Source organism: Stenotrophomonas sp. 2619, from assembly GCF_040548725.1.
GTDB classification, from domain to species: domain Bacteria; phylum Pseudomonadota; class Gammaproteobacteria; order Xanthomonadales; family Xanthomonadaceae; genus Stenotrophomonas; species Stenotrophomonas maltophilia_AP.
In genome coordinates this window covers 114,495-169,610 of record NZ_JBEPSF010000005.1, presented here as the reverse complement: position 1 = coordinate 169,610, position 55,116 = coordinate 114,495, and the positions used below count along the sequence as shown (strand labels likewise).

Sequence of the window (55,116 nt, the reverse complement as noted above, 5' to 3'; positions counted from 1 at the left end):
GGCAGACCGCGTACGCATGCCTGCCGTTGCGTGCGGCGATGACGCCGCGAGGTGGCCGCTCAGGCCGCCGTGCGCATCTGCTCTGCGCCCACGTCGACCACGCCGCTGCGCACCCGTTCGCGGCGTTGCGCGGCCAGTTGCCGCCGATAGCGCGACGGCGTGAGCCCGACAATGCGCAGGAACAGGCGCCGGAACGCACTCTGATCCGAGTAGCCGACTGCCCAGGACACTTCATCGATTTCACCGCCGGCCTGCAGCATCAGCTGTGCCTTGGCGATGCGCAGCCGCTGGCAGTATTCGATCGGACGCAGCCCGGTTGCCTTGAGGAAGCGGCGCTGCAACGTGCGCGGCTCCAACCCGGCGGAGTCGCAGATGTCCTGCAGCGTCACCCCACGCGCGGCAATGGTGTGCAACCAACGCTGCGCCTTGAGAATGCCGCGATCGCCGTGGGCGAAGTTGGGACTGAACCGCTCCAGGTCGTCCTGCACGGCGCGTGGAATCGTCAGTTGCAGCTGCTGGATCGCTGCGGTCATCACGGTCTGCCCGTAGATGCGGGCCAGCAGACGCAGGCTGAGATACTTCCAGGCATCCGGCCCGGAGGCGGTGAGCAGGTCGCCGTCGTCCACCAGCGCACGCTCACCCAGGCTCCAGCTGGGCACCACCGTGGCCAGCGACGGGCAGCGCGCCAGGTCGGGCAAGCTCACCGTGCGCCCGGCCAGCACGCCACTGGCGGCAAGCATCAATCCCCCCTCATCACAGCCGGCCAGCACGCTGCCACCGTCGTGGCTGTCACGCAGCCAGGCGAGCAGGCGCTCGTCGGGCGGTGCCAGTGGCCAGCTTGGCTCGTTGCCGGACACCACGATGATGGCCGGCAGCGCGTCGCCGAACAGTTCGGCTCCCGCCACCCGCTGCACGCCGCGTGGGGACAAGGTCCAGCGCGTCACCAGCATCCGCGCGCCCTGGCGCTTGCCCGCTGCGGCGGTACGGTTGCAGCGCTGCGCCAACTCGGACAGCACCGGCGCGGCAGCACGAAGACTGCCCGGGTACTCCAGCACGGCAACTTCCATCAACGCCGACGACTGCGTCCGCGGCAAAGGGGACAAGGGGGTGAACGGTGCATCCATGGAAAGGCTCCTCAAGCGACGTCTGGGGCCAGCAAACCCAGGCAGGGCAAGGGTTTGAAGCGAACCCGGTCGAGCCTACGGAGGCAAATGCACGGTAGCTATGAAACTAGTTGTATCTTTCGCGCCCGTAACTACATCGGTCGGCCGCGCTTCAGCAACCCTTGACTCTTGACCAGACTCAAAGGTTTACCCTCCCGTGCAGTCTTCATCGAGGTGGGCATGAACATCGGACAGCTCGCACGCCAGGCCGGCGTGCCGATCGACACCGTGCGCTATTACGAACGCCAGCAGCTGCTGCCCACCGCACGACGCAGCGCGGGGGGCTATCGCGTGTTCGGCGATACCGATCTGACCCGGCTGCAGTTCATCCGCCGCGCCAAGGCGCTGGGCTTCACCCTGGAGGAAATCGCCGCGCTGCTCAGCCTCAGTGACCAGCGCAGCCACGACATGGCACGGGTCCGCGACACCGCCGTGGACAAGCTGAGCGACATCGAGCGACGCATCACCGAACTGCAGCGCATGCATGGCGCCCTGAAGGAACTGGTGGATGCCTGCCCAGGCCATGGCGCGCTGGTGCACTGCCCGATCCTGACCGCCCTGACCTGTTCGTCGCAGTAAGCCGCCGCACCCTGCAACCGCGCAGTGCGCCCCGACGATCAATGCTGTTGCCTCACTGCGATGCGCTGCGTGTCGTGATCACCATCGCGTGCGCTTCCTGTGCGCGGACGCGGTCACGGCCGTGCGTCCACGCCGCATGCCGTGCGGCGCGCGTGCGCCATCAACGCGCTGCCAGCGAATGATGCATGTCGTGCAGTTTTCGCTTGCCAATCGAAAACGTCGTCGTTATGATTTCGCTCCTCACGACGTGGGGCCATAGCTCAGCTGGGAGAGCGCCTGCATGGCATGCAGGAGGTCGGCGGTTCGATCCCGCCTGGCTCCACCACTTCAATCATTAGGCCGATTGAAAGTGCAGTGACAAAATATGAAGTTTCGTGCGTCCCCATCGTCTAGAGGCCTAGGACATCACCCTTTCACGGTGGCGACCGGGGTTCGAATCCCCGTGGGGACGCCAATCAAGAAGCAGAAAGCCCTGACCTCGGTCGGGGCTTTTTGTTTTTGCCCTGCTCGCGTTGCGGCATCGATCGCGGCAAAAGAAATTCATCGCGATGTCACACAAAAGACTTGGCGAACGCTTCACACCCGCGTAGAATTCCGCCTCCAGCATCGTGGGGCCATAGCTCAGCTGGGAGAGCGCCTGCATGGCATGCAGGAGGTCGGCGGTTCGATCCCGCCTGGCTCCACCACTCCGGACCTTAGGCCGTTCGGAGGTGCTGAAAACATTGATGAGTTTATGCGTCCCCATCGTCTAGAGGCCTAGGACATCACCCTTTCACGGTGGCGACCGGGGTTCGAATCCCCGTGGGGACGCCACTCATCAGCGACATCAGGCCCGGTTCGCCGGGTCTTTTTGTCACCGCCCCCTGAAAGTTTCGTCGTGGTCTTCCACAAACGTGAACAGGCAGGTATACTAGGCGGCTCGCGGTACAACGTGGGGCCATAGCTCAGCTGGGAGAGCGCCTGCATGGCATGCAGGAGGTCGGCGGTTCGATCCCGCCTGGCTCCACCACTTCTCCGGACACAGGCCGTCCGATAGAAGACAAATTCGGTTTAACGCGTCCCCATCGTCTAGAGGCCTAGGACATCACCCTTTCACGGTGGCGACCGGGGTTCGAATCCCCGTGGGGACGCCAGCTACAAACAACAGCCCCCGGCATTGCCGGGGGTTTTTGTTTGTCTGCCCTCGGTAGACGCCGACCGTTGGCCTGCACGACGCGTGCCGGACGACCCAACCCTACCGACCAACGCCGGACATCCACCGCCCGGGCCCGGATGGCCCAAGGCGAAATAAAAAGCTTCCCATCCAGCACAAGCATCGCTATGATAGGCGGCTCGCAGCATCAACGTGGGGCCATAGCTCAGCTGGGAGAGCGCCTGCATGGCATGCAGGAGGTCGGCGGTTCGATCCCGCCTGGCTCCACCACTTCTCCGGACACAGGCCGTCCGATAGAAGACAAATTTGGTTTAACGCGTCCCCATCGTCTAGAGGCCTAGGACATCACCCTTTCACGGTGGCGACCGGGGTTCGAATCCCCGTGGGGACGCCAGCTACAAACAACAGCCCCCGGCATTGCCGGGGGTTTTTGTTTGTGCGCTCCGGCAGGTGCCGGCCGTTGGTCGGTACCTACCGCACCACCTTGGCCATGCCCACCGACCGCGGCGCGGTCAACGCAAAGCCGAACTGCGCATACAGGCGGTGCGCGTCGCCATCGGCGATCAGGCTCACGTAGGCCCCCACCGCATTGGCCTGCAGCCACGCATCCAGTTCGCGCATCACCGCCTTGCCCAGCCCCTGGCCTTGACGCTCGGGCACCACCGCAATGTCCACCACCTGCAGGAAGCAGCCGCGGTCGCCCACCAGCCGACCCATCGCCAGCAGCTGTCCGCCCTCACGGATACTGACCCCGAACACCGTATTGGGCAGGCCCAGCGTGGCCGCCTCCAGCGTTTTGGGGCTCAGCCCGGCGCGCACCCGCAGTTCGCGGTATTCGGCCACGCTGGGCGGATGGGGAATGCACGTCAGACCCGCCGGCAGCATCATGGAGCACCTCGCATACGTGAACAGGTGTCCAGCATGCCGCATCGTTTTCTCATCCGGTGATACCAACCGGCCTATGCTGTTCCCCTGCCCCTTCTGCCCGCCCCTGCCCCATGTGTTACTCCGCCCAGATCCGCGCCGATTACACCAAGCTGGTGCGCGAGTACGGCGCCATGATGTCGCTGGACGAGTTCGCCCAGCTGTACGCCTACGATGCCGGCAAGCAACGCCCGAAAACGCCCAAGGCGATGGACGACGGCTTTGCCGGCGCGCGTACCGCGCAGGGCCAGGACATCGTGGCGAAAATCCAGCAGTGGCATGCCGAGGAAATGCAGGCGCTGGACGCGGAGATCCGCGTGCAGGGCGAACGCCGCGATGCCGCCCACGCCAGCCTGGCCACGCGCCCTACGCAGAAGGCCCGCAACGAGGCGCGCATCGCCGGCAACCGCGTCGAACGCGCGCAGGCGCGCCTGGACGACCTGCGTCGCACCGGGCTGCTGCCGCGCGACAGCCGCATCTTTCCGGGCGTCTATGCACCGGTGATCGTGTCCGAGCGCGGCCAGCGCGTGATCAAGCCGATGCGCTATCAATGCCGCCTCCCGGACACGCCGGCCCGCAATGACACGCTGTACCCCGGCACCTACAACGCGCGCCGCGACAGCCTGGGCGGGTACTGGAAGCCCGCGTTCGGTCATTGCCATGGCGTGGTGGTGGTGCAGTCGTTCTACGAACACGTGCCGCGGCACGCGCTTGAGCAACGCGCCCTGTCCCCCGGCGAGAAAGCCAACACCGTGGTGCTGGAGTTCCGCCCACAGCCGCCGCGCGACCTGCTCATTGCCTGCCTGTGGTCGGAATGGGAGGGCCCGGAGGGGCGGCTGCTGTCCTTTGCGGCCATCACCGACGAACCGCCGCGCGACGTCGCCGCAGCCGGTCATGACCGCTGCATCATTCCGATCCGGCCGGACAACCTGGATGCCTGGCTGAACCCGGACCCCACTGATCTGGACGCGCTGTACCGCATCCTCGATGACCGTGAGCCGCTCAGCTACGCCTATACCGAAGCGGCGTGAGCGCCGGGGTCAGCTGGCGACCGATGCGGCCTGCAGGGCGCGTTCCAATGCCGCGTTCAGCTCCGCGGTCAGGTACGGCTTGGTCAGCATCACGCCGGTGCGGAACACCGCCGGCAGGTGATCCGGCGCCATGCCGGTGGCCAGCACGAAGGGAATGCCACGGGCACTCAAGGCAGCCGCAACGGGCTCACTGGTTTCGTTGTTGGCCAGGCGGTAGTCCAGCAGCGCCACCTGCGGCTCGGTCTCACCGAGCAGGCGCAGCGATTCGGCAACCGATGCCGCGGGGCCGACGACGACCGCGCCGGACTGCGCCAGCTGCATCTGCAGCAGGGCCGCGCTCATGTCGTCGTTCTCGACCACCAGTACCCGAAGATCCTGCAATGCACTCATCCCGGCTCTCTGTATGGTTCAGCCCGGTGAGTATAACGTCCTGCCCGGATGAAGGCCGAACATCACATGAAGCATTCAGGGCTGCACAGATCTCCACAAGTTGTATACACTACGCGGCCAGCCAGCCGAAGTGGCGGAATCGGTAGACGCAGCGGACTCAAAATCCGCCGCCCTTAAAAGCGTGTGGGTTCGAGTCCCACCTTCGGCACCATGGAATTGCACAGGCCAGATCTTCGGATCTGGCCTTTTGCATTTCAGGGGCTGCCGAAAGGCAGCCCCTTCAGCAGACTCACTTGGTGGATCTGGATGCATCCGCTGCTTTGGCAGCGACTTCGGCAGCGGCATTGGCCGCAGACGCCGCCCGTTGTTGCAGCGCGGCGGCGTGCGCCGGCAGGTCCAGCGTCTGCGGCGGGTTCTCGCGCCACACCAGCTCCAGAACGCAATCCTTTGCCTGGCGACGGCACATTGCTTCGGCCTTGCGTTGGGCAGCACCATCATCCTTTTCAGACAGCGCAAAGCCCACGGCGCCCGTGCCGGTGTACACCGCGGAGTATCCCGGGGCGGTGGTACTGGCCTGGCTCGCACAGTTCGGCGAACGCTGCACGCAGTAGCTCAACGCCTGCTGCACTGCCGCGCTGACCGTGCGCTTGTTCATCGAATAGCCGTAAGCACCGGTATCGGTGTCGTAGAACACGGCCGATGCCGCGTTGGCGGCGCCCGCCGCGGCCAGTGCGACCAGAAGTACCGCGCTGCGTCCTGCTGTCATTGACATGGTTTGTTTCGACCTTCCGTTGGAAGGCCGAGTATCCCAAAGCCCAACACGATTGGCACGCAGGCATCGTCCCGATACGTTGTCAGGCAACGCCGACGCTCAGACCAGCCGCAGCGCCGGTTGGCCATGTCCCGCTGCCGCGATGGCCTGCCGCGCGATGCCCGCACTGGTCTCCACCCGGAACGCCGCCACCGTCTGCAACAACTGGGTGGCCTGCTCTTCCATGCTGCGCGCGGCGGCGGACGCCTCCTCCACCAGCGCGGCATTCTGCTGGGTGCCTTCGTCGATGTGGTCGACCGCCTGGTGGATCTGCCCGATGCTTTCGCTCTGCTGCTGGGCCACCGCACTGATCTCGCTGATCAAGGCACTGACCCGCTTCACGTTGACCACGATCTCATCCATGGTGCGGCCGGCGCTCTCGACCTGGCCGGTGCCGGTGCCTACCTTCTCCACCGAATCGGCGATCAGCTGCTTGATCTCCTTGGCCGCCCCCGCCGAGCGCTGCGACAGCGACCGGATCTCCGAGGCCACCACCGCAAAGCCGCGGCCGTGCTCGCCGGCGCGGGCCGCTTCCACCGCGGCGTTGAGCGCCAGGATATTGGTCTGGAAGGCGATGCCGTCGATGACGCCGATGATGTCGACGATCCGACGCGACGATTCGTTGATCAGCGCCATCGTGCACACCACTTCATGCACGACATGGCCACCCTGCGCGGCCACATCCACGGCACCGCTGGCCAGCTCGCTGGCCTGGCGGGCGTTGGTGGCGGTCTGCTGCACGGTGGCGGTGAGGCCCTTCATCGAGACCGCGGTTTCTTCCAGCGATGCGGCCTGCTGCTCGGTACGTACCGACAAGTCGCTGTTGCCTTCGGCGATCTCGCTGGCGCCCACCGCGATGGTGTCGGCGGCGAACTTGATCTGCGCGATGATCGAGGCCATCGCCTCCACCAGCGCATTGATGCCCTCGCACAGCTCGGCGATCGGGCCGTTCTTGTCCTCGGTGGCGATATGCCCGGTGAGGTCCCCACCCTTGGCCGCGGCCACCACTTCGCGGGTCTGCGCCACGGCGTGCTGCATGGCCAGGCTGTCACGCACCTGGGCGGTGATGTCGGTGGCGTACTTGACCACTTTGAACGGGCGGCCGTTCATGTCCAGGATCGGGTTGTACGACGCCTGGATCCACACCTCGCGGCCCCCCTTGCCGAAGCGCCGGTACTGGCCGGCGTCGTACTCGCCACGGCCCAGCTTTTCCCAGAACCGGGCGTAGTCCGCGCTCTGCCGGTGCTCGGGCTCCACGAACATGGCGTGGTGCTGGCCGCGTACCTCATCCAGCGTGTAGCCGGTGGTGGCCAGGAAATTGTCGTTGGCCGACAGGATGCGGCCGTCCAGGCTGAATTCGATGACCGCCTGCGACTTGTTGATCGCCGCCAGCTGCCCGGACACATCCGCGGCCTGCTGCATCTGCGCGGTGATGTCGGTGGCGAACTTCACCACCTTGTAGGGACGCCCGCTGCCATCCAGTACCGGATTGTAGGAGGCCTGGATCCAGATCTCGCGGCCGCCCTTGCCCAGCCGCCGGTACTGGCCGGCGTCGAATTCGCCGCGTCCGAGCCGCGCCCAGAAGTCGCGGTACTCCTGGCTCCGTGCAAGCGCCGGGTCGACGAACATGGCATGGTGCCGGCCCTGGATTTCATCGAGCCGGTAGCCCAGGGTCTGCAGAAAGTTGTCATTGGCCTGCAGGATGGTGCCGTCCAGATCGAACTCGATCACCGCCTGCACCCGGTGCAGGGCGGCCACCTGGGCTTCCAGCTCGCACTGGCGTCGCTGGCTGGCGACGGTGGCCGACTGGCGTGCCTGGCCGGGCGCGATCACGCTGGCTTTCAGGGCCTGCCACAGTGAAGGGCGGGAAGCGGCGTCGGTACGTCCTTGCACATGCGCGTGCATACCTGAAGTAAGCATCATCGTGATCCTCGGTGCCCGTTGGCGATTGGGATCCGACGGGGAGCAACCCGCCGGCACATCATTGGCTTGGGGACTTGCGCAGACGTCAGCCGTGCACGACGTCGCTCCAGCGGCTAATACAACGGCGGTACTGCGGCGTGCAGACGGCATGTTGCAAAGTCACGCGATCGGGGCCGCGAAGGCAGCGCAGCCAATGTCCAACGTGGCCGCGCCGTGGTCGCGTTGCCTTAGACGGTATCGACCCGGCCCGCCGAAGCTTTAGCGACCCGAAGGGCCGTCGGCGGCGCGGATCCCGAACCGATTCAGCCTTCCCCGCCCTCGCTGGTTTCACCTGCGTCCAGCGGGTCCAACCCCTCCATGGTCGGCGTTTCCACCTGCACGTTGTTCTTGCCCGCCGCCTTGGCCAGGTAGCACTGGGCATCGGCCGCGGCCACCGCGTCGTCCACGCTCATGCTGCCGCCGATCGCGGCGATGCCGATGCTGGCGCCGACGCTGAGCCGCTGCAGGTCCCAGGGAATGGTCAGGGTGCGCACCCCGTCCAGCAGGTCGCTGGCGATGCGGCGGGCGCGCTTGAGCGAGCAACCGGCCAGGATCACCGCGAACTCGTCGCCGCCCAGCCGCGCCACGATGTCCGAGTCGCGCACGCCGTGGCGCAGCACGTTGGCCACCGCCCAGAGCATGGCGTCGCCGGCCAAGTGGCCATGGCTGTCGTTGACCGGTTTGAAGTTGTCCAGGTCGATGAACATCAGCGAGGCCGACTGCCCGGTCCGCGCGACCCGGGTGATGGCCTGCTGCAGATGGGCTTCGAACCCGCGCCGGTTGCTCAGCTCGGTCAGCGGGTCGACCTCGGCCAGGTGGCGGGCTTCGCGCTGGCGGGCACGCTGCTGGGTTACATCGCGGATCACCCACACCGCGCCACTGACCTGGCCGTCCTCGGCGCGCAGCCAGGCACGGGTGACATCCACCGGCAGCAGCTGCGCACCCACCGACAGCAGCAGGTCCGAATGCAGGTCCACCGCGTTGCTCTCCGGGTCGAGCAGCACGGCAATGTCCAGCGGCGAGCGGGGCGCGTACTCGGTGGTCAGTTCCATCACGTCCTGCACCTGGCCACCGGCAAGGGGCGCGGCACCCTCCCCGGCCAGCGCGCGGGTGGCCGCGGCGTTGGCGTACTGGATCAGCCCGCGCAGGTCCAGGGTGAGCACCATGTCGGCCACCGCATCCAGGGTGACCCGGGTGCGCTGCTCGGATTCGCGCAGTTGCAGGCTGCTCTGGCGCTGGGCGGTGACGTCCTGGATCTGCGACACGAAATGCAGCGGCTCGCCGTGTTCGGAGCGCACCAGCGACACCGACAGCCGGCCCCACACGATGTTGCCGCGCTTGCCCAGGTAGCGTTTGTCCATGTGGTAGTGGTCGCGCCGCCCGTTGAGCAGGTCGGCCACCAGGGCCAGGTCGGTATTGAGATCGTCTGCGTGGGTCAGGGTCTGGAAATCGACGGCCAGCAGCTCGGCGCGGGTGTAACCCAGGATGCCGCACAGCGCGTCGTTGACGTCCAGCCAGCGCCCTTCCAGCGACACCAGCGCCATGCCGAGCGCAGCCGAGGAGAACGCACCCGCGAATTTCTCGGCGGCCAGGTAGGCCTGCTCGCGGACTTCCAGCAGCGGGGTGATGTCCACCGCCATGCCGACGTAGCCGATCCGATGACCGCCGCTGGCATCCAGCGGGCTGATCGACAGCCGCACCTGGCGGCGCTCGCCGTCCTTGCGCACATACGTCCACTGATGCGACCACGTACCCTGCGCCGCATGCGCGGTGAGCGCTTCGAACACGGTGGGCACGCGCCCGTCGGCGTCGGCCTGGGGCCGCAGATAGTCCATCATTTCGTCCGGGTCATGGAACAGGCCCGGATTGACCCGCCCGATCACCTCGGCGGGCGTGTAGCCCAGCAGTTTCTGCGCGCCGGTGTTGAACAGGTTGACCACCCCATCGATGTCGGTGGCGATCACCGCCACTTCATCGGAGGCGTCCACTACCGCCTGCAGGCGCTGGCGCATGTTGGCCGCGTCCTGCCGCGCATTCTGCAGGTCGGTGACGTCGGCATGCGCTCCGGCCATCCACCGCGGCTGGCCGTGGGCATCCCATTCGTAGACGCGGCCGCGGTCCTGCACCCAGATCCAGTGGCCGTCCTTGTGGCGCATGCGGCACAGGCTGTCGTAGTGCGGCGAGCGCCCTTCCAGATGCTCGCGCAGCAGCGCGTTGGACTGGTCCAGGTCGTCGGGGTGGACCAGCCGGAAAAAGGTGTCGGGGGTGATCGGGGCCAGCTCATCGCGGGTGTAGCCCACGATCTGCGCCCAGCGTTCGTTGACCCACATCCGGCCGTCCTGGACATTCCATTCCCAGGTGCCCGCACCGGTGCCGTCGATGATCATCTGCAGGCGCCGGTGGCGCTCGGTGATGTCACGCAACGCCGCGTCGGTGCCGTGCGCGCTGCCGGCCGGATCGTGGCTCATGCCCACGGCCACGCACGCGGCCGGACGCCGCGCCGTACGGCGTGTGGCCCCGCCCGACCTTCCGGCCCTGCCTGGTGCGTTTTCATATGGCCTCCCCGGCGCCTGCCCAGCCTACGGGCATTTGAGGGGAAGTGTGAACAAAGCGGAGTGAAACCAGAAGTGCCGTGCCCGCCAGGGACGCCAAGGGCCGCACGCGGCGGCCCCTGGCGGGTGGATCCAGGCCGGTTCAGCCGCCGCGTTTGGCGCGGGCGAAGGCGTCGGCCAGGGCATTGTTGGCCGGCGGCGCGGCACTGCCCGGGCGCGGGCCCGGGGCGGCCCCGCGACCGCCATTGCGCTGGCCACCACCGCCGCCGTCGCGGCGACCACCCCCGGCAGGTCGGGTATCGCGCTCGCCCGGAGCCTTGGCCGGGGCCGGGGTGTCGTCCAGGCGCCGGGTCAGGGCGATGCGCTTGCGCGCCACGTCCACCTCCAGCACCTTCACCTTGACGATGTCACCGGCCTTGACCACATCACGCGGGTCCTTGACGTAGGTGTCCGACAGCGCCGAGATGTGGATCAGGCCGTCCTGGTGCACGCCGATGTCGACGAACGCACCGAAGGCGGCCACATTGCTGACCACGCCCTCCAGGATCATGCCCGGCTGCAGGTGCTTGAGCTCTTCCACGCCCTCGGCGAAGCGCGCTGCCTTGAACTCCGGGCGCGGATCGCGGCCGGGCTTTTCCAGTTCCTTCAGGATGTCGCGCACGGTCGGCACGCCGAAGGTGTCATCGGTGAACTGCTCGGCCTTCAGCCCGCGCAGGAAGCTGCCGTCGCCGATCAGCGCCTTGATCGGACGTGCGGTGGCGGCCACGATGCGCTCCACCACCGGATAGGCTTCCGGGTGCACCGAGGAGGCGTCCAGCGGCTGGTCGCCATCGGCGATGCGCAGGAAGCCGGCGCACTGTTCGAAGGTCTTGTCGCCCAGGCGCGGCACCTTGAGCAGGTCCTTGCGGCGCTTGAACGGGCCGTTGTCGTCGCGATGACGCACGATGTTCTCGGCCACCGTGGCCGACAACCCGGACACGCGCGACAGCAGCGCGGCCGAGGCAGTGTTGACCTCTACGCCGACCGCGTTGACGCAGTCTTCGACCCGCGCATCCAGTGCGCGCGCCAGGCGGTACTGGTCCACGTCGTGCTGGTACTGGCCCACGCCGATCGCCTTGGGTTCGATCTTGACCAGCTCGGCCAGCGGATCCTGCAGGCGACGGGCAATGGAGACCGCGCCACGGATCGACACGTCCAGGTCCGGGAACTCCTTGGCGGCGAATTCGGAGGCCGAGTACACCGATGCACCGGCCTCGCTGACCACGATCTTCTGCAGCTTGCTGTCGCCGAGTGCCTTGATGGCCTCCCCGGCCAGCTTGTCGGTTTCGCGGCTGGCGGTGCCGTTGCCGATCGCGATCAGTTCCACGTTGTGCTTGAGGCACAGCTGCTTGATCGTCTGCAGCGACTGGTCCCACTGCCGGCGCGGTTCGTGCGGGTAGATGGTGTCGGTGGCCACCAGTTTGCCGGTGGCATCGACCACGGCGATCTTGCAGCCGGTGCGGATGCCCGGGTCCAGCCCGAGCACGCTCTTGGGGCCGGCCGGCGCGGCCAGCAGCAGGTCCTTGAGGTTGTCGCCGAACACCGCGATCGCTTCAGCTTCGGCCTTCTCGCGGGCCTGGTTGAACAGGTCCAGCAGCAGGTGCATGTGCAGCTTGGCGCGCCAGGTAAGGCGGCAGGCGTCGAGCAGCCAGCGGTCGCCGGGGCGGCCGGCGTCGGCGATGCCGGCCTTGTAGGCCACGCGGCCTTCGGCATACACGTGGCCCGCTTCGGCGTCGGTGCCGGGGTCCAGTTCCAGGAACAGGATTTCCTCGCGGCGCGCGCGGAACAGCGCCAGCAGCCGGTGCGAGGGAATCTTCGCCAGCGATTCGGCGTGTTCGAAATAGTCGCGGTACTTGGCGCCCTGCTCTTCCTTGCCCTCGGCGACGCGGGCACGGATGACCCCGTTTTCGCCCAGCCAGCTGCGCAGTTCGCCGACCAGCGCGGCGTCTTCGCCCCAGCGCTCCATCAGGATCGCGCGGGCGCCTTCGAGTGCGGCCTTGGTGTCGGCCACGCCCTTGTCGGTATCGACGAAGGTGGCGCCGAACACCTGCGGGTCCAGGCTCGGATCGGCCAGCAGGCCATCGGCCAGCGGCTCCAGCCCGGCTTCGCGCGCGATCTGGGCGCGGGTGCGGCGCTTGGGCTTGTACGGCAGGTACAGATCTTCCAGGCGCGACTTGGTGTCGGCGCCGAGAATCTCGTTGCGGAGGTCGTCGGTGAGCTTGCCCTGTTCGTCAATGCTGGACAGCACCGCGGCGCGGCGGTCTTCCAGCTCGCGCAGGTAGGTCAGGCGGGTTTCCAGGTTGCGCAGCTGGGTGTCGTCCAGGCCGCCGGTGACTTCCTTGCGGTAGCGGGCAATGAACGGGACGCTGGCGCCTTCGTCCAACAGGGCGATGGCGGCACGCGCCTGGGCAGGCTGGGCACCGATTTCATCGGCGATGGTCTGGGCGATCTGCTGGGCGAGCTTGATGTCAGGCATTGCTTCCGGCCGGAGCCGCAGTACGGAAAGTCCCGATTGTGGCAACGCAGGGCGGCGGGGGGAAGGCGTTGACAGCAGGGGGCGAACCTGTCGCCCGCCGGCGCCTCGCGTAGCGCCGGGCTCTGCCCGGCTGCTCAGCACAGTCGCATCACCCACGGTGGCGCCGGCAGCTGGCCGACTCCTCATGACATCTGCATCAGACACGGTAGTGCCGGCCGCTGGCCGGCTCTTCATGACATCTGCATCAGACACGGTAGTGCCGGCCGCTGGCCGGCTCTTCGCTACGGTTTGGATGTGCAAGGGGCCGGGCAGAGCCCGGCGCTACGGGGTGGGGTGCGTGGAGCCGGCCAGCGGCCGGCACTACCTTGCGTGTGGAGTCGGCCAGCGGCCGGCACGCCCCTGGGTTGGGCTGCCTGCAGCCGGGCAGAGCCCGGCGCTACGGCGCCTCAGCGGTAGTGCTGGGCGGTGCGCTGGTGGACGATGTCGTCGCGCATGGATTCCAGCGCCATTACCCGGATCTTGCCGATGCCCTGCAGTTCCATGAAGCGCTCGGTGTAGATCTCCGGCCCGGCGTCGGTATCGGCCCGGGACTTGCTGAAACCGTGGGGTACCACGCCTTTGTCGCCATCCTTGCTACCACCGACATAAAGAACGATTGCCATGTGATGTGTTCCTCCTGTGACGCATCGTGCAATTACAACAGGCGCCAGTTTAACGTGCCGAACCTGACTGATTCGTCATGCAGCCTAATAACCTTTGTTTGCATGCAGATGACGTCGCGTTGCGCGACGTTTTATTTACATCGAATTAACGCAGCACTAACGCAGGCGCGCTGCGTTACTGCACACCGGGCCACCAGCCGCGGCCCGTCATGGCATAGACGTCGGCAGCGCGTTCGAAGGGATTGCGCGCGCTTACCCCGCCACACGCCAGGTACACCGGCAGATACAGCGGGCCCAGCACCAGGTACTGGTAGACATGCGCGCGCTCGTGGTCGTGCAGGCCGATCACCGGCTCGGTGCAGTGGCCGGCCTGGTGGGCGTAGGTGCGGCAGGCCACGTCCAGCACCGGGCCAGTGTGCAGGATGACGTTGCCCAGCGTGATCGCCCCGCCCGGCCCCCACGGCCAGTCACGGAACACGATGGCCAGGTCGCGGCGGTTCCAGGACGGGCGCGCGCCGGCCACCATCCCGGCCAGGCCGCCGATCAGACCGATCAGGGTGTTGGGCGCGGTCCACAGCGCGCCCAGCCCCTGCAGGACGCGCAGCGCCAGCGGTGGCAGGCTCAATCGGCCTCGTTGGGGATCAACAGCCACAGGATCAGGTAGACCAGGATGCCGGGGAAGGCCGCCGACAGCACCGAGACCAGCACGAACACCACCCGTACCAGGGTGGAACTCCAGCCGAAGCGGTGCGCGATGCCGCCCATCACCCCGGCGATCATGCGGTCGTTGAGCGAGCGCGACAGCGTGCGCGGCGTGGCGTTCATGGCAGCGGTCTCCGGGACGGGTGGGCGGACTGTAACGCGGGCGGTGTCTACAAGGTGCGTTGGCGCAGGGCCTTCAGGCGCGCGCCGAACCATGCCGCAGCGGTCTGCTCGGGCTGGCCCGGGCAGGCAATCCGGTAGGGCTTGCCGCTCATGCTGCTCTGGCTGGCGGCCCGCTCGATGAACTGCTCGGCGGTGTCCACGTTGTCCTTCTTGAGCAGGTAGTCGTACTTGCGCTGCAGGTGCGCGCGCGCCTCGGCGGCGTCATGCCAGCTGCCATTGCGCTGGAAACGACAGCTGGAGCCATCCAGCGCGCCGATCAGGCCGGCGATCTCGCGGCGGGCCTCGGGCCCCGGCGCGGCCTGGGCCGCGCCGGCAAGCAGCATCGCGACCAGCCCTGCCAGGACGGCTGGGGTAATGGACATCGTTTTTCGCGATTGTTGCATGGTGCCTCCTGGGTGCAGGCGAGAGTGTAGCGCCCTCGCATTCGCGTACGGGAGCGTTTCATGCCACACCTTGTCCTGCCCAGCCTGCTCGTCCTGCTCGCCCACGCGACCACATCGTCCGCCTGCGCAACCGCCTCCGCGCAGGCGACGTTGCTGGCCGACCGGACCTGGCTCACCACCGCCGTGTATGAGGGCCACGATCGCACTCAAAACCACATTGCCCGCTATCCCGGCGTCGTCGGCATTTCGATCTGGGATGCCTGCAGCAATCGCTTTGAATACTTCGACCCGGCCACCGGCCGCTCCCGCGGCGAACACGGCGGCGCCGGCTGGTTCTTCTTCACCGGCGACCGCCGTTACCAGCACACCGTGCCCGATGCCGGCACGCCGCTACGCCGTCGCATGGAGGTTCTGACCGCGTCGGAATTCACCTATTCCCGGCAGGTGCCGCGCGGTATGCGTGAGGGCGCGCCCTTGGTCACCGTGCATGTCGTGCATACCCCGTACGCAGGCCCGTGGCAGGTCAAGGCCACTGCACCGGCCCCCTCGCCGTGAGGTTCAGCTGCGCTGCTTCAACCAGTCGGTGATGGTACCGGGCACCTCGCGCTGGGCGCGGCCGGACACGTAAATGCCGATGTGGCCGCCCCGGAAACTGCTTTCGGTGTAGTCGGTGCTGCCGATCCGGCCGCGCATCGCGCGTGACGCATCCGGCGGCACCAGGTGGTCCTGCTCGGCGTAGATGTTCAGCACCGGCAGGGTGACCTGCGACAGCTGCACGGTGTCGTCGCCGATCCGGATGCCGTCGTGCATCAGGCCGTTGCCCTGGTAGAACTGCTTGATGAAGTCGCGGAAGGTTTCACCGGCGAGGTCGGGCGAATCGAAGATCCACTTTTCCATGCGCAGGAAATCCTGCAGCGCGGCCTTGTCGTCCAGGATGTCGAGCAGGCCCACGTATTTCTGCACATTGAGCCGGAACGGCTTGAGCATCAGGTAGCTGGCATTCATCAGGTCGGCCGGGATGTTGCCCAGCGTGTCCACCAGCAGGTCCACGTCCACCTGCCGCGCCCAATGCGACAGCATGTTGTCGGGGGTCTGGAAGTCGACCGGGGTGACCATGGTGATCAGGTTGGCCAGTTTGTGCTGGCGCAGCGCGGCGTAGCACAGCGCGAATACCCCGCCCTGGCAGATGCCGAGCATGTTGATCGGTGCGCCCGACTGCGCCTGCAGGTGGTCCACCGCGCCATCCACGAAGCGCAGCAGGTAGTCCTCCAGCGTCTGGTAGCGCTCGGAGCGGTCCGGGTAGCCCCAGTCCAGCACGTAGACATCGTGGCCGAGGGCGAGCAGGCGCTGTACCAGCGAGCGGTCGGCCTGCAGGTCCACCATGTACGGGCGGTTGACCAGCGCGTAGACGATCAGCAGCGGCGTGCGCTGGACCGGCGCATCGTCGCCGACGAAGCGGTACAGCACGACTTTGCCGTCGCGCCACACTTCCTCGCGCGCGGTGGCGCCGTAGTCCACGTCCTCCACCGAGGGCAGCAGGGTCAAGCCGTCGAGCAGCTTGCGCTGCATGGCCAGGGTCTCCTGCAGCAGGTCCTCGGCATTGAAGCCCAGCGGCCCCTTCATGGCACACGCTTCCGCGGCTTGGCAGCCGCCTTGCTCGCCGGCGTCTTGGATGCGGTCTTTTTCGCGGGGGCCGACGCGGCCTTTTTCACCGCGGGCTTGGCCGCGTTGGCCGCCTTCCTGACCGGTCCGGGCGGCGGCGCTGCATCGCGCCGTGTCGCACGCGGGCGCGGCGCCGCTTTCGCCGTCTCAGCCGGTGCCGGCCGGGGCACGGCGCCAGCCGCCATGCGCCGGACCAGCCGCTCCAGGTCGGTGATGCGGCGATGCGCGGCATCCATTTCGGTGCGGGTGGGCATGCCGATCGCCTCGCACACCCGTTCTATCTCGTGCTGGGTGGCCGCGCGCAGGCGCATCTGCGCGTTGCCCAGTTCGGCATACACCTGCTGGAACGGCTCGGACATCGCCACCTTGGCGTACGCCTCTTCGGCCGCCTCGATCCACAGGTCGAACATCGCCCGCGCGCTGGTCAGCTGGTTGCCCGGCTGCTCGTGCTCGGCCAGGCGCTGTTCGAACAGTTTGAACGCATCGTCCAGCGCCTGCTTGATCTGGTCCACGTAGTCGCGCGAGTGCTGCTGGTAGTCCTGCTGGGCGCGCAGCAGCGCCTGCCAGCGGGCCTGGTGCTCGCGGCCGGGGCCGAAGGCCGGGCTCTGCAGCCACGGGCCCAGGTCGCGCTGCAGGGTTTCCAGCAGCTTCAACAGGTCCGGCCCGCCGGCCTGGGTGTGGCCACGCGCGCCCTGCAGCATCCACTGCAGCAGCCCGTCGCCCTGCCCTTCCACGGCCTGCTTCCAGGCCTGGGCCACATCGGCGCTGCTCGCATCGCGGCCGGCGAACTGCGCGGCCACCTGCTGCATGGTGCCGTACCAGCCACCGGCCTGTTCGCGGAAGCGGTGCACCGCGTCGTCGGCCGGGCTGCTGCTGGCATTGGGCATCATCTGCGCCCACCAGTCGATGGCCTGCTGCCAGCTGCCCTGCCCTGCGCCTTGTGCGCCTTGTGCGCCTTGTGCGCCGGGCGGCACGGCGGCATGCCGCAGGGCATCGCCCCAGGCGCTGAAATACTGGCGTGCCAGGGCTTCGATGTCGCCCGCGTTGCCGCCGCTGCCGGCCGTGCTCATCGGCGCGCTCCGGGCTGCAGGCCGGTCAGGATCGGGGGCAATGACAGGGGCAGGTTCATGGCTTGGGAATACGCAGGGTCTTGCTGATCATCAGCGAGCCGGACAGGGCAAACAACAGCACCATCGGGTGCAGCTGCCACGGGCCCAGCTGCCACTGGCCCAGCCACAGGTCGTGGCCGATCGCGCCCATGCTGGCGGCCACCGCCAGCACCACCACCAGCGCCAGGCTGGTGGGAATGGGCGTGCCTTCGAAGTACGGCACCTTGTCGCCCTCGCCGGCCAACGCCTCGGCGGTCACGTTGTAGCGCGCCAGGCGACTGACCCCGCAGCACACGAAATAGCTCAGCACCAGCCAGTCCCAGCCGCCCTGCATGCCGCAGGCGTAGGCCAGCGCGGCCGGGGCCACGCCGAAAGAGATGATGTCCGACAGCGAATCCAGCTCGCGGCCCAGCGTCGAGCTGGACTTGCGCCAGCGCGCGATGCGCCCGTCGAGCGCGTCGAAGATGAAGGCCAGCGGGATCAACGCCATGCCGAACAACAGGTAGCTGCGCTGCCCGTCCTGCAGGAAGCGCATGGCGGCAAACACCGCGCCGGTGCCGCAGAACGCGTTGGCCAGGGTGAACCAGTCCGCCAGGTGGAACTCGCGCAGCATCGAGAAGTGACGTTTCATGGGTGATCTGTAGACGGCAATCGCAAGAGAGTACCGCGAGCAGCCCAAACCGTGACAGAGCGGCGCGGCCAACGCCTTGGCGACGCCTTCACGGGACCACGACATGCGGTGAATTTTTGGCCACCCATCTTGACAGCCAGAACTGGCGGGGGCTGCCATGGCTTATCCACAAACTTGCGCACCAGTCATCCACACCCCCTGTGGACAACTCCGTCTCAATAGACGCGACGCTGGTTATTTATTGATCACCGCGGGCCGGTTGACAGGTGCCGCCCGGGCCGCGGCCGGCGCCGGGCAGTGCCCGAAGTGCTGCGTCCGCAGGTATGCTGGTGAGTGGACTCGCCGCCGCTACGTCCTGCCCGCCCCTTGCGACAGGAGTTGCCTGCGTGCTTTCACCCGAACATCTTGCCGCCCAGTTGCGCCATCCGCATGGGGATCCTGCGCTGGCCGTGGCCGAGTCCATGAACCGCAGCAACGGCGCGCTGAACCAGGCGGCCATCGCCCTGCTGGCCGTCGCCGCGCGCGAACAGGTGCTGGAGATCGGCCCGGGCAACGCGGCCTTCGCCGCCGACCTGCTGCGCGCGCCGGGCAGCCGCTATCTGGGCATTGACGTGTCGGCGGACATGGTCGATGCCGCGCAGGACCGCCTGATCGCCGCCGGGCTGCATGACCGCGCCGGCGTGCGCCTGGGCGATGCGCATGCGCTGGACCTGGAGGACGGCTGCATCGATGCGGCGTTGGCCGTGAACACCCTGTACTTCTGGGAACAGCCCGCGCTGGCCCTGGCCGAACTGGCCCGGGTGCTGCGCCCCGGCGGCCGGTTGTGCGTGGCGTTCGGCGACGCGACGTTCATGCGCACCCTGCCCTTCACCGCCCATGGGTTCCACCTGCATGAGCTGGCCGACGTGGAGCTGGCCATGCGCAGCAGCGGGCTGCGGGTCTGCGGGTGGCGTGCGCACCGGGAAACCGGCACCAGCAATGACGGGCGCCAGGTGGAGAAGCATTTCCATCTGTTGCTGGCGCGGCGGTGATGGCGGTGATTGCGGGGGGTTGACGGGGTTGCCGGCCAGCGGCCGGCACTACCGGTGGCGGTTACAGGCGGGTGTAGGTCCAGGACTGCATGGCGCCGTCGCGGTAGGGCATCACCCCGTGGAAGGCGCGCGGGTCGTCGCCGAATACCAGCGGCAGGAAGCTGCGGTCACCCTCCCACAGGGGCAGCGTGTCCAGCTTGTCCAGGTCGACCCACTCCAGGGTGCCCTCCGGGTTGGAGGTGAGCGGCGTGCCGGTGAAATCATCGATCACGAACACGAACCCGAACCAGTCTTCGCCCTGCTTGCCGAAGCCCGGCCAGCTGATGGTGCCGCGCAGGCGCATGGTGCCGCACTCGATGCCGGCTTCCTCGCGGATCTCGCGGCGCATGCACGCCGCCGCGTCTTCGTCGCGCTCCATCTTGCCGCCCAAGCCGTTGTACTTGCCCAGGTGCAGGTCGCCCGGACGCGCGTTGCGGTGGATCATCAGGGCTTGCGTGCCGTCGGGCGAAATCACGTAGCCGAGGGTGGCCATGATCGGGGTATAGGGCATGAGGCAGGGGCTCAACAGGCACAAACCCCGATTATGCGCGATCGGCGCGGCGCGGTTGGCTCAGCTGGCCACGCGGGAGCGCTGGGTGTCGGCCGGGGCCGGCAGGGCGTCGCCGTCGCGGCGCAGGGTTGCCACGCCGTGGCCGCGCTCGGCCAGGTATTCCAGCCACTTGCCCAGGAAGGTGTTCATGCGCATGCGGTGGCTGATCAATTCCGCCGGTGGCGGGTACATGCCCACCACGTCCTGCCAGCGTCGCCCCACGTAACAGTGCGTGGTCTCGGCCTGGCGCGCGTCACGGTACAGCCGCACGTAGGCCGACGGATCCGGCTGCCCGGTGACCGGGTCGGCGAAGTCGTAGGTCAGGCGCAGTTCGACCGTGTAGCGGTGGCACTCGATGACGTCCAGGCGGACGTCCAGCCCATCGCCCACCGACGACACGTAGCTGCCGGCCACCAGCTCTGCGGGTGCGAACAGTCGAACCAGGTGCTGGTAGTTTTCCGCGTACAGGCCCATCAGCCAGCTCAGGCGGCTGAGCCTGGGGATGCGTTCGATGCGGGGCGTTGCCTGGGCCATGGGGTCGATCCTACACGTTGATCCTCCAACGTGGGGGCGGCCAGGCCCCGGCCAAAGGGGTGCGGGGTCGGCCGCGACCGTTGGTCGTGGCACGCCCCCCGCGGCGCGCCGGTCAATACAGTTCGCGCTGCAGCCCCAGGGTGGTCAGCACCTTGCTGGAAATCTCCTCGATCGAGGTGTGCGTGGTGCTCAGGGTCGGGATCCGTTCCATGCGGAACATGGTCTCGGCCGCAGCCACCTCACGCTTGCAGGTCTCCAGGTTGGCGTAGCGCGAGTTCGGGCGGCGCTCCTGGCGGATCTGCTGCAAACGGTCCGGGTCGATGGTCAGACCGAACAGCTTCTTGCGGTACGGGCGCAGCCGGGGCGGCAGGCGGTCCTGCTCCAGGTCTTCGTCGGTGAGCGGGTAATTGGCCGCGCGCACCCCGTAATGCAGGGCCAGGTAGATGCAGGTGGGGGTCTTGCCCGCCCGCGACACCGCCACCAGGATCACGTCGGCGTCGTCGTAGTTGATGGCAATGCCGTCATCGTGGGTCAGCGCGAAGTTCATCGCGTTGATGCGCCGGTGGTAGGTCTCGAAGTCCACCATGCCGTGCGCCTGGCCCACCCGGGAGTGGCGGTTGACCGCCAGCTCGCGCTCCAGCGGCTCGATGAAGGGGGCGAACACGTCCAGCATCAACCCGCCGCTTTCGGCCAGGATGATGCTCAGCCCGCTGTCCACGCAGGAACTGACCACGATGGGCCGGACCTGGTAGCGCTCCCCGGCTGCACGGATCCTTTCACACGCTTCGCGGGCCTTTTCCGGATCATCGATGAACGACATCCGGTCGGTAATGAAGCTGAACCCGGAGAACTGGGTCAGCAGGCTATGCCCAATGGTTTCAGCGGTGATACCGGTTCCATCGGACACGTAGAACACCGGACGGATCGTCGACATACGGCTTTTACCCCCTACGAAGCTTAAAAAGGCTGTCGATACAAGCTTGTGCCGACAGCGGTCTGCCCGGCATCATATCGGCTTCTTCCTACGGACGTGGCCATCCAAGCCCGCCTCGGGCGATGGCCAAACGGAGCATCGCGCTTGAACGAGAATATCCTGTGGTTGCACGAACTGCGCTTGGCCGATCTGGCCCGCGTAGGCGGCAAGAATTCGTCGCTGGGCGAAATGATCGGCAATCTTGCCGGCCTGGGGGTGTCTGTCCCCGGCGGTTATGCAACCACCGCTGAAGCCTTCAAGGACTTCATCGCGCACAACGATCTGTCCAAGCGCATCTTCGACAAGCTGGCCACGCTGGACGTGGAAGATGTCGCCGCGCTCACCGTAGCGGGCAAGGAAATCCGCGGCTGGGTCATCGACGCCCCGCTGCAGCCGCAGCTGGACCAGGACATCCGCAGCGCCTACAAGAAGCTGTGCGACGAGAACGGCGGCGGCGACGTGGCTGTCGCGGTACGCTCCTCGGCGACCGCCGAAGACCTGCCCGATGCCTCCTTCGCCGGCCAGCAGGAAACCTTCCTCAATGTCACCGGCGCCGACGATGTCGTGCTGAAGGTCAAGGAAGTGTTCGCCTCGCTGTACAACGACCGCGCCATCGCCTACCGCGTCCACCACGGGTTCAAGCACGAGGACGTGTTCCTGTCCTCGGGCGTGCAGCTGATGGTGCGTTCGGGCGTGGGTTCGTCCGGCGTGCTGTTCACCCTGGACACCGAGTCCGGCTTCCGCGACGTGGTGTTTGTCACCTCCTCGTTCGGCCTGGGCGAAATGGTCGTGCAGGGTGCGGTCAACCCCGACGAGTTCTACGTCTACAAGCCCACCCTGAGCGCCGGCAAGCCGGCGATCCTGCGCCGTTCGCTGGGCAGCAAGGCGATCCGCATGGTGTATTCGGATGTCCCCGGTGAGCGCGTGCGCATCGAAGACACTCCGGCCGAGCAGCGCAACGTCTTCTCGATCAGCGACGAGGACGTGCAGGAACTGTCCAAGCAGGCGCTGGTCATCGAAAAGCATTACGGCCGCCCGATGGATATCGAGTGGGCCAAGGACGGCGTGAGCGGCAAGCTGTTCATCGTGCAGGCGCGCCCGGAAACGGTGAAGTCGCGTGGCCATGCCACCCAGATCGAACGTTTCGCGCTGAGCCAGAAGGACGGCAAGGTGCTGGCCGAAGGCCGCGCCGTGGGCGCCAAGATCGGTGCCGGTACCGCCCGCGTGGTGAAGTCGCTGGACGACATGGCCCGCGTGCAGCCCGGCGACGTGCTGATTGCCGACATGACCGACCCCGATTGGGAGCCGGTGATGAAGCGTGCCTCGGCCATCGTGACCAACCGCGGCGGCCGCACCTGCCACGCGGCCATCATCGCCCGTGAGCTGGGCGTGCCGGCCGTGGTCGGCTCGGGCAACGCCACCCAGCTGATCGAAGACGGCCAGCAGGTTACCGTGAGCTGCGCCGAGGGCGATACCGGCTTCATCTACGACGGCATCCTCGAGTTCGAGCGCACCACCACGGACCTGGGCAACATGCCGCCGGCGCCGCTGAAGATCATGATGAACGTGGCCAACCCGGAACGTGCCTTCGACTTCGGCCAGCTGCCGAACGCCGGCATCGGCCTGGCCCGCCTGGAGATGATCATTGCCAGCCACATCGGCATCCATCCCAACGCGCTGCTGGAGTACGACCGCCAGGACGCGGCGACCAAGAAGAAGATCGACGAGAAGATCGCCGGTTACGCCGATCCAGTGAGCTTCTATGTGGGCCGCCTGGCCGAAGGCATCGCCACGCTGACCGCATCGGTTGCGCCGAACCCGGTGATCGTGCGCCTGTCGGACTTCAAGTCCAACGAGTACGCCAACCTGATCGGTGGCAGCAACTACGAGCCGCACGAAGAGAACCCGATGATCGGCTTCCGCGGCGCCAGCCGTTACGTCGACCCGAGCTTCTCGGCTGCCTTCGCGCTGGAATGCCAGGCCGTGCTGCGCGTGCGCAACGAAATGGGCCTGGACAACCTGTGGGTCATGATTCCGTTCGTGCGCACCCTGGAAGAAGGCCGCAAGGTCGTCGAGGTGCTGGAGCAGAATGGCCTCAAGCAGGGCGAGAACGGCCTGAAGATCATCATGATGTGCGAAGTGCCGTCCAACGCACTGCTCGCCGATGAGTTCCTGGAGATCTTCGACGGCTTCTCGATCGGCTCCAACGACCTGACCCAGCTGACCCTGGGCCTGGACCGCGATTCGTCGATCGTGGCGCACCTGTTCGACGAGCGGAACCCGGCGGTGAAGAAGCTGCTGTCGATGGCGATCAAGTCCGCACGGGCCAAGGGCAAGTACGTGGGCATCTGCGGGCAGGGCCCGTCCGATCACCCGGACCTGGCCGAATGGCTGATGCAGGAAGGCATCGAGTCGGTGTCGCTGAACCCGGACACCGTGGTCGACACCTGGCTGCGCCTGGCCAAGCTGAAAGCCAAGGGCTGATCCAGCCAGACCGGTAGCAAACAGAACCCCGCGCAAGCGGGGTTTTGTTTTGTGCGCCCGGCACCGACCCGTCGGCCGCTCAGGTTCCTGAGGTGCTTCGGCTGCACCACCCCATCACCCCACACCCCACACCCCAGCGCGACATCATCTGATATCCGCCCCATGCACCAACGGGCACCCTTGCAGGCATGCCAAGCCCACGCCTCCACTAGGGCCGCCAGTCGTGCATCGGGATCGTATACGCGCTGACGACCATCACCCATGCGCGCGTGCCCCGCTTCCACCGGCCCGACCTCGCCGGGCACGTCATGCAGGTGCTGCACGCCCTGGAACACGAACGCCGGGTCTGCAACCTCGCGTGGGTGGTCATGCCGGACCACGTGCATTGGCTGATGCAGCTCCGGCAGGGCTCCCTGGGCGCATGCCTGCAACGCTTCAAGTCACGCAGCAGCCTGCGCATCAATCGGCACCTAGGCCGCAGCGGGCCTGTCTGGCAACCCGGCTATTTCGACCACGCGCTGCGCAAGGACGAAGACCTGCGACGCCAAGCCACCTACATCCTCGCCAACCCGGTCCGTGCCGGTCTGGCGGACGCGATCGGCGAGTATCCGTTCTCGTGGTGCAGGTGGCCCACCGAAGACCTCCCGCCCGGGTAGAGCCGACCGTTGGTCGGCTGCGAAGCACCCGCCGAACCCCATGGACACGTCGCGGGTAGAGCCGACCGTTGGTCGGCTGCGACACACCCGCCGAACCCCGTGGACGCGTCCCGGGTGGACCCGACCGTTGGTCGACTGCGACGCACCCGCCGAGCCCCGTGGACACGTCCCGGGTAGAGCCGACCGTTGGTCGGCTGCCGCAATTGCGCAGCGGATGCTGCTGGTATGCACGGTGTCCGATCGGAGGCAGCTGACCAACGGTCAGCTCTACCCGCCATGGAGCGTGGGCGGACTGGAGGGCAGCTGACCAACGGTCAGCTCTACCCGTCATGGATCGTGGGCGGATCGGAGGGCAGCTGACCAACGGTCAGCTCTACCCGCCGGTCAGCTCTCCCCCCCATGCGCGTTCAGGCCTCGGCGGTTTCTGCTACCGGGTAGTCGGTGAATCCTTCCGCGCCGCCGCCGAAGAAGGTGGCCTTGTCCGGGGCGTTCAGTGGCAGGCCCTGGCGCAGGCGCTCGGGCAGGTCGGGGTTGGCGATGAACGGTCGGCCGAAGGCGATGAGGTCGGCCCAGCCCTTGGTCAGCGCCTCTTCGGCACGGTCAACGGTGTACTTGCCGGCGTAGATCAAGGTGCCCCGGTAGAGCATGCGCAGCGCTTCCTTGAATGCCACCGGCATCACAGGTGCATCGTCCCAGTCGGCTTCGGCGATATGCAGGTAGCCCACGCCGATGCTGTCCAGCAGGTGCGCGGCCGCCAGGTAGGTTGCCTGCGGGGTGTCGTCCACCGCGCCCTGCAGCGTGGTCAGCGGGGCCAGGCGCACGCCGACGCGCTCGGCGCCGATCTCCTCGGCCACCGCCTCGACCACCTCGCGCAGGAACCGCAGGCGGTTCTGCAGCGACCCACCGTAGGCGTCGGTGCGCTGGTTGGCCTGCGAGTCGATGAACTGGTTGATCAGGTAGCCGTTGGCGCCGTGCAGTTCGATGCCATCGAACCCGGCGGCGATCGCGTTGCGCGCGGCCTGCGCGTAGTCGCGCACGATGCCGGGAATTTCCTCGATCGCCAGCGCGCGCGGCATCGAGTGCTGCACCATCTCGCCCACCCCGCCCTGGGGACCCCTGCCCTGCGGATCGACGAATACCTTGACGCCCTCGGCCTTCAACGCCGACGAGGACACCGGCGCGCCGCCCTCAGGCTGCAGTGCGGTATGCGAGACGCGGCCGACGTGCCAGAGCTGGGCCACGATGCGGCCGCCGGCAGCGTGCACGGCATCGGTCACGCCGCGCCAGCCGGCGATCTGTGCGTCGTCGTGGATGCCCGGGGTCCGGGCGTAGCCCTGGCCCTGCTGGCTGATCTGGGTGCCTTCGCTGACGATCAGGCCGGCCGAGGCGCGCTGCGCGTAGTAGTCGGCCATCAACGGGGTGGCGACGTTGCCGTCGGCCGCGCGCGAGCGGGTCATCGGCGGCATCACGATACGGTTGGGCAGCGTCAGCGTGCCCAGGCGGTAGGGGGTGAACAACATGGACAATCATCCTTCGGAACAGGTCTGCCCGAAGGATGGGGGCTGGCAGGCAGCGGCAACAGCGCGACCACGGCAAAACAGTTGTGACCCCAGCGCAACGATCCCGCCGTGCCCCGCCGCGGCGGGCTCAGTCGCGCTGGCCGGCCAGCATCGAATAGGCCGCACGCACTGTTTCATAGCCGTAGGTGCGCTCCAGCCGGCGCACGATGAAGTGGCCGCGTGCCATGTCCTGGTAGTAGTCGGTGAACATGGTGTTGAGCGTCGCGCCGGTGACCGCGCCGATGATCGGCACCGCCTGCGCGGCGAACTTCTCGGTGACCACCACGCCAAAGCGCGCGGCCACCTTTTCCACGATCTTGGCCAGCCACTTGCCGGCCTCTTTCGGGGTCAGGCCGATCATCACCCCACCCCCGCTGGCGGCGCGCCCGGCCAGTTCGGCCGACAGGTGCCGCATGACTTCGGCGGTGAAGCCACGGGTGATGTAGTAGCCGGTCTCGCTGGCGTCGTCGCCGGGGGCATTGCCGCCCAGCGCGAACACCTCCAGGCAGGCGTGCCGGGTGCTGAGCTCGCGCAGGTCGAAGCCTTCGCTGCGCGCCACGTCGGCCACCGAGCGCATCATGATGGTGGTGGAGACCGGCAGTTCGATGAACAGCGAGGTGAAGCCGAACGCCCCGCCGACCGCGCCGCTGGTGGCAGCCGCCAGCTTGTGCCAGCGCGTGGACGCCGCCTTGCCGGGCGTGTTGTCCATGCTCCACAGCGCCGCCTGGGCGGATTTGAACAGGGCGGCCTCGACCGCCCCGTGGATCCGCTTGGACACCACGGTCGGCAGCTTCTTTACCGCGAATTCCAGCGGCGAGCCGATCAGGTTGGCCATCTTGGCGGTGATCGTGGGCGACTCCAGCAGCGTGACGGCACGCTGCAGGTCGGCCCAGTCCTGCGAGGTGGGCAGGATCTGCGTGTCCAGCGGGGGTGGCATGCGGGAGATGGCGTTCATGGCCCGGATCATAGCGCCGGACGGTTGAACGGAATGTGCGCCCCGCGTCGGGGCGCTGCGGTCAGCCCGGCAGGCCCGACAGCGCGCCCATGAACTGGCGGTAGTGGCGCAGTTCGGCGATCGAGTCGTGCACGTCGCTGAGCGCGGTATGGCTGGCGGTCTTGGTCAACCCGGCCGCCACGCTCGGCGCCCAGCGCTTGGCCAGTTCCTTCACCGTGGACACGTCCAGGTTGCGGTAGTGGAAGTACTTCTCCAGGCGCGGCATTTCGCGGTGCAGGAACCGGCGGTCCTGGCAGATCGAGTTGCCGCACATCGGCGAGGCACCGGCCTTGATCCACTGCGCCAGGAAATTCACCGTCTGCGCTTCGGCCTGGCCCAGGGTGACCTGGCTGTCGACCACGCGCTGCCACAGGCCGGAACGGCGATGCTGGGTGCGGTTCCATTCGTCCATCGCTTCCAGGCGCTCGACCGGATGGTGGATGGCGAACTCGGGGCCTTCGGCAAGAACGTTCAACTGCGCATCGGTGACCACGGTGGCGATCTCGATGATCGCGTCGTTGTCGGTATCCAGACCGGTCATTTCCAGGTCGATCCAGATCAGTCGTTCGCCTTCTGCGCCGTTGTCAGCCATGTCTACGCCTTGTGCAAGGGACGGCACCGCAGCGCCGACCGGGATGAGAATGGCCGATATGATACCGCCCCGGCGTCGTCGCCCCGTCGTGGAGCGTGCCGGTTATTCCAGCAGCAGCGGCAGCTTGCCGCGCTTGGCGCGGAAGTAGTTGGTCAGCCGGGTGCTGGCATCCTTGGCCAGCACGCCGCCATGGATCTCGACCCGGTGGTTGTGGCGCGCATCGCCCAGCAGGTCGAACACGCTGCCGCAGGCGCCGGTCTTGGGATCGCTGGCGGCGTAGACCACGCGGGCCACGCGCGCATGCACGATCGCCATGGCGCACATCGCGCAGGGCTCCAACGTCACGTACAGCGTGCTGCCCACCAGCCGGTGATTGCCGATCGCCCGGCCCGCCCTGCGCATCGCCACGATCTCGGCATGCGCGCTGGGATCGTGGTCGGCGATGTTGAGGTTCCAGCCTTCGCCCAGCAGCTGGCCGTCGGCGCCAACCAGCAGCGCACCTACCGGAATCTCGTTGAACTCGCGCTCGGCACGCTCGGCCAGGGCCAGCGCGTGGCGCATCCAGTGTTCGTCCTGGTCGTGCACCGGCACGCCCAGCGGCGGCGGCGCAGGCAGGTACTCAACCATGGCCGTTGGCCTTGCGCACGAACGCCTCGAACGCGGCCAGGGTCGCTTCGCTCACATGGTGCTCGATGCCTTCGGCGTCGCGTCGCGCCGAATCGGCGTCCACGCCCAGCGCCAGCAGAAACTTCTCCACGGTCTGGTGCCGCGCGCGCATCTCCACCGCCAGCGCCTCGCCCGCCGGGGTCAGGAACACGCCCCGATACGGCCGCTGCACCGCCCAGCCCTCCTTGACCAGACGCTTCAGCGCCTTGGCCACGGTCGGCTGCGCCACGCCCAGGCGAGTGGCGATATCCACCTGGCGCGCCTCGCGGCCGTCAGCAATCAGGTCGGCGATGAGCTCCACGTAATCTTCCACCAGCTCCGAGCGGCGTGCTTCGCGCACCTGCACGAAGCCCTCCGCATGCGCTTCGGCGGCAAGCAACGGGGATTTCCTGGACAGGGAGGCTGGCGGCATGGGCGCGCGGATCCAAGGCGGCCGACAACGGCAATGCGGCCATTCTACGCGTTGGGCCGTGATCGGGCAGCAGCACAGGGCAGGCAGCGCACCCGCCTCGCCACACCGCGCCAGTGCGATACTTCGCGGCCCTCGGTTTACCTGCCCACGCCACCATGTCCGACCTTGAACCCCTGCCCAGCCTGCCACTTGGCCACTATCGCCATTTCAAGGGCGGCAACTACGACGTGCTGGGCGTGGTGCGCCACAGCGAAACCCTGGAGCCGCTGGTGCTGTACCGCCCGCGCGATTCAGACGTGGGGCTGTGGGTGCGCCCGTTCGCGATGTTCTGCGCGCAGGTGGAGGTGGACGGCGTGCGCCGCCCGCGCTTTGCCCGGGTCGACGTCGAGAGCTGAGCCCAACGGCACCCGCATTTGAAAGAAGTTGTATTGCAGCGGCCCGCAATGGATCCGAGCATGGCCGGCTTCGACCATCGGCGGTGACGCGATCACACCGGTGCCTTGAACGCCCGTCGGCGGACTCGCCGACGCCGGCACTTCTGCAATGAGGCTTCCGATGCTTGCGTTTCTTCGCCGCGCTCTGCGTGCCGCCACATGCTGCCTGCTCCCGTTGCTGGTCGGATGCAAGGCGCCCCCCGCGCCACCGGTTCAACAGGTACCCGGCTCGCTGGTCCGCATGGCGCCACCGGTCGGCTTTCTGCCTGCCCCCAACTTCGCCGGGTTCGTCACTGCCGATGGCCAGGCCAGCATCCTGGTAGCCGAACTGCCGGCCGACAGCGCGCCGGTCATTGCTACGCTGTTCAACGATCTGCCCAGTGCACGCCAGCACTTTGCCACCCAAGGGGTGGAGGTCGATCGCCTGCACTCCATCGTCGCCGACGGCATCGCGGTGCCGGTTGCGGTCGGTCGTCAGGCTGCGCATGGACGTGTATTCGACAAATGGGTCGCGCTGTATCAGGGCCACCGCACCGTACTGGTGACCATACAGGCGCCCGCGGCGCATGCCCTGGCACAGCCCGCTGCGTTGGCAGCGCTGTCGTCGGTGACGCTGGGCAGCCCCGCCAGCCTGGATGAAGCGCTGGCGGCCCTGCCCTTCCATGCCACTGCGCAGCCACCCTTCCGGGTGATCGACACGCTGGCCGGCGCCGGCATGCTGATGATGGCGGGCGAACGCGATGTGGACCCTGACGGACGTCAGCCGCGGGTGATCATCGGCTCGCAGTTGTCCCTGCCCGTCGGCTCGGATGATCTGGCCAGACTGTCACGGGTGTTGATCGGCGGCACCCGCGAGATCCAGCAGGGCACGCCCCTGGCGCGGCAAGCGGTGGCCTTTGGCGGTATCGAAGGCGAGCGGGTGACCGGCAGCCTGCCTGACGGTGGTCGGTACGTGCACTATCTGGCGCTGTGGCCGGGACGTCGCTATGTGCGCCTGGTAGCGATGTTTCCACCCGACAGCGACGCCAAGACGTACGACGCGGTCGAGGCGATCGCCCGCTCGGTGCGATTCAAGGACTGAACGCCGGGGGCCGTCGACGTACGCCGCAGTGCCCCGGCACCTGCGCCAGTGGCCTCAGCGCTCCAGCCGACTCAACGCTTCGATGCGCTGGGCGGTGTCATGCAACGCTGACGTTGGCGGCGCGCTCGCAGCAATACGCGCGGCCTGTTCGGCGACCGCCGCCAACGCGGCACGCACCGTCTGTGGCGCCTGCACGTCGATGCTGCCCTGCGCATCTTCCAGCTCCAGCTGGGCGCCGATCCATGCCGCCAGCACTTCAAAACACTGCACGCTCACCGCGTCCAGCTGCGAGGGGTGGGGGTCCAACGCGCACAGCGTGCCGAACAGGCTGCCGTCGCGCCGGAACATCGGCACCGACAGGTAGCTTTCGAAGCCGTACATCGCCGGCGTGGGATGGGTGGCGAACACCGGGTCGGCACTGGCGTGGTCGAACTGCACCGTCTGGCGGTGCTGGCGGATCTCGTCGCAGATGGTGGTTTCCAGCACCAGGTCCTGCCCCGGTTGCAGCCCGAAGCCCAGCAGGTCGTGCACGGCGCACGCCGTCCAGCGCTCGGCGGTGACCCGCGCGACCGCGACAAAGCGCATCCCGGTCAGGCGGCTGGCCAGTTCCAGCAGGGCCGGCAGTGCGGGCAATGCCAACAATGCGGCGACATCGGCGATGCGCGGATCATGCGAGACCAGCAGGGGCGCCGACGGCGGGGCGGCCAGTGCCAGGTCGTCCGCTGGATGCTCCAGCGCGGCCATGCGCGCCGACAGCACCTTGGACGTTACCAGGTCGAACAGCTCGCGCACGGCGGCCGACAACCCGCGCCCATCCCGGATATCCCCGACGAAGTGGATGCCCTGCCCGACCAGGCGCAGCTGTTCGACCCCGTGGTCCAGCCGCAGTGCAGGCCAGGCCATGCGATCCAGGACCCGCATCCAGTCATCGCCCGGCGTGGTGTCGAGCAACGCACTGACGATCACCCGCGACGGGGCGGGCCCGTCCTGCAGGCCAGGCAGGTCAAAGCCGACCACGCTGGGGAAGCCAGAGCCTGTGTGCATTGCGTTCCTCGATGGGGCGGCCTGGGCCCCGTGCAGTCGCACCCGCCACATCGGGGGTACAGGGAAATAAATTGTCGCACGATCCAGCGAGACAGCACGTGCGTCGCCTCACATTTTTGTCCCGAGCGTGCGCACTGCCCCGCGGCGCATCACAGCATCCTACCCGGCGGCCCATCAGAACGGGGGTATTGCTGCGCCGCAGCAGTACAATGCCTGGCTCCCCGTTGCAACGCACCTGCCAACGCACCCGCATGAGCCTTTCGATTGCCCCCCTGGCGGCGCGCCTGTCCCCGCGCGAGCGCACCTTCATCCTGCTGGCCCTGTCGCTGGGTGGGTTCGCCATCGGCACCAGTGAGTTCGCCAGCATGGGCCTGATGCTGGAGATCAGCCGCGGCCTGTCGATCAGCGAAACCCAGGTGGGCCACCTGATCAGTGCCTACGCCATCGGCGTAGTGGTGGGCGCACCGGTGCTGGCCTTCGCCGGCGCCGGCTATGCCCGGCGCACGCTACTGCTGGGGCTGATGGGCTTCTATGCGGTGGGCAACCTGGCCAGCGCGCTGGCCCCCAACTACAGCACCATGCTGGTGGCCCGCTTCGTGGCCGGCCTGCCGCACGGCGCCTACTTCGGCGTGGCGATGCTGGTGGCCGCGGCCATCAGCCCGCCGGCGCAGCGTGGCGCGGCGATGTCCAAGGTGTTGCTGGGCCTGTCGGTGGCGATCCTGGTGGGCAACCCGCTCACCACCTGGCTGGGCCAGCAGTTCAGCTGGCGCACCGCCTTCGCGCTGGTCAGCGTGCTGGCCATCGCCACCGTGGTGATGATCGCGCGCTACCTGCTGCCCGACCCCGATGAAGTGCGTACCTCGCCGATGCGCGAACTGCGCGCGTTCAACCGCACCCAGGTGTGGCTGGCACTGGCGATCGGTTCGGTGGGCTTTGCCGGCATGTTCTGCGTGTTCACCTACCTGGCGCCGACGCTGGTCCAGGTAACCGGCCTGGCCGAATCCTGGATGCCGCTGGCGGTGGGCATCTTCGGCATCGGCGCGATCATCGGCAACGTTGCCGGTGGCTGGCTGGTGGACCGCTTCCACTTCCGTGCCGCGGCGCTGGTACTGGTGTGGTCGATCGTGGTGCTGCTGGCCTACCCGTTGGCGGCGCAGTCGGTATGGACCATTTTCCCGATGATCATCGCCGTGGGCACCATGGGCGCCCTGGCCGCGGTGCTGCAGACCCGCCTGATGGACGTGGCCGGCGAAGCGCAGACGCTGGCGGCCGCGTCCAACCATGCCGCGTTCAACACCGCCAATGCACTGGGCCCGTGGTTCGGTGGCATGGCCATCGGCGCCGGTTTCAGCCCTGCCACCACCGGTTACGTCGGTGCCGCAACGGCGCTGGGTGGCCTGCTGCTGTGGGGCGTTGCAGTGCTGGTGGACCGGCGCTCGCGCAGCGCGGTGGCCTGCGAGGGCTGAGCGCCGGGCTGCGCAATGGCCCGGGGCGCGGGTAAACTCCCGGGCCCTTCGGACCTGGATGCTGCAATGCGCATGCCTTCCCCACCCGCCGACGCGCCCAAGGACTACATGGCGCTGGCGGTGATCAGCATCGTCTGCGGCTTCCTGCCGTTTGGCATCGTGGCCACGCTCCACGCCAACCGCGTGGCGTCGCATCGGCTGGCCGGCAACATGGCGCTGGCCACCGCTGCATCGCGCAAGGCGTTGCGCTGGTCGATCGCCTCGCTGGCCACCCTGCCGCTGCTGTTGGTGGTGCTGATCGGGTATGGTCTGCTGCTTCGCGTAGTGGGTTGAGGCGTTGGCGGAATGACGCAGTATTGGGGGCCCTCGCCGCAGGGCCAGCGGATCACGCACTCGCCGGCATGGCGGCTGCAGTTGGGCGTATCGCAGATCACGCTGGAGGTTGACGGGCACCTGCACCGGGCGCCGCTGCGTGCCACGTCGATAGCGTTCAAGCGCGGTCTGTTCTGGACCGGGCTGACCCTGTTTGCCGACGATGCCACGGTGCAGGTGGACGGGCTGCCCAACGCGCAGCTTGGCCCACTGCAGGCTGCGCTTGCGCAGCGCCTGGACCCCGATGCCGCCGAGCACCCGGTGCAGGCCATGCGCGACGCGCTGGTGTGCATTGGCGACTGGCTCGACGAGGCCGATGCCGCCTTGGCGCAGGCCGACCGCCAGCATCGCTGGTTCACCACCGAACACCAACACGCGCTGCTACAGCGGCGCCCGGTGCTGGCGCTGGATGACGAGGGGTTGTGGGCAGTGTTCGATGATCCGGACCTGCGCAGCCAGTTGCCCGGCGACGCATCGCGGATCGAAGACGACCTCAACCGCTGGTGCAGCGACTGGCCGGCCGCCTGGAAGGCCCGCAACGCGGCGCACATGCAGCGCGAACGCGCGGCGGCGGCCTCGCTGCTGGACCGCGTGGAACAGCGCCCGCTCACCGACGAGCAGCTGCAGGCGGTGCTGTGCTTCGACAGCCGCGTGCTGGTGGTGGCCGCCGCCGGCTCGGGCAAGACCGCCACGATGGTGGCCAAGGCCGCCTATGCGGTGGACCGTGGGCTGGTGGCCGCCGAGCAGATCGTGATGCTGGCCTTCAACAAGGACGCCGCCAGCGAGCTGCAGCAGCGGGCCGACCAGGCCTTCCAACGGCTGGGACTGGACGGCGATGGCGTGCAGGCGCGCACCTTCCACGCGCTGGGCCGGCAGATCATCGGCCAGGCCACCGGGCGGTTCCCGACGGTGCCCGACTGGGCGGTGGACGCCGGCCAGGGGCTGGAGCGGCTGGCCGAGCTGGTGGACCAGCTCAAGGACCGCTCGCATGCCTTCCGGACCCAGTGGGACCTGTTCCGGCTGGTGTTCGGGCGCGATCTGGTCACGCAGGGCAGCGCGCCCGTTGCCGATGGCTGGGAGGCCGATGGACGCGGCTACGTGCACACCCTCAACGGCGAGCGCGTGCAGGACATCGAGGCCTGTCTGGTGGCCGACTGGCTGTTCTACAACGGGGTGGACTACCGCTACGAACGCGGCGACCACTTCGACCCCGCCACCGATCGCCCTGTGGCCGGCGCCGCGAGCTTCCACTACACCGGCACCCCACTGCGGCACGAACACCACAGCAGCGCGCCGGCAGCCGCCGCGCGCGACCGCGCCGACACGCTTCACACCGGTTCGGCCGCACTGCGCAGCGGCGCGCTGTTCGACCTGCTCGGCCAGGCGCTGGCCGGGCACGGGGTGCTGCTGGATCCCAACCCCGACCGCGTGCTGCCCGAGAGCGGCGCGCGGCCCATGCCCGACGCCGAACTGATCGCGCTGGTGCGCACCTTCATCAGCCACGCAAAGAGCAACGGGCTGACCATGGAGGACATGGCGCAGCGCCTGCGTGCGATGCCCGAGGACCAGTTCAAGCACCGCCACCGCCTGTTCCTGGCGCTGGCCGCGCCGATCCTGCAGGGCTGGGACGACGCGCTGGCCGCCGAGCACGCGATCGACTTCGAGGACATGCTCAACCAGGCCGCCGAGCTGCTTGAGCAGGGCCGCTACACATCGCCCTACCAGTTGGTGATGGCCGATGAATTCCAGGACGCGTCGCGCGCCCGTGCGCGCCTGTGCCGCGCGCTGGTGCAGGCGCCGGGCCGGCACCTGTTCGCGGTGGGCGACGACTGGCAGTCGATCAACCGGTTCGCCGGCGCCGATGTGTCGGTGATGACCGGTTTCGTGGACTGGTTCGGGCACGGCCAGGTGCTGAAGCTTGAGCAGACCTTCCGCTGCCCGCAGGCGCTGTGCGACGTGTCCAGCCGCTTCATCAGCAGGAACCCGGCGCAGATACGCAAGCAGGTGCGCTCGCAGACCGCCGCGCAGGGGCCGGCGCTGCAGGCCTTCCAGGTGGCCCGCCGCGACCAGCTGTGCGATGCCGTGGGCCAGTATCTGCAGCAGCTGCAACGCCAGCTGCTCAGTGGCGAGCGCGCACCGGGCCGCAGCGGCAAGCTGTCGGTGTTCGTGCTGGGCCGGTACAACGCCGACCGCGCGTTCGTACCGCCGGATTGGCAGGCGCGCTTCGGCCAGCAGCTGGAGGTGCGCTTTTTGACCGCGCACCGGGCCAAGGGTGCCGAGGCGGACGTGGTGATCCTGCCGGCCATGCTGGAGCGCAGCTTCCCCAACACCCGCGCCGACGACCCGGTGCTGACGCTGGCCATGCCCCACGCCGACAGCTGGCCGCTGGGCGAGGAGCGCCGCCTGTTCTACGTGGCACTGACCCGCGCACGGCGCACCGTGGCGCTGTTCAGCGTGCGTGGCCGGCGCTCGGCGTTCCTCACCGAACTGGTGCAGGACGGCGCGGTGCAGGTGACCTCGCTCGACGGCAAAACCATCCAGGAACAGCCCTGTCCGGCCTGCGATGGCGGGGTGATCGTGCAGCGCAATGGTGCCTACGGCAGCTTCCAGTCGTGCTCGGGCTACCCGCGCTGCCAGTACAAGCCGCGCCAGCCGATGGCGCACGCCACGCGCTGATTGACCGCCGGCCGGACACACGGCGCAGCAAGGCCGCGTGCCCGGCACCCTGCTCCATCACGGGCTCCGGGGTGCGGTGTCGCCTGCCGCACGCGCCGGTGCGTACTTGCGCTCGATGCTGGCGTTCGGCTGCCCCTGGATGTTCGACTGCGCCGCGTTCATGCGGGTGCGCTCGGCAAGGGAGGCAGCGGACAGGTCGGTGGAACGGAACGCCGCCGATTGCGGTGCCGCTTCGCCCGCAGTAGGGGTGGTCGCCCGGTCTGCGCGCACGGTGACCTCCCTGTCACCGTGGTCTCGCTTCCTGCCGTGCGGTTATGCTCCGTCCAGACTGCCTTGCCCACCAGGACGACCGCGATGCGCAGATCCCGCTTGCTGGCTCTTTCGATTGCCTTGGCCACCGCGCTGTCCGGCCAGGTGCAGGCCCGTACGGGCGACGCACCACCGCCCCCGCAGACGGGGCAGCTGCAGGGGGCGCCCTGGCGCATCGACCTGCCGACGCGCTGGAACGGGGAACTGGTGATGCTCGCGCATGGCTTCGAGCCGGCAGGCACCCCGCGCGAGGCGGTGTGGCCGGCCAACGATGCCACCGCCGCCCTGTTGAAGGCCGGCTACGCGGTGGCGCAGAGCGGTTACGCCAGCCAGGGCTGGGCGGTAAGCGACGCCATTGCCGACACCGAACGCCTGCGCCAGCAGTTCCTGGCTGCGCACCCGCGCACGCGGCGCAGTTGGGTACTGGGCTTTTCGATGGGCGGCGCGGTGGCCATTGCCACGCTGGAACGCTACCCGCAGCACTATGCCGGCGGTGTGTCGCTGTGCGGGGCCAACCTGCCCGGGGAGGTGCTGGCCCGCGAAATGCTGACCACGCTGGTCGCGTTCGACACGCTGTTCCCGTCGGCCCCGGGGCTGCCGGCGGACGGGCTGGTCTCGACCCCCGCAGGCACGCTGGCGCAGCAGGCGCTGTACCCGGCGATCGATGCCGCGGTGCAGTCGCGGCCGGCGCTGGCCGCCACGTTGGCCACGCGCCTGCAGGTGCCGGCCGAGCAGTTGGCTGGCACCATCAGCCTGCACGCGCTGATCTGGCACGACCTGGTCCGGCGCAGCGGCGGCGTTCCGGTGGGCAACCGCGACGCCGCATATGCAGGGTTCGGCGACGACGCCGCGTTCAACGCCAGCGTCCGCCGGGTGGATGCCGACCCCGCCGCACAGGCAAGCCTGCGCCGCCAGCTGGGGTTGCGTGGCGCGCTGCAGCGCCCGCTGGTGATCCAGTACAACCGCGATGACCCCACCATCAGCCCGCGCTTTGAAGGGGTGTACACCGCGCTGGCCGCCCGTGCCGGCGCCACGCCCCCACCCACCGTGTTGCCGCGCGCCGGGGAGGGGCATTGCGGCTTCGCGGAGTCCGATGTGGTGCGTGCGCTGCAGGCCGTGCCGCGCTGACGGACCGCGTTGCGGCCCGGCGGTAGTGGCGGGGGCGGGGGGGGGGGGGGGCCGGGGGGGGGGGCCCCCCCCGCCCCCCCGCCACTACCGGAGGATCACACCCCCGGACAATGGCCGGCACCTCCGGAGGATCGCAAGTCCGGGCAGCGGCCGGCACCGCCGGAGGATCACACGCCCGGCCACCGGCCGACGCCACCGATGATCGCAAGTCCGGCCAGCGGCCGGCACCGCCGGAGGATCACACGCCCCGACAACGGACGGCACCGGCGGTGGATGGGCGATGCGCGCGGCCTGGGCGGCCAATACCGCTACCATGTAGGGCCCCGGTTGGTGCAGTTGGTTCCAGATGAGTCGCGCAATCACGATGTACACCGCCGTCGGGTCGCATGGCACCGCGCATGGCATCGCCGGCCTGCAGCAGCGGGTGGACGCCGCGCAGACGCTGCCTGCGCTGTTCTGCGACGGCGAAGGCTGCACCGCGCAGGTCCGCTTCGTGCCCGAGCACACCCGCACCGGTGCTGATCGACTGCCCGTCACGATTCCCGCCGGCATCCAGCTGGACAAGGACGCCGAGCATGCGCCGACCTGCCGCTACAACGTGCCCGGCCGCCTGGATGCGCTGCTCGCCAGCGCCCTCGACCCGGCGCTGCTGCATCGGCTGGAGGACGGTCGCGTTGAACTGCGCCTGCTGCCGCTGCACCAGGATCTGAAGCGGGGCGGCGGGCCGGCGCTGGAGGCCCACCTGCGCACCGTCAACGCGCTGCTGGTGCTGCGCGCGATGTGCGACGACGACGCGCTGCTGGACGCCCGCGTGGTGCTGCGGCTGGGCAAGAAGCGGGTAGCGTGGGATGCGTTCTTCTACGCACTGGATCACTACGATGCGGCCTGGGAACGGGTGGACGCGGCCAGCAATGAGATTCCGCTGGCGCTGTCGGGCACCGTGCGTTCGCACCGGCCAGCGCAACCCGGTGCGGAATTCAGCACGACGTTCCTGAACTGCGCACCGAAGTACCAGCACACCGGCGTCATGGACGAACGCGTGTTCGTCGAGGTCAGCGTGGGCCACGATGATGCGGCGTGGCTGCAGTCGTTCCCGGTGGGCACGCAGGTAGTCATGCTGGGGCTGTGGCGGCTGGGCAGGACCAGCACCGCTACCCGCCCGCACCCCACCGATCCGCGCCGCACCATTACCAGCATCACCTACAAACTCGCGCTGCGGCCGGTATCGAAGCAGCAACTGGTGGCGGTCAGCTAGACCGCATTGCGCTCACCCTTCCCAGTCCAGCCCCCGGGGCGCACTGCGGAATCCGGCGGCGCGCAGCGCGTCGGTCACTGCGTCGCGACCGACCGCTGCATCGTTGAACAGTTCCAGGGTGAAGCGCCCCCGCCGCCCACGCCGCAGCGCGGCCACCAGCGCCTGGCAGGCGGCCTGGGTGAGATCGGCGCTGGCGTGCGCCGCATCGAACCACGTGAGCAACTGTCGCCCGCCCTGTGCCAGGTACATCAGCGGGCGCCCGGCGCCGATCACCACCAGCGCGCCGGCGCGCCGCACCGGGCGCAGGGTGGCGGCATGCGCGGGCCACGGCAGCACGCTGCCGAAGGGGTTTGCCGGGTCCAGCGCTGACAGCCCCACGACCACCGGCGACGGTGCCGCGTGCAGGGTGTCGGCGATGGCGCGCAGGCGATCGACCGTGGCGCGTTCGGCGAACTGCGCCCCGCCCAGCCCGGTCACGAAGCGGCCGCGCAGGACGCGGCCGGCATCTTCCATGCTGCGATACACCTGCTGCAGCGCCGGGAATCCTCCCACGATGCCCTCGGCCACCGCCGCGCCACGGGTGACGATGGCATGCCGGTCCAGCAGGCCATCGGCCAGTGCCACCGCGCGCACGGTGTCGCTGGCGGTTTCGCGCGGCAGCAACGACCAGCGCCCCGTCAGGGCGGGTGCGGCGAAGCTCGCGGCCGCCGCCGGCGACGTAGCCGCGGGGTCCTGCGGCCCGGCCATGTCGATCCAGCGCGGATCGCGCTGCCGTCGGGCGTGCCGCACCACCCGCGGGCGCGGCGCGCGCGTGCCGGCCAGCGCGCGCAACGGTGACCAGATGTCGGTGGTGACATGGCCGGCCCAGACAAGATCCCACAACGCCGCGTGCAACGTCTCTGATGTGACCGCATGCGCGGCGTGGTGTTCCGATGCGGTTGCGGTCAGGCGGCCCTGCACGGCCACCGCCAGGGGGCGTGCAAAGTACGCGCCGCCATCGCCCAGTACCGCCACGATGGCCTGCTGCAACGGCGAGAGATCGGGCACTGCAGTGGGCACCGGCAGGGTCTCGAACGCGACCTCCTGCAGGTGCAGTGACACCAGCCCATCGTCGTCGCCGATGCGCGCATGACCGGCCCACAGCACGCTGCCGGTGGCGAGCAGCTCATCGAGCATGCCCGGTGCGTAGTCGCCCACGCGGGCCGGCAGGATCTGGCTCTCCCACACCGATGCGGGGGCAGTCACGCCGGCCAGCAGTTCCACTACCCGCGCCACCCCCTCGATACCGTGCAGCGCGGCTGCCGATGCGTTGGCCAGGCGCGCCGTCGGCGCCGCGTCGGGCACCAGCCCCTGCCGCTCCAGCAGCAACAGCGCGTAGGCATCCTGTCCGACCGGCCGGGTGGCCGCGCGCGCCGCCTGCAGCGAGCGCATGCGCAGCCGGCGCAGCACGTCGTCAGCCACCCATTCGTGGTGGGCCAGCGCCAGCGGTGCGGGCACGCCATCGGCTGCATCCTGTTCCTGGCGGACCACGCCGAAGCTGCCGCGCAGTACCTTGCCCTGCGCCTGCAGCTGGTCCAGCGCGGCATCGGCCACCACCACGCCCACGCCAAATGCGGTCGCCACCTGTGCGGTGGTAAAGGGCCGGTGAGTGCGCGCGTAACGGGCCAGCAGGTCCCCCAGCGGATCGGTGGACGGCGGCAACACGGCATGCGGTGGCAGCGCCGGCAAGGCGACGCCCAGCGCATCGCGCAGCCGCGTGGCATCGTCCACCGCGGCCCAGTGTTCGCTACCGGCCAACGTGATGCGCAGGGCGCGGTGGTCGCGTTCGAGGGCGCGCAGGTGGTCGAGGGCCGCGTCGTCGTCCACCAGCCGCCGCGCCACCTCCGGCAGCGCCAGCGGCCCCAGCTCGCGCAACAGATCGGCCACGCCTTCCCTGCCCTTCGCGCGCCGCGCCGGTGCAAGGCGCTGCAGCTCCGCGCCGACCTGGTCGACCACGGCCGCGTCCAGCAGCTCGCCCATGTCCACCTGACCGAGCAGGTCGGCCAGCAGGCCGTCATCCAGCGACAGTACCGATGCGCGGCGCTCGGCCAGCGGCACGTCGGTGCCATACATGAACTCGGCGACATAGCCGAACAACAGGTTCGCCGCGAACGGTGACGGCACCTCGGTGGTGACCTCGGCGATGTTTACGCTGCCCTCGGCCAGGCGCTGCATCAACGCGTCCAGCGCCTGCAGGTCGTACACGTCCTGCAGGCACTCGCGCGCAGCTTCGATCAGGATCGGGAAGTCGGGGTAACGCTGTGCGATGGCCAGCAGTTCGGCCGCCCGCAGGCGTTGCTGCCACAGCGGCGAACGCCGCCCCGGGCTGCGGCGTGGCAGCAGCAGTGCACGCGCCGCGCATTCGCGGAAACGGGCCGCGAACAGCGCCGATGTCCCCACCGCGCGGGCCACCTCGCGCCGCACCTGTTCCGGCTCGAACAGGAACAGGTCCGCGCCGGGCAGGCGGCCGGCGGTATCGGGAATCCGCGCGATGATGCCGTCGTCGCTGGCCACGACCGCCGGGTCGACGCCCCAGCGTTCGCGGATGCGCGCGGCCATCGCCAGCGCCCACGGGTCGTGCACGCGCCGCCCGTACGGCGAATGCAGCATCAGCCGCCAATCGCCGTTTTCGTCGCGGCAACGCTCCACCACCAGCCGGCGGTCGGTGGGCAGCACGCCGGTGGCCTGGCGCTGCTCATCCAGCAACCCGAAGATGTTGGCGATGGCATTGCTGGCCAGCCCGCAGGCCTGCAGGCGTTCGGTCACCGCGGCGGGCCGGTCACCTTCGTCGGCGGTGGGCTCCAGCGCGGCGATGAACGCCCCGACCGCCTCGCCCAGTTCCGCCGGCCGCCCCACGCCTTCGCCGCGCCAGAACGGCAGCCGTGCCGAGCGCCCGGGGGCCGGCGTCACCACCACCTGGTCGTGGGTGATCTGTTCGATGCGCCACGACGACGCACCCAGCGTGATCACGTCGTTGACGCGCGATTCGTGCACCATTTCCTCGTCGAGCTCGCCCACGCGCCGTGACCCTGCGCGCTCCTCGCCTTCGGGCAGCACCACGCCGAACATGCCGCGGTCGGGGATGGTGCCGCCGCTGGTCACCGCCAGCTGTTTCGCACCCGGCCGCGCCTCCAGCGTGCCGGCCTGCCGGTTCCAGACCACGCGCGGGCGGAAGCCGGCGAAATCATCGGAGGGGTAGCGACCGGCCAGCATGTCCAAGGTGGCATCGAAGGCACTGCGTGGCAGCGTGCGATACGGCGCGGCGCGGCGCACGCGGGCGAACCACGCATCCACCTGCAGGGTGTCCATGGCGGCCGCCGCCACCGTCTGCTGGGCCAGTACATCCAACGGGTTCTGCGGCGGATCCACCGCTTCGATGCGTCCGGCCAGCATGCGCTCGATGGCCACGGTGGCGTCGATGAGGTCACGCCGCGTGCGCGGGTACACCAGCCCGGTGGAGGTGCCGCCGACCTGGTGGCTGGCCCGCCCCACCCGTTGCAGCGCGCTGGCCACCGACGGCGGCGCTGCCACCTGGATCACCAGGTCGACCCGCCCCATGTCGATGCCCAGCTCCAGGCTGGAGGTGGCCACCACGCAGCGCAGTTCGCCGGATTTCAGTGCCTGTTCGATCTCGCGGCGCTGCTCCTTGGACACCGAGCCGTGGTGCGAACGCGCGATCAGCGCCGCCGCCCCGGCCGCACGCCCGGCAGTGCCGCCGTTGAACGAACCGTAATGGCCATCGGCAGGCAGCGCGTCCTGTGCGTCTTGAGGAGGTACGTGCAGGCCCGGCTCGCGTGCGACGCGGTCGGCATACAGCTCGTTGAGCCGCGCGGTGAGTTTTTCGGCCACGCCGCGTGAGTTGGCGAAGACGATGGTGGCGCGTCGCGACAGCACCTGGTCCAGGATGCTGGCTTCCACATGCGGCCAGATCGAACCGACCCGGCCAGCCAGCGTATTGCCGCCCTCGCCCGCCGGCGAGGGAACATCGGCCATGTCCTCCACCGGCACCACGATGCGCACGTCCAACTGCCGGTCCGACGGCGGGTTGACCACCGTGACCGGCCGGTCGCCGCCCAGGAAGCCGGCCACCTCTTCCACCGGACGTACCGTGGCCGACAGGCCGATGCGCTGCACGGGTTGCTGCGCCACTGCGTCCAGGCGCTCCAGGCTCAGCGCCAGGTGGGTGCCGCGTTTGCTGCCGGCCACCGCATGGATCTCGTCGATGATCACCGTATGCACGTCGCGCAGGCTGTCGCGCGCCTTGGAGGTGAGCATCAGGAACAGCGATTCGGGCGTGGTGATCAGGATGTCCGGTGGCCGCCGCAGCAGCCGCGCGCGTTCGGCGCTGGTGGTATCGCCGCTGCGGATCGCCACCGACAGCGCCAGCGCCGGGTCGCCCCGCTGCTCGCGCTGTGCGTTCACGCCTTCCAGCGGTAGCTGCAGGTTGCGGTGTACGTCCGCGCCCAGCGCCTTGATCGGCGAGATGTAGAGCACGCCGGTGCCGTCGCCGGGCACGCGCGGCTGCAGCGCGCGCAGCCGGAACAGGCGGTCGATGGCATGCAGGAACGCGGCCAGGGTCTTGCCCGAACCGGTCGGCGCGATCACCAGCGTGTGGTCACCGGCCCCGATGGCGGCCCATGCGGCGGCCTGCACCGGCGTGGCGGCGTCGAACGTGGACGTGAACCAGGCGCGGGTGGCCGGTTCGAAGGCAGCCAGTGATGGCGTCGCGTCGGGCGTGGAAGTGGGCATGGGCGGAACAGATGATCGCCTCAAGGCGCGTTCACCACCACCCATGTGGGCGCATGGTCGCTGGCCTTGTCCTGCAGACGCACCCAGCGGTGCACGCCCGCATCCTTCAGGCCGGCGGCCAGTGCGGGGTTGAGCAGCAGGTGGTCGATGCGCAGGCCACGGTCGCGCTCGGCGTGCTGGCGGAAGTAGTCCCAGAACGTGTAAATCGTCTCGTCGGGATGGCGTGCACGCAGTGCGTCGGTCCATCCCTGCGCCAACAGCCGCGCGTAGGCATCGCGCACCGCAGGTTGCAGCAGTGCATCTTTTCGCCAGGCCTTGGGGTCGTACACATCGGCGTCGGTGGGAATGACGTTGAAGTCGCCCATGATCACCACCGGGTGCGGCAGCGCCACCAGGCTGCGGGCGTGTTTGATCAGGCGCTCCATCCAGCGCAGCTTGTAGTCGAACTTCGGGCCCGGTTGCGGATTGCCGTTGGGCAGGTAGAGACCCGCCACCACGATGCCGTGGATGGCCGCTTCCAGGTAGCGGCTCTGGGTGTCGGCCGGTTCGCCCGGCAACCGCCGGCGACTTTCAATCGGCGTCACGCCGCGGCCCAGTAGTGCCACGCCGTTCCAGCGCGCCTCGCCCTGCCACAACGCGCCATAGCCCGCCTGTTCCAGCTCGGCGACCGGAAACGCAGCGTCGGTCGCCTTCAGTTCCTGCAGCGCCACCACATCGGGCTTCTCGGCCTCCAGCCACGCCAGCAGGTGCGGCAACCGTGTGCCGATGCCATTGACGTTGTAGGTGGCCAGGGTCAGGGTCTTGCGCCGCGCCATCAGGCGATCCTCGCCAATGCAGTGAAGGTGCGGCACTGCCGCGCCACTGCGCGTGCGTCGGGTAACAGAGGCAGGGAACCGTTGACCATGGGTCGATTAGACGCCCCTGCATGTCATCGGCGCGTCACCCTGACCGGCGGCTCACAGCCGCCTCCGTACCCTGCGGGGATGCGCCGCTTCGCCCAAGCCATCGCCGCCCCTTCCTCACTGCCCGACGGACTGCCGGCCTCGCTGGCCGATGCACTTGCCGCCGCCCCGGACCACTACAACATCGGCAAGAACGGCAGCGCCACGGTGCTGGCCCGCGACGGTGATGGCAGCGTGGTGGCGGCGGAGATGCGCTGGGGCCTTATTCCGCGCTGGTCCAAACAGCCGTCCACGCCCTACACCACCGTGACCGCGCGGCTGGAGCGCGCCGCCAAGAGCCGCATCTTCGCCCAGGCCTGGCAGCAGCGGCCCTGCGTGGTGGCCATGACCGGCTATTACAAATGGGATCGGCAGCGCCGCCCACCGTGGCCATTGTTCGTGCAACGCACCGACGGCCTGGCGCTGCTGGCGGCCGGGCTGTGGGAACACTGGGCCGGTGAGGATGGGCAGGAGATCGATAGCTTCACCGTGCTGACCGCGCCGAACCCCGGCATCCCGGCCCCGCTCACGCCCGACGGCCCGGTGTTCATCGATGCGCCGGTGGCGATGGCGTGGCTGTCCGGTGCCTTGCCTACGCCCGCCGCATTGCAGGCACAGGCGGCCACGCCGGCCCTGGAGGCCTATCCAGTGAGCCGCGCGTTCCGTGATCCGACGCGCGACGATTACACCCTGCTGGAACCGGTGGACCCGGCTGCGGAAGGCGCCGACAACAGCGCCGCCGCGTGGGATGGCGACGGCCTGGACGACGAAGACGGCGCCGACTAGCACCCGCGTTGCCCGCAGGTCTTTGTCAACGGCGGCGTAACACAACTTGGCGCTGCGTTGACATCGGCAGGCACAGGATCAAGTTCCCCCTCAGTAAAAACCCCATGAACGGTAGTATTCGCATTCCCCCCTCGCGTGGCGTCGTCCTGGTTGTGGAAGACGAGATCGACGTTTCCCGGTTGTTCGTCGAAGTGCTCAGCCAGGCCGGTTATGACGTGGTACCGGCGTACTCGGTCACCGACGCACTCGGCACCTTGGTGTACCAGCGTTTCGATGCCGCCGTGCTGGACATCGAACTCGGCGACGGGCCGGTGTTCCCCGTGGCCGATCGCCTTGCCCGCACCGGCACCCCTTTCCTGTTCGCCTCGGCGGTGTATGTGCAGATGGTGCCCAAACAGCATCAGGGCGTTCCCTTTGTCGGCAAGCCATTCAACATCGACGAGCTGGTGGCACGCGTCCAAGACGCCGTCGAACGCGGCCGTAATGGCCCACCCTCCAACCGCGCGGCCGACTGAGCCTCCCGCCATGGCCGCGCCGTCCGGTTCCCGCCTGGTCATCTACGCCGCGCTGGTAGGCAACCTGTGCATCGCCATCGCCAAGTTCGTGGCCGCCGGCCTGTCGGGCAGTTCGGCGATGCTCAGCGAAGGCGTGCATTCGCTGGTGGACACCATCAACGAGGTGCTGTTGCTGTATGGCCTGCGCCGCTCGGAGAAGAAGCCCGACACCGTGCATCCGTTCGGGTACGGGCGTGAACTGTATTTCTGGAGCTTCATCGTGGCCCTGCTGGTGTTCGCCGCCGGTGCCGGCGTATCGGCGTATGAAGGCATCCAGCACATCCGCCACCCCGAGCCCGCCACCAACCACCTGATCAGCTATTCGGTGCTGGGCATCTCCATCGCGTTTGAAGGCGCGTCGTGGTGGATCGCGCTGCGCGAGTTCCGTGCCACCAAGGGCACGATGGGCTACTTCGAGGCGTTCCGCCGCAGCAAGGACCCCACCACCTTCACCGTGCTGCTGGAAGACAGCGCCGCGCTGCTGGGCCTGGGCTTTGCGCTGGTCGGCCTGCTGGCCGCGCAGCTGCTGGACATGCCGGTGCTCGATGGCGTGGCCTCGCTGTGCATTGCCGCGGTGCTGGCCGTGACCGCCTTCCTGCTCGCCCGCGAAACCAAGGGGCTGCTGGTGGGCGAGCCGGCCCATCCCAGCGTGGCCAACCGCATCCTGGCGGTGGCCAACACCGACCCGGACCTGCGCAACGCCAACGGCGTGACCACCATGCAGATGGGGCCTGACCAGGTGGTGGCCATGCTGAGCGCCGAGTTCGAGGACGACCGCACCACCCCGCAGATCGAGGCGTGCATCACCCGCATCGAGAAGGCAGTGAAAGCGGAGTACCCCGAACTGGTGGCGTTGTTCGTGAAGCCGCAGACGCCGGAGGTGTTCCGCGCGCGACGGGCGGCGCTCGGCGAGCCCCGTCCGTCGCCCTGAACCGGCCCGTCGATCAGACGACCGGCAGCATCTGGCGCACGCTGCGCAGCAGTTCGTTGACGCTGAACGGCTTGGGCAGCAAGGCCATGCCGGTGCCCAGGAAATCGTTGCGCACGACGGCGCTCTCGGTATAGCCGGTGATGAACAGGACCGGCAACTGCGGGCGCAATGCCCGCGCCGCGTCGCCCAGCTCGCGGCCGTTCATGCCGGGCAGGCCCACGTCGGAGAGCAGCAGGTCGATGCCGCGCTCGGAATGCAGCTCCAGCAGCGCCTGTTGCGCGTTGATCGCCTCCACCACCTGGTAGCCCGACTCCACCAGCATCTCGCGCACCATCATGCGCACCGAGTCGGTGTCGTCCACCAGCAGGATGCGCTCGGACCGTCCGCGCGGCACCTGGGTGGGCTGCGGCGTCTGTTCGGGACTGAGCAGCTGGCCCTCGGGCAGCAGAAGCTCGATCTCGGTGCCCTCCCCGCGCTCGCTGGCAATGCGGGCACTGCCGCCGGACTGCCGGGCAAACCCGTACGTCATCGACAAGCCCAGCCCGGTGCCCTCGCCCTGCGGTTTGGTGGTGAAGAACGGCTCGAAGACCTTGGTGAGCAGCTCCAGCGGAATGCCGGTGCCGTTGTCGAGCACCTTCACGCTGATGTAGTGCCCGGGGGCCAGCTCATGGTCGCGTTCCACCAGGGTGCGACCGGCCCGGATCCGGATCAGCCCCTGGCCAGCCAGCGCATCGCGCGCGTTGATCACCAGGTTGAGGATCACGTTCTCGAACTGGTTCGGATCGGCCACGGCCACCATGGGCTGCGCGCCCAGCTCCAGTTCCAGCTCGATGTTCTCGCCGATCGACCGGCGCAGCATGTCTTCCAGCGAGCGGATCCGCGCCACCACGTCGAAGGTCTGCGGGTCGAGCGGCTGCTTGCGTGCGAAGGCCAGCATGCGCTGGGTCAGGGCGGCGGCGCGATGCGCCGAGGCCGTGGCGATATCGACATAGCGCGATGCCTTGTCCCAGGTGCCCCGGGCCACGGCTATCTCGATCATGTCCAGGCCGGAGATGATCGTTGTCAGCAGGTTGTTGAAGTCGTGCGCGATGCCGCCGGTGAGCTGGCCCAGTGAGTCCATCTTCTGCGCCTGCAGCAGCTCGACCTCGGTGCGCTGGCGTTCTGCAATCTGGAAGGCCAGTTCCGAGGTGGCGCTTTCCAGTTCCTGGCGCTGTTCGGTCTCGCGTGCGTGGCGTTCGGTGGTGTCCTGGATCAGCACCAGGCCCTGGCCCGGTGCACGGTAGGGCGTGACGCGCCATTCGGTGATCCGCGTCGATGCACCCGCGCGCAGGGTGAAGGTGCCCTGCCAGCGCTCGCCCTCGGCCAGCGCAACCTTCAGTGCGCTCAACGGCAGGATCTGGTCGGCCAGCAGCGCATCCAGTCGGCCCGGCGCGCGATCTTCACCGAGCAGCCGCACGAAGGCGTCGTTGGCATCGTGGTAGCGCAGGTCGGCGTCCAGTACCGCGATCGGCGCGTTAATCTGGCGGAATATCTCGCCAAAGCGTGCTTCGGCCTCGCGCAGTGCTTCTTCCGAACGGCGCGCGCGCAGCAGCGTGCGCAGCGTGGCCAGCAGCACGTCAGGATCCACCGGGTGGATCAGGTAGGCATCCGCGCCGGCGTTCAAGCCGGTGATGAGGTCCCCGGTGGCGATCGAGGCCGCCGACACGTGCACCACCGGCAGCAGCCGCATGCGCGGGTCGTCGCGCAGCTGCCGCACCACGTCGAACCCGCTCATGTCCGGCAGGTTGACGTCCAGCACCAGCGCGCCGAAATCCTGGCGGGCCAGCTGTGCCAGCCCTTCGCCGCCGGTACCGGCTTCTTCGACCTTGTAGCCGTGGTGCTCCAGCACGCGCCGCACCGCGTAGCGGGTTGCGGCGTTGTCGTCCACCACCAGGATGCGATCAGAGTTCGGCACGGGGCGCCTCCTCGGCAAGCTTGTAGGGCAGCACAACGTAGAAGTCCGAGCCTTCGCCGACCACGCTGTCCACGCCCACATGGCCGCCCAGCAGCTCGGCAAACCGCTTGCACAGCGACAGCCCCAGGCCGGTGCCGCGCAGGCGTTTCTGCAGCGGGGTATCCACCTGGACGAAATCCTCGAACAGGGTGGATTGCAGCTCGGCCGGGATGCCGATGCCGGTGTCGCGCACGCTGAAGCGCACCGAATCGTCGCCCTGCATGCGGGCCGAGACCACCACCTGCCCGTTGGGCGTGAACTTCAGGGCGTTGGAAATGAAGTTGCGCAGGATCTGCGCCAGCTTCTTGTCATCGGTGTACAGCATGGGCAACGCCGGCGGGTCCTCGAACAGCAGGTCCAGCCTGTCCCCTTCCACCAGCGGGCGGAACATGCCGCGCAGCGCCGAGAACAGGTCCATCAGGTCGAACCAGGCCGGCGAAATGGTGATGCGGCCGGCCTCGATCTTGGCCAGGTCCAGCAGGTCGTCCACCATCTCGCGCAGCTCGCTGGTGGAAGCGCTGATGAAGCGCACCTGGCGGCGCTGTTCGTCGGTGAGCGGACCGTCCATGCCGTCTTCGAGCAGGCGCGTCATGCTCAGGATCGAGCCCAGCGGCGTGCGGAATTCGTGGCTCATGTAGGACAGGAACCGGCTTTTCAGCTCGGAGACCTCGCGCAGCTGCTCTGCCTGCTGGTCCAGCTCGGCATACAGCGCCAGCACGCCCTGGTTGGTTTCGTCCAGCTCGGCGCGCAGCGCGTCGGCTTCCATGCGCAGCTGCTGCATCTGCTGATCGTTGGCAGTGGACATCAATGTATATCTCCAAGACGCAGCGCAACGATGCCGACATCGTCGCGGCCGCGGTCGAAATCACGCTGCAGCACCGCCACGATCAGCGCCGGGTGGCGGTGGACCAGGCCGGGGTAGTCGCGCAGGCTCCAGCGCGCCTGCAGTCCGTCACTGTGCATGACCAGCAGCGTGCCTGCAGGGGTGTGAAAGTGGAAGGGTTGTGCCTTGCGGAACTGCACCCCGACGATGCCCGGGTGCGAGGCCATCCCGCGCGAGCCGGTGGGCTCGCACAGCGAGGCGGCAATGTTGCCGATGCCGGCGAACTGCACGTTCTGCGCCCCCGGCCCGACACAGGCCACGGCGGCGGCACCGCCGCGGCTGCCGGACATGCCGGCATGCATCGCGCCGATCAGCGTGGCGGCGTCGAAGCCCGAGGCGCTGGCCATGGCGGCCGTGCCGGCCTGGGCGGCATCGGCCGCCGGCAGGCCATGGCCCAGTCCATCGATCAGGGTCACTACGGTGTTCTGCCCATCGGCGCGCAGGTGCCAGCCATCGCCGCAGGCCACTTCATGGCGCATGGGAATGCGCAGCGCGCCGTAGGCCAGGTCGATGTCCGGCGCGGACCGGCTCGGGTAGATGCGGGCCACGATCACCGCGCCGCGTGCATCGGACCAGGCATCGAGCACCGTCGCCTGACGGCGGATGGCGCCCAGCCCCAGCCCCTGTGTTCCGCCGGTGGAGACGCCGTCGGGGAGGCACTCGGACAGCGAGAAGCCGGGGCCGGCATCGAGCGTGCACAGTTCCACGCCGCGGCCACTGCGGCCGCAGACCAGCGACAGGTACATGCGCCCGCCGCGACCATGCTTGATCACGTTGGTGGCCAGTTCGGTAGCGGCCAGGGCCACGCGCCCGGCATCCATCTCGTCAAACCCGGCATGTTCGGCCAGGGCCAGCGCTTCGCGCCGGGCCTGTCCAACCTGCGAGACCTCCTCGACCGCCACCACCCGGGTCACCTGGCCGGTGAAATTCAGGTCCATTTGGTGATGGCAATGCGCGTGCCTTCGCCTGGCGCGCTGTCCAGCTCGAAGTCGTCCACCAGCCGGCGCGAACCAGACAGCCCCAGGCCCATGCCCGAGCCGGACGACCAGCCATCGGTAAGGGCCTGGGCCAGGTCGGGAATGCCGGGCCCCTGGTCGGTGAAGACCAGGCGCACGCCCTTGCGCAGGCCGCTTTCCAGGATTTCCCAGGCCATGGTGCCGCCGCCGCCGTAGATCACCGCATTGCGTGCCAGCTCGCTGGCAGCGGTCACCAGTTTGGTCTGGTCGATCAACCGCAGCTTGCAGGCCACCGCCACCTGGCGCGCAGCCTGGCGTGCCAGCACCACATCCTGCTCGACGCGGATCGGCAACACACCGGTCGGCGCGGTCATGGCAGGTCTTCGTCGGTGCGCTGCAGCAGCTTCATGCCGCGCTCGACGTTGAGCGCGGTACGCACGCCGCTGAGGGTAAGCCCCAGCTCCACCAGCGTGATCGCCACCGCCGGCTGCATGCCCACCACGACGGTGGTGGCATCCATGATCCGGGCGATGGAGGAGATGGTGGAGATCATGCGCCCGATGAAGGAATCGACGATATCCAGTGCCGAGATGTCGATCAGCACGCCGCGCGCGGACGTACGGCGGATCTTCTCGCTCAGGTCGTCCTGCAGGGTCAGTGCCAGCTGGTCATGCATGTCCACCTGGATGGTCACCAGCAGCAGATCGCCCATCTGCAGAATCGGAATGCGTTCCATATCAGCGCTCTGCCCGTACCACCGTCTGCCCGGTGCGCTTGAGCGCCAACGCCAGCGCGTCGGCCAGGTTGGCCTTGGTCACGATGCCCTGCAGGTCCAGACCGAGGTGCACGATGGTCTGGGCAATCTGCGGGCGCACACCGCTGATGATGGCGTCGGCGCCCATCAGGCGGATGGCGGTGACCGTCTTGAGCAGGTGCTGGGCCACCAGGGTGTCCACGGTGGGCACGCCGGTGATGTCGATGATGGCGATTTCCGAGCCGGTATCGACGATCCGCTGCAGCAGCGATTCCATCACCACCTGGGTGCGCTGCGAATCCAGCGTGCCGATCATCGGCAGCGCCAGCACGCCTTCCCACAGCTTCACCACGGGGGTGGACAGCTCCAGCATTTCTTCCTGCTGGCGCTGGATCACGTCTTCGCGGGTCTTCTGGAACGCCTTGACGCTGTGCAGGCCCAGCAGGTCCAGCAGTTCGGAGATCGCCCACAGCTGGTCGCCCAGCAGCGCCGTGTCGTCGGCGTACCCCTGTTGGATGAGGTCGAACAACGGGCGCTTGAGCGAGAACAGGAAGCGGGCGGTTTCGGCCGAGTCGAAGCCCTTGAGCACGCGGTCGCGCGAGAGGTCTTCAAGGAAACGGCGGGTTTCCTGCCAGTCGGCGCCGATCAGGCTGCCCGTGTTGGCCACCGACAGCGCCTGCAGGAACAGGCGCCAGAACTCGCGGGCCTGCGTATCCAGTTCGCGGGCGGACAACCGCCCGTCCTGGGTCTGGCCACCACCGGTAAGGCTGTCCATCCACTGGGCCAACAGGGTCTCCTGGTGGCTTCGGATGAGGTCGATCGTGCGCTGCTGCAAAGCCGCCATGCGGAATTCCTGCAAAGAGAGGTGGAGAGCCAGACCGGCGCACCTGAATGGGCGCCGGGACGCGAGCTTAAATCAATTCAGGTTGCTGAGGAGCGTACGGTGAAGCGTCTGATGTGAAGCAATTGCCCACATAGCTGACTCGTTCATGTAACGCCCCTTGCACCCTGCCCGCGTCGCGCCCGATCCGATGCCTCAGCCCCCTGCCGGAGCGGCCCAACTGCGCAGCGGACGGCTGGCCAGCAGGGCCACGCTCCGGTCAGGCAGGGTGAGCCCACCCCCTTCGTCGAGCACCGGTGCCTGGCCTGCCGTGGTGGACAGCAGCACGCGCCAGTGCCGGTCGCCCGGCGCAGGCACCGCGAACCGAACCTCGGCATGGCCGGCATTGACCACCAGCAGCAGGGTTTCATGTTCGGGACCCTGCTCGCTGGTGCCGGCATCACTGCCGCCCATCCTGACCATCAGCACACGTGCCTCCGGATCGTTCCAGTCGGCCTCGCCCATGGGCGCCCCATCGGCGCGCAGCCATTCCACCGACCCCTCATCGCCCCCGTCGCGCGCGTCCAGGAAGCGTCCGCGGCGCAGGTGGGGATAGCGCCGCCGAAGCTTCAGTGCCTTGCGCACGAATGCGGTCTGGCGCTTGCCCGCCTCAGAGGCGGCCTCGGCCCAGTCCAGCCAGGTCAACGGGTTGTCCTGGCAATAGGCATTGTTGTTGCCCTGCTGGGTGCGCCCGAACTCATCGCCGGCCAACAGCATCGGCGTGCCCTGTGCGAACAGCAGGCTGGCCAGCATGTTGCGCATCTGCCGCCCGCGCAGCGCCAGCAGGTCCGCGTCCTGGCTGGGCCCTTCGGCGCCGTGGTTCCAGGAGATGTTGTGGTCGCTGCCGTCGCGCCCGTCCTCGCCATTGGCCTGGTTGTGCTTGTCGTTGTAGCTGACCAGATCGTGCAGGGTGAATCCGTCGTGCGCGGTCACGAAATTGATCGACGCCGCCGGACGCCGGCCCTTGTGGTTGAACAGGTCGGCCGAGCCCATGATGCGGGTGGCGAACTCGGGCAGCTGCCCGCCGTCGCCCCGCCACAGTGCACGTACGTTGTCACGGAATTTGTCGTTCCATTCGGCCCATCCGGGGGGGAACTGGCCCAGTTGGTAACCGCCCGGGCCGATGTCCCACGGCTCGGCGATCAGCTTCACCTGGCTCAGCACCGGGTCCTGGCGCACCGCGTCGAGGAAGCTGCCGGACGGATCGAACCCTTCGCGCTCGCGCCCCAGGATGGTGGCCAGGTCGAAGCGGAAGCCGTCCACGTGCATGTCCTGCACCCAGTAGCGCAGCGAATCCATCACCATCCGCAACGCACCGGCGTTGGTCAGGTCGAAGGTGTTGCCGGTACCGGTGTCGTTGACGTAGTAGCGCGGGTTGTCGGCCAGGCGGTAGTAGCTGGCGTTGTCGATGCCCTTGAACGACAGCGTCGGGCCCAGCTCGTTGCCTTCGGCGGTGTGGTTGTAGACCACGTCCAGGATCACTTCCAGCCCGGCCGCATGCACGCCGGCCACCATCTGCTTGAATTCGGCGATGGCGTTGGTGGCCAGCAACCGCGGGTCCGGCGCGAAGAAGGCCAGGGTGTTGTAGCCCCAATAGTTGCGCAGGCCACGCTCGAGCAGGTGCTGGTCGTCCACGTGGGCGTGCACGGGCAGCAGTTCCAGCGCGGTGGCGCCCAGGTGCTTGAGGTGGTCCAGCAGGCTGTCGTGCTTGAGTGCGGAGAACGTGCCCCGCGCCGATTCGGCGATGTCCGGATGCAGCATCGACAGGCCGCGCACGTGTGCCTCGTAGATCACCGTGTCTTCCCAGGCAACGCCCGGCGGACGGTCGCGCCCCCAGGTGAACGCCGGATCGACCACTGCGCACTTTGGCATGAACGGCGCGCTGTCGCGTTTGTCGAAACTCAGGTCTTTGTCGCGATGGCCAACGGTGTAGCCGAACAACGCCGGGGCCCACTTCAGGTGGCCCACCACCTGGCGGGCGTACGGGTCCAGCAGCAGCTTGTGGGGATTGAAGCGGTGACCTGCCTCGGGTGCGTAGGGGCCATCCACGCGGTACCCATAGCGCTGGCCCGGACGCGCGTCGGGCAGGTAGCCATGCCATATCTCGTCGGTGTACTCGGGCAGCACGATCCGCTCCACCTCGCGTCCGCGCTCGTTGAACAGGCACAGCTCCACGCGGGTGGCGTGGCGGCTGTAGAGCGAGAAGTTGACCCCTACCCCGTCCCAGGTGGCACCGAGCGGAAAGGGGCGGCCGGCGCGCACGCGCGAGGTCTGCACGGAGGGAAGCGGGCTCATCGGCGCGGCTCCTTGCCGGCCGCCGCCTTCAGTTCGGCCTCGAGCAATCGCTCGGCCATCAGCCAATGGCGCGTGCTTTGTCCGTCCGGGCGGCCCTCGGCCTCCCAGATCTGTCGCGCCAGTTCTGCAATGCGTTCGCGTCGTTCGTGCTCTTCCATGGGTCCCGGCTTCAGTGGTGGATCAACAGGGTCACGGGGCTGTCCGCAGACAGCACCCGCAACGGAACAGAGGCGGTTTGACTTTCTACAGCCTGACCGGTGAGTACGTTGCGATAGCGCCCGGGCGGGACGCTGACCCGGGCGCCTCCCCAGAACCGCGCCGGCAGCGCGGCGGTGGCGTGGGTAGCCGGCCCGGCGCTCATTCCGATGGCCACCACCAGCACCAGGCGCTGGCCCTGATGCTGGCGGCACAGCGCCAGCACCCGGTCAGGTGCGGTGGTGGGCAGCGGCTGGTAGTCGCCGTGTGCGAACAGTGCGGGCATCGCGCGCCGCACCTGCAACAACGCGTGCAGCAGCCGCGCCTTGACTGCGCCGTCGTGCCAGGCCGCCAGCAGCTGTGGCCAGCGCCGCGTCTCGTCGAGCCACTCGCGGCGCGTGGTGTAGTCCACGGGGCGACGGTTGTCCGGGTCGACCAGCGACAGATCCCAGCCTTCGGTGCCTTGGTACAGGTCCGGCACGCCGGGAATCGT

General features: G+C 68.4%; 51 protein-coding genes and 9 tRNA genes (1 of these 60 cut by a window edge). 25 read left to right on the top strand and 35 right to left on the bottom strand.

Translation table 11 applies throughout. The features are described 5' to 3' along the window. Positions 1-59: 59 nt before the first annotated feature. Positions 60-1,124, bottom strand: coding sequence for a GlxA family transcriptional regulator (locus tag ABIA71_RS07225; protein WP_354284296.1), 1,065 nt, complete (start codon positions 1,122-1,124; stop codon positions 60-62). Between the two features lie 219 nt (positions 1,125-1,343). Between ABIA71_RS07225 and ABIA71_RS07220 the strand changes: the two genes are divergently transcribed. The 9 genes from ABIA71_RS07220 (at position 1,344) to ABIA71_RS07180 (ending at position 3,289) form a co-directional block, all read left to right on the top strand. Beyond that, positions 1,344-1,742 carry a heavy metal-responsive transcriptional regulator gene (locus ABIA71_RS07220; protein ID WP_354284294.1) on the top strand — a complete coding sequence of 133 codons (399 nt, stop codon included), beginning with the start codon at positions 1,344-1,346 and terminating at the stop codon, positions 1,740-1,742. A gap of 249 nt (positions 1,743-1,991) precedes the next feature. Beyond that, positions 1,992-2,067, top strand: a tRNA-Ala gene (locus ABIA71_RS07215). A gap of 53 nt (positions 2,068-2,120) precedes the next feature. Further along, positions 2,121-2,196: transfer RNA gene (locus tag ABIA71_RS07210), tRNA-Glu, on the top strand. Between the two features lie 156 nt (positions 2,197-2,352). Continuing rightward, positions 2,353-2,428 (top strand) — tRNA-Ala (locus ABIA71_RS07205). A 51-nt stretch (positions 2,429-2,479) separates the two neighbouring features. Continuing rightward, positions 2,480-2,555: transfer RNA gene (locus ABIA71_RS07200), tRNA-Glu, on the top strand. 120 nt (positions 2,556-2,675) lie between these two features. Then, positions 2,676-2,751: transfer RNA gene (locus ABIA71_RS07195), tRNA-Ala, on the top strand. Positions 2,752-2,799: 48 nt separating this feature from the next. Continuing rightward, positions 2,800-2,875 (top strand) — tRNA-Glu (locus ABIA71_RS07190). A gap of 214 nt (positions 2,876-3,089) precedes the next feature. Next, positions 3,090-3,165: transfer RNA gene (locus tag ABIA71_RS07185), tRNA-Ala, on the top strand. A gap of 48 nt (positions 3,166-3,213) precedes the next feature. Beyond that, positions 3,214-3,289, top strand: a tRNA-Glu gene (locus ABIA71_RS07180). 77 nt (positions 3,290-3,366) lie between these two features. On the opposite strand, the gene ABIA71_RS07175 is transcribed toward ABIA71_RS07180, so the two are convergent. Then, positions 3,367-3,783 carry a GNAT family N-acetyltransferase gene (locus ABIA71_RS07175; RefSeq protein WP_354284292.1) on the bottom strand — a complete coding sequence of 139 codons (417 nt, stop codon included), beginning with the start codon at positions 3,781-3,783 and terminating at the stop codon, positions 3,367-3,369. A gap of 110 nt (positions 3,784-3,893) precedes the next feature. Between ABIA71_RS07175 and ABIA71_RS07170 the strand changes: the two genes are divergently transcribed. Next, positions 3,894-4,850 carry an SOS response-associated peptidase family protein gene (locus ABIA71_RS07170; RefSeq protein WP_354284290.1) on the top strand — a complete coding sequence of 319 codons (957 nt, stop codon included), beginning with the start codon at positions 3,894-3,896 and terminating at the stop codon, positions 4,848-4,850. Between the two features lie 9 nt (positions 4,851-4,859). On the opposite strand, the gene ABIA71_RS07165 is transcribed toward ABIA71_RS07170, so the two are convergent. Next, positions 4,860-5,240: a response regulator gene (locus tag ABIA71_RS07165; RefSeq protein WP_354284288.1), complete on the bottom strand. Its 381-nt coding sequence runs from the start codon at positions 5,238-5,240 to the stop codon at positions 4,860-4,862. Between the two features lie 124 nt (positions 5,241-5,364). Here ABIA71_RS07165 and ABIA71_RS07160 point away from each other — a divergent pair. Beyond that, positions 5,365-5,451: transfer RNA gene (locus ABIA71_RS07160), tRNA-Leu, on the top strand. 78 nt (positions 5,452-5,529) lie between these two features. Here ABIA71_RS07160 and ABIA71_RS07155 read toward each other — a convergent pair. The 8 genes from ABIA71_RS07155 to ABIA71_RS07120 all read right to left on the bottom strand — a co-directional run bounded on the left by ABIA71_RS07155 (position 5,530) and on the right by ABIA71_RS07120 (position 14,989). Continuing rightward, a complete protein-coding gene (locus ABIA71_RS07155) occupies positions 5,530-6,012 on the bottom strand; it encodes a DUF4189 domain-containing protein (RefSeq protein WP_354284286.1) in 483 nt (160 codons plus the stop codon). A 99-nt stretch (positions 6,013-6,111) separates the two neighbouring features. After that, the gene (locus ABIA71_RS07150; RefSeq protein WP_354284284.1) at positions 6,112-7,971 is read right to left on the bottom strand and encodes a methyl-accepting chemotaxis protein; all 1,860 of its coding nucleotides are present in this window, start codon (positions 7,969-7,971) and stop codon (positions 6,112-6,114) included. Positions 7,972-8,276: 305 nt separating this feature from the next. Further along, positions 8,277-10,481, bottom strand: coding sequence for a PAS domain S-box protein (locus ABIA71_RS07145; protein WP_354284282.1), 2,205 nt, complete (start codon positions 10,479-10,481; stop codon positions 8,277-8,279). A 226-nt stretch (positions 10,482-10,707) separates the two neighbouring features. Continuing rightward, entirely contained in the window at positions 10,708-13,080 is a 2,373-nt protein-coding gene (locus tag ABIA71_RS07140; RefSeq protein WP_354284280.1) for a Tex family protein, read from the bottom strand. Positions 13,081-13,526: 446 nt separating this feature from the next. Beyond that, the gene (locus ABIA71_RS07135) at positions 13,527-13,742 is read right to left on the bottom strand and encodes a hypothetical protein (RefSeq protein WP_354284279.1); all 216 of its coding nucleotides are present in this window, start codon (positions 13,740-13,742) and stop codon (positions 13,527-13,529) included. Positions 13,743-13,917: 175 nt separating this feature from the next. Then, positions 13,918-14,367 carry a hypothetical protein gene (locus ABIA71_RS07130; protein WP_354284277.1) on the bottom strand — a complete coding sequence of 150 codons (450 nt, stop codon included), beginning with the start codon at positions 14,365-14,367 and terminating at the stop codon, positions 13,918-13,920. Then, positions 14,364-14,567, bottom strand: a complete 204-nt coding sequence (locus ABIA71_RS07125) for a PspC domain-containing protein (protein ID WP_354284275.1) — start codon at positions 14,565-14,567, stop codon at positions 14,364-14,366. The genes ABIA71_RS07130 and ABIA71_RS07125 overlap by 4 nt, the downstream gene beginning before the upstream one ends. A gap of 47 nt (positions 14,568-14,614) precedes the next feature. Continuing rightward, the gene (locus tag ABIA71_RS07120) at positions 14,615-14,989 is read right to left on the bottom strand and encodes a YfeK family protein (RefSeq protein WP_354284273.1); all 375 of its coding nucleotides are present in this window, start codon (positions 14,987-14,989) and stop codon (positions 14,615-14,617) included. Positions 14,990-15,070: 81 nt separating this feature from the next. Here ABIA71_RS07120 and ABIA71_RS07115 point away from each other — a divergent pair, with 81 nt between their 5' ends. Further along, complete coding sequence (locus tag ABIA71_RS07115) at positions 15,071-15,565, top strand: DUF4822 domain-containing protein (RefSeq protein ID WP_354284272.1); 495 nt, start codon at positions 15,071-15,073, stop codon at positions 15,563-15,565. Positions 15,566-15,568: 3 nt separating this feature from the next. Here the strand turns inward: ABIA71_RS07115 and phaC are convergent, their stop codons facing one another. Genes phaC through ABIA71_RS07100 form a run of 3 tightly spaced genes read right to left on the bottom strand, consistent with a single transcriptional unit; the run spans position 15,569 to position 18,412 of the window. Beyond that, positions 15,569-16,633: a class III poly(R)-hydroxyalkanoic acid synthase subunit PhaC gene (phaC, locus tag ABIA71_RS07110; protein ID WP_354284270.1), complete on the bottom strand. Its 1,065-nt coding sequence runs from the start codon at positions 16,631-16,633 to the stop codon at positions 15,569-15,571. Beyond that, positions 16,630-17,742: a class III poly(R)-hydroxyalkanoic acid synthase subunit PhaE gene (gene phaE / locus ABIA71_RS07105; RefSeq protein ID WP_354284268.1), complete on the bottom strand. Its 1,113-nt coding sequence runs from the start codon at positions 17,740-17,742 to the stop codon at positions 16,630-16,632. The genes phaC and phaE overlap by 4 nt, the downstream gene beginning before the upstream one ends. 55 nt (positions 17,743-17,797) lie before the next feature. Continuing rightward, a complete protein-coding gene (locus ABIA71_RS07100) occupies positions 17,798-18,412 on the bottom strand; it encodes a CDP-alcohol phosphatidyltransferase family protein (RefSeq protein ID WP_354284266.1) in 615 nt (204 codons plus the stop codon). A gap of 386 nt (positions 18,413-18,798) precedes the next feature. Between ABIA71_RS07100 and ABIA71_RS07095 the strand changes: the two genes are divergently transcribed. Continuing rightward, entirely contained in the window at positions 18,799-19,443 is a 645-nt protein-coding gene (locus ABIA71_RS07095) for a class I SAM-dependent methyltransferase (protein WP_354284264.1), read from the top strand. A gap of 61 nt (positions 19,444-19,504) precedes the next feature. Here ABIA71_RS07095 and ABIA71_RS07090 read toward each other — a convergent pair whose 3' ends face one another. From ABIA71_RS07090 to ppsR, 3 genes are all read right to left on the bottom strand, one after another. After that, on the bottom strand, positions 19,505-19,993 hold the full coding sequence (locus ABIA71_RS07090; protein ID WP_354284263.1) for an NUDIX hydrolase: 489 nt from the start codon (positions 19,991-19,993) through the stop codon (positions 19,505-19,507). A gap of 60 nt (positions 19,994-20,053) precedes the next feature. Further along, a complete protein-coding gene (locus ABIA71_RS07085; protein ID WP_128096178.1) occupies positions 20,054-20,566 on the bottom strand; it encodes a DUF1249 domain-containing protein in 513 nt (170 codons plus the stop codon). 112 nt (positions 20,567-20,678) lie between these two features. Continuing rightward, positions 20,679-21,500 (bottom strand): posphoenolpyruvate synthetase regulatory kinase/phosphorylase PpsR, encoded by an 822-nt coding sequence (gene ppsR, locus ABIA71_RS07080; RefSeq protein WP_038687857.1) that lies wholly within the window; start codon positions 21,498-21,500, stop codon positions 20,679-20,681. 144 nt (positions 21,501-21,644) lie between these two features. On the opposite strand from ppsR, the gene ppsA reads away from it, so the two are divergent. Continuing rightward, positions 21,645-24,023 carry a phosphoenolpyruvate synthase gene (ppsA, locus tag ABIA71_RS07075; RefSeq protein ID WP_128096177.1) on the top strand — a complete coding sequence of 793 codons (2,379 nt, stop codon included), beginning with the start codon at positions 21,645-21,647 and terminating at the stop codon, positions 24,021-24,023. 227 nt (positions 24,024-24,250) lie between these two features. Next, positions 24,251-24,679, top strand: a complete 429-nt coding sequence (locus tag ABIA71_RS07070; protein ID WP_502961214.1) for an REP-associated tyrosine transposase — start codon at positions 24,251-24,253, stop codon at positions 24,677-24,679. Between the two features lie 407 nt (positions 24,680-25,086). Here ABIA71_RS07070 and ABIA71_RS07065 read toward each other — a convergent pair whose 3' ends face one another. From ABIA71_RS07065 to mntR, 5 genes are all read right to left on the bottom strand, one after another. Further along, positions 25,087-26,199 carry an alkene reductase gene (locus ABIA71_RS07065; RefSeq protein ID WP_354284258.1) on the bottom strand — a complete coding sequence of 371 codons (1,113 nt, stop codon included), beginning with the start codon at positions 26,197-26,199 and terminating at the stop codon, positions 25,087-25,089. Positions 26,200-26,326: 127 nt separating this feature from the next. After that, positions 26,327-27,193: an EcsC family protein gene (locus ABIA71_RS07060; RefSeq protein WP_354284256.1), complete on the bottom strand. Its 867-nt coding sequence runs from the start codon at positions 27,191-27,193 to the stop codon at positions 26,327-26,329. 61 nt (positions 27,194-27,254) lie between these two features. Further along, a complete protein-coding gene (gene orn / locus ABIA71_RS07055) occupies positions 27,255-27,824 on the bottom strand; it encodes an oligoribonuclease (protein WP_038687851.1) in 570 nt (189 codons plus the stop codon). A gap of 102 nt (positions 27,825-27,926) precedes the next feature. Continuing rightward, positions 27,927-28,451 (bottom strand): tRNA adenosine(34) deaminase TadA, encoded by a 525-nt coding sequence (gene tadA, locus ABIA71_RS07050; RefSeq protein WP_354284254.1) that lies wholly within the window; start codon positions 28,449-28,451, stop codon positions 27,927-27,929. Then, positions 28,444-28,902: a manganese-binding transcriptional regulator MntR gene (mntR, locus tag ABIA71_RS07045; protein WP_038687850.1), complete on the bottom strand. Its 459-nt coding sequence runs from the start codon at positions 28,900-28,902 to the stop codon at positions 28,444-28,446. The genes tadA and mntR overlap by 8 nt, the downstream gene beginning before the upstream one ends. Positions 28,903-29,057: 155 nt before the next feature. Between mntR and ABIA71_RS07040 the strand changes: the two genes are divergently transcribed. After that, a complete protein-coding gene (locus tag ABIA71_RS07040) occupies positions 29,058-29,297 on the top strand; it encodes a DUF1653 domain-containing protein (RefSeq protein ID WP_354284253.1) in 240 nt (79 codons plus the stop codon). A 280-nt stretch (positions 29,298-29,577) separates the two neighbouring features. Further along, entirely contained in the window at positions 29,578-30,417 is an 840-nt protein-coding gene (locus ABIA71_RS07035) for a hypothetical protein (protein ID WP_354284251.1), read from the top strand. A 54-nt stretch (positions 30,418-30,471) separates the two neighbouring features. Here the strand turns inward: ABIA71_RS07035 and ABIA71_RS07030 are convergent, their stop codons facing one another. Next, a complete protein-coding gene (locus ABIA71_RS07030) occupies positions 30,472-31,461 on the bottom strand; it encodes a GAF domain-containing protein (protein WP_354284249.1) in 990 nt (329 codons plus the stop codon). A gap of 251 nt (positions 31,462-31,712) precedes the next feature. Here ABIA71_RS07030 and ABIA71_RS07025 point away from each other — a divergent pair, with 251 nt between their 5' ends. The 3 genes from ABIA71_RS07025 to ABIA71_RS07015 all read left to right on the top strand — a co-directional run bounded on the left by ABIA71_RS07025 (position 31,713) and on the right by ABIA71_RS07015 (position 35,975). After that, positions 31,713-32,927, top strand: a complete 1,215-nt coding sequence (locus ABIA71_RS07025; RefSeq protein WP_354284247.1) for an MFS transporter — start codon at positions 31,713-31,715, stop codon at positions 32,925-32,927. Between the two features lie 66 nt (positions 32,928-32,993). After that, complete coding sequence (locus ABIA71_RS07020) at positions 32,994-33,260, top strand: CD225/dispanin family protein (RefSeq protein ID WP_354284245.1); 267 nt, start codon at positions 32,994-32,996, stop codon at positions 33,258-33,260. Between the two features lie 12 nt (positions 33,261-33,272). Further along, a complete protein-coding gene (locus ABIA71_RS07015; RefSeq protein WP_354284243.1) occupies positions 33,273-35,975 on the top strand; it encodes a UvrD-helicase domain-containing protein in 2,703 nt (900 codons plus the stop codon). A 57-nt stretch (positions 35,976-36,032) separates the two neighbouring features. Here ABIA71_RS07015 and ABIA71_RS07010 read toward each other — a convergent pair whose 3' ends face one another. Next, positions 36,033-36,245: a hypothetical protein gene (locus ABIA71_RS07010; protein WP_354284241.1), complete on the bottom strand. Its 213-nt coding sequence runs from the start codon at positions 36,243-36,245 to the stop codon at positions 36,033-36,035. Positions 36,246-36,329: 84 nt separating this feature from the next. Between ABIA71_RS07010 and ABIA71_RS07005 the strand changes: the two genes are divergently transcribed. Continuing rightward, positions 36,330-37,412: an alpha/beta hydrolase family protein gene (locus tag ABIA71_RS07005; protein WP_354284239.1), complete on the top strand. Its 1,083-nt coding sequence runs from the start codon at positions 36,330-36,332 to the stop codon at positions 37,410-37,412. 346 nt (positions 37,413-37,758) lie between these two features. Then, the gene (locus ABIA71_RS07000) at positions 37,759-38,667 is read left to right on the top strand and encodes a hypothetical protein (protein ID WP_354284237.1); all 909 of its coding nucleotides are present in this window, start codon (positions 37,759-37,761) and stop codon (positions 38,665-38,667) included. A 12-nt stretch (positions 38,668-38,679) separates the two neighbouring features. Here ABIA71_RS07000 and ABIA71_RS06995 read toward each other — a convergent pair whose 3' ends face one another. Further along, positions 38,680-43,455, bottom strand: coding sequence for an ATP-dependent helicase (locus tag ABIA71_RS06995; RefSeq protein ID WP_354284235.1), 4,776 nt, complete (start codon positions 43,453-43,455; stop codon positions 38,680-38,682). 20 nt (positions 43,456-43,475) lie between these two features. After that, complete coding sequence (gene xth, locus ABIA71_RS06990; RefSeq protein WP_128096438.1) at positions 43,476-44,270, bottom strand: exodeoxyribonuclease III; 795 nt, start codon at positions 44,268-44,270, stop codon at positions 43,476-43,478. Between the two features lie 168 nt (positions 44,271-44,438). Between xth and ABIA71_RS06985 the strand changes: the two genes are divergently transcribed. The 3 genes from ABIA71_RS06985 to ABIA71_RS06975 all read left to right on the top strand — a co-directional run bounded on the left by ABIA71_RS06985 (position 44,439) and on the right by ABIA71_RS06975 (position 46,667). Beyond that, positions 44,439-45,182: an SOS response-associated peptidase gene (locus ABIA71_RS06985; protein WP_354284233.1), complete on the top strand. Its 744-nt coding sequence runs from the start codon at positions 44,439-44,441 to the stop codon at positions 45,180-45,182. Positions 45,183-45,286: 104 nt separating this feature from the next. Continuing rightward, positions 45,287-45,697, top strand: a complete 411-nt coding sequence (locus ABIA71_RS06980) for a response regulator transcription factor (protein WP_354284231.1) — start codon at positions 45,287-45,289, stop codon at positions 45,695-45,697. Continuing rightward, positions 45,666-46,667, top strand: coding sequence for a cation diffusion facilitator family transporter (locus tag ABIA71_RS06975; protein WP_502961211.1), 1,002 nt, complete (start codon positions 45,666-45,668; stop codon positions 46,665-46,667). Before ABIA71_RS06980 ends, ABIA71_RS06975 begins: the two co-directional genes overlap by 32 nt. 13 nt (positions 46,668-46,680) lie before the next feature. Here ABIA71_RS06975 and ABIA71_RS06970 read toward each other — a convergent pair whose 3' ends face one another. From ABIA71_RS06970 to treY, 9 genes are all read right to left on the bottom strand, one after another. Continuing rightward, on the bottom strand, positions 46,681-48,621 hold the full coding sequence (locus tag ABIA71_RS06970) for a response regulator (RefSeq protein ID WP_354284229.1): 1,941 nt from the start codon (positions 48,619-48,621) through the stop codon (positions 46,681-46,683). Further along, on the bottom strand, positions 48,608-49,465 hold the full coding sequence (locus ABIA71_RS06965; protein ID WP_128096433.1) for a sensor histidine kinase: 858 nt from the start codon (positions 49,463-49,465) through the stop codon (positions 48,608-48,610). The genes ABIA71_RS06970 and ABIA71_RS06965 overlap by 14 nt, the downstream gene beginning before the upstream one ends. After that, entirely contained in the window at positions 49,465-50,481 is a 1,017-nt protein-coding gene (locus ABIA71_RS06960) for an ATP-binding protein (RefSeq protein ID WP_354284227.1), read from the bottom strand. The genes ABIA71_RS06965 and ABIA71_RS06960 overlap by 1 nt, the downstream gene beginning before the upstream one ends. Next, positions 50,472-50,873, bottom strand: coding sequence for an ATP-binding protein (locus tag ABIA71_RS06955; protein ID WP_128096431.1), 402 nt, complete (start codon positions 50,871-50,873; stop codon positions 50,472-50,474). Before ABIA71_RS06955 ends, ABIA71_RS06960 begins: the two co-directional genes overlap by 10 nt. Continuing rightward, positions 50,870-51,235, bottom strand: coding sequence for an STAS domain-containing protein (locus ABIA71_RS06950; RefSeq protein ID WP_128096430.1), 366 nt, complete (start codon positions 51,233-51,235; stop codon positions 50,870-50,872). Before ABIA71_RS06950 ends, ABIA71_RS06955 begins: the two co-directional genes overlap by 4 nt. Position 51,236: 1 nt before the next feature. Continuing rightward, the gene (locus tag ABIA71_RS06945; protein ID WP_354284224.1) at positions 51,237-52,097 is read right to left on the bottom strand and encodes an STAS domain-containing protein; all 861 of its coding nucleotides are present in this window, start codon (positions 52,095-52,097) and stop codon (positions 51,237-51,239) included. A 192-nt stretch (positions 52,098-52,289) separates the two neighbouring features. Then, the gene (glgX, locus tag ABIA71_RS06940) at positions 52,290-54,428 is read right to left on the bottom strand and encodes a glycogen debranching protein GlgX (protein WP_354284222.1); all 2,139 of its coding nucleotides are present in this window, start codon (positions 54,426-54,428) and stop codon (positions 52,290-52,292) included. Then, positions 54,425-54,586 (bottom strand): DUF2934 domain-containing protein, encoded by a 162-nt coding sequence (locus tag ABIA71_RS06935; RefSeq protein WP_128096427.1) that lies wholly within the window; start codon positions 54,584-54,586, stop codon positions 54,425-54,427. Before ABIA71_RS06935 ends, glgX begins: the two co-directional genes overlap by 4 nt. 11 nt (positions 54,587-54,597) lie before the next feature. Continuing rightward, a protein-coding gene (treY, locus tag ABIA71_RS06930) for a malto-oligosyltrehalose synthase (protein ID WP_354284220.1) crosses the window boundary here: on the bottom strand, positions 54,598-55,116 show its 3' end. 2,031 nt of this gene lie beyond the right edge of the window; 519 of the gene's 2,550 nt are visible here — the last part of the coding sequence; its start codon lies off the right edge, out of view — the gene reads right to left on this strand; it ends in the stop codon at positions 54,598-54,600.

What these genes read in the sequence shown, in the direction of transcription:
- ABIA71_RS07225 (WP_354284296.1), bottom strand. Translation starts at nt 1,124, where the DNA reads ATGGATGCACCGTTCACCCCCTTGTCCCCTTTGCCGCGGACGCAGTCG.
- ABIA71_RS07220 (WP_354284294.1), top strand. Translation starts at nt 1,344, where the DNA reads ATGAACATCGGACAGCTCGCACGCCAGGCCGGCGTGCCGATCGACACC.
- ABIA71_RS07175 (WP_354284292.1), bottom strand. Translation starts at nt 3,783, where the DNA reads ATGATGCTGCCGGCGGGTCTGACGTGCATTCCCCATCCGCCCAGCGTG.
- ABIA71_RS07170 (WP_354284290.1), top strand. Translation starts at nt 3,894, where the DNA reads ATGTGTTACTCCGCCCAGATCCGCGCCGATTACACCAAGCTGGTGCGC.
- ABIA71_RS07165 (WP_354284288.1), bottom strand. Translation starts at nt 5,240, where the DNA reads ATGAGTGCATTGCAGGATCTTCGGGTACTGGTGGTCGAGAACGACGAC.
- ABIA71_RS07155 (WP_354284286.1), bottom strand. Translation starts at nt 6,012, where the DNA reads ATGTCAATGACAGCAGGACGCAGCGCGGTACTTCTGGTCGCACTGGCC.
- ABIA71_RS07150 (WP_354284284.1), bottom strand. Translation starts at nt 7,971, where the DNA reads ATGCTTACTTCAGGTATGCACGCGCATGTGCAAGGACGTACCGACGCC.
- ABIA71_RS07145 (WP_354284282.1), bottom strand. Translation starts at nt 10,481, where the DNA reads ATGAGCCACGATCCGGCCGGCAGCGCGCACGGCACCGACGCGGCGTTG.
- ABIA71_RS07140 (WP_354284280.1), bottom strand. Translation starts at nt 13,080, where the DNA reads ATGCCTGACATCAAGCTCGCCCAGCAGATCGCCCAGACCATCGCCGAT.
- ABIA71_RS07135 (WP_354284279.1), bottom strand. Translation starts at nt 13,742, where the DNA reads ATGGCAATCGTTCTTTATGTCGGTGGTAGCAAGGATGGCGACAAAGGC.
- ABIA71_RS07125 (WP_354284275.1), bottom strand. Translation starts at nt 14,567, where the DNA reads ATGAACGCCACGCCGCGCACGCTGTCGCGCTCGCTCAACGACCGCATG.
- ABIA71_RS07120 (WP_354284273.1), bottom strand. Translation starts at nt 14,989, where the DNA reads ATGTCCATTACCCCAGCCGTCCTGGCAGGGCTGGTCGCGATGCTGCTT.
- ABIA71_RS07115 (WP_354284272.1), top strand. Translation starts at nt 15,071, where the DNA reads ATGCCACACCTTGTCCTGCCCAGCCTGCTCGTCCTGCTCGCCCACGCG.
- phaC (WP_354284270.1), bottom strand. Translation starts at nt 16,633, where the DNA reads ATGAAGGGGCCGCTGGGCTTCAATGCCGAGGACCTGCTGCAGGAGACC.
- phaE (WP_354284268.1), bottom strand. Translation starts at nt 17,742, where the DNA reads ATGAGCACGGCCGGCAGCGGCGGCAACGCGGGCGACATCGAAGCCCTG.
- ABIA71_RS07100 (WP_354284266.1), bottom strand. Translation starts at nt 18,412, where the DNA reads ATGAAACGTCACTTCTCGATGCTGCGCGAGTTCCACCTGGCGGACTGG.
- ABIA71_RS07090 (WP_354284263.1), bottom strand. Translation starts at nt 19,993, where the DNA reads ATGCCCTATACCCCGATCATGGCCACCCTCGGCTACGTGATTTCGCCC.
- ABIA71_RS07085 (WP_128096178.1), bottom strand. Translation starts at nt 20,566, where the DNA reads ATGGCCCAGGCAACGCCCCGCATCGAACGCATCCCCAGGCTCAGCCGC.
- ppsR (WP_038687857.1), bottom strand. Translation starts at nt 21,500, where the DNA reads ATGTCGACGATCCGTCCGGTGTTCTACGTGTCCGATGGAACCGGTATC.
- ABIA71_RS07065 (WP_354284258.1), bottom strand. Translation starts at nt 26,199, where the DNA reads ATGTTGTTCACCCCCTACCGCCTGGGCACGCTGACGCTGCCCAACCGT.
- ABIA71_RS07060 (WP_354284256.1), bottom strand. Translation starts at nt 27,193, where the DNA reads ATGAACGCCATCTCCCGCATGCCACCCCCGCTGGACACGCAGATCCTG.
- orn (WP_038687851.1), bottom strand. Translation starts at nt 27,824, where the DNA reads ATGGCTGACAACGGCGCAGAAGGCGAACGACTGATCTGGATCGACCTG.
- tadA (WP_354284254.1), bottom strand. Translation starts at nt 28,451, where the DNA reads ATGGTTGAGTACCTGCCTGCGCCGCCGCCGCTGGGCGTGCCGGTGCAC.
- mntR (WP_038687850.1), bottom strand. Translation starts at nt 28,902, where the DNA reads ATGCCGCCAGCCTCCCTGTCCAGGAAATCCCCGTTGCTTGCCGCCGAA.
- ABIA71_RS07040 (WP_354284253.1), top strand. Translation starts at nt 29,058, where the DNA reads ATGTCCGACCTTGAACCCCTGCCCAGCCTGCCACTTGGCCACTATCGC.
- ABIA71_RS07035 (WP_354284251.1), top strand. Translation starts at nt 29,578, where the DNA reads ATGGCGCCACCGGTCGGCTTTCTGCCTGCCCCCAACTTCGCCGGGTTC.
- ABIA71_RS07030 (WP_354284249.1), bottom strand. Translation starts at nt 31,461, where the DNA reads ATGCACACAGGCTCTGGCTTCCCCAGCGTGGTCGGCTTTGACCTGCCT.
- ABIA71_RS07025 (WP_354284247.1), top strand. Translation starts at nt 31,713, where the DNA reads ATGAGCCTTTCGATTGCCCCCCTGGCGGCGCGCCTGTCCCCGCGCGAG.
- ABIA71_RS07020 (WP_354284245.1), top strand. Translation starts at nt 32,994, where the DNA reads ATGCGCATGCCTTCCCCACCCGCCGACGCGCCCAAGGACTACATGGCG.
- ABIA71_RS07015 (WP_354284243.1), top strand. Translation starts at nt 33,273, where the DNA reads ATGACGCAGTATTGGGGGCCCTCGCCGCAGGGCCAGCGGATCACGCAC.
- ABIA71_RS07005 (WP_354284239.1), top strand. Translation starts at nt 36,330, where the DNA reads ATGCGCAGATCCCGCTTGCTGGCTCTTTCGATTGCCTTGGCCACCGCG.
- ABIA71_RS07000 (WP_354284237.1), top strand. Translation starts at nt 37,759, where the DNA reads ATGAGTCGCGCAATCACGATGTACACCGCCGTCGGGTCGCATGGCACC.
- ABIA71_RS06995 (WP_354284235.1), bottom strand. Translation starts at nt 43,455, where the DNA reads ATGCCCACTTCCACGCCCGACGCGACGCCATCACTGGCTGCCTTCGAA.
- xth (WP_128096438.1), bottom strand. Translation starts at nt 44,270, where the DNA reads ATGGCGCGGCGCAAGACCCTGACCCTGGCCACCTACAACGTCAATGGC.
- ABIA71_RS06985 (WP_354284233.1), top strand. Translation starts at nt 44,439, where the DNA reads ATGCGCCGCTTCGCCCAAGCCATCGCCGCCCCTTCCTCACTGCCCGAC.
- ABIA71_RS06980 (WP_354284231.1), top strand. Translation starts at nt 45,287, where the DNA reads ATGAACGGTAGTATTCGCATTCCCCCCTCGCGTGGCGTCGTCCTGGTT.
- ABIA71_RS06975 (WP_502961211.1), top strand. Translation starts at nt 45,666, where the DNA reads ATGGCCCACCCTCCAACCGCGCGGCCGACTGAGCCTCCCGCCATGGCC.
- ABIA71_RS06965 (WP_128096433.1), bottom strand. Translation starts at nt 49,465, where the DNA reads ATGTCCACTGCCAACGATCAGCAGATGCAGCAGCTGCGCATGGAAGCC.
- ABIA71_RS06960 (WP_354284227.1), bottom strand. Translation starts at nt 50,481, where the DNA reads ATGGACCTGAATTTCACCGGCCAGGTGACCCGGGTGGTGGCGGTCGAG.
- ABIA71_RS06955 (WP_128096431.1), bottom strand. Translation starts at nt 50,873, where the DNA reads ATGACCGCGCCGACCGGTGTGTTGCCGATCCGCGTCGAGCAGGATGTG.
- ABIA71_RS06950 (WP_128096430.1), bottom strand. Translation starts at nt 51,235, where the DNA reads ATGGAACGCATTCCGATTCTGCAGATGGGCGATCTGCTGCTGGTGACC.
- ABIA71_RS06945 (WP_354284224.1), bottom strand. Translation starts at nt 52,097, where the DNA reads ATGGCGGCTTTGCAGCAGCGCACGATCGACCTCATCCGAAGCCACCAG.
- glgX (WP_354284222.1), bottom strand. Translation starts at nt 54,428, where the DNA reads ATGAGCCCGCTTCCCTCCGTGCAGACCTCGCGCGTGCGCGCCGGCCGC.
- ABIA71_RS06935 (WP_128096427.1), bottom strand. Translation starts at nt 54,586, where the DNA reads ATGGAAGAGCACGAACGACGCGAACGCATTGCAGAACTGGCGCGACAG.